The organism is Paenirhodobacter sp. (genome assembly GCF_050177655.1).
In the GTDB taxonomy this organism is placed as follows: domain Bacteria; phylum Pseudomonadota; class Alphaproteobacteria; order Rhodobacterales; family Rhodobacteraceae; genus Rhodobacter.
Genome location: NZ_JBFXGV010000003.1, coordinates 1 through 55915, shown reverse-complemented (window position 1 = coordinate 55915; position 55915 = coordinate 1). Strand labels below are relative to the sequence as shown.

Genomic DNA, 55915 nt, shown 5'->3' with positions numbered 1-55915 from the left:
GGATGATCGTGGCGGAGGCGCCGCCGCTGATGGCGCTGTCGCTGCGCTTCCTGTTTTCCGGGGTGATCGGGGTCGGCATCGCGCTGGCGCTGGGCCAGAATTTCCGGCTCAACCGCGCGCAATGGCGCGCCACGCTGATCTTCGGCCTGTGCCAGAATGCTCTCTACCTCGGGTTGAATTTCGTCGCGATGCAATGGGTGCAGGCCTCGGTCGCCTCGATCATCGCCTCGACGATGCCGCTGATGGTCGCCTTCCTCGGCTGGGCGGTGTTTCGCGACCGGGTGCGGCCGCTGGGCCTCGCCGGTCTGATCGCCGGCGTGATCGGCGTCGCGATCATCATGGGCGCGCGGCTTTCGGGCGGGGTCGATCCGGTCGGCATGGCGCTGTGCTTCGCCGGGGCGCTGGCGCTCTCGATCGCGACGCTCACCGTGCGCGGCGCCGCCTCGGGCGGCAATGTGATGATGATCGTGGGGCTGCAGATGTTTGTCGGCGCCGCGGCGCTGACCGTGGTTTCCGCCTTCACCGAGGACTGGACCGCGATCCATTTCAGCCCCCGGCTGATCGGCGCCTTCGCCTATACCGTGCTCATCCCCGGCGTGCTGGCGACCTGGATCTGGTTCAAGCTCGTCGGCCGGATCGGCGCGGTGAAGGCCGCGACCTTCCACTTCCTCAACCCGTTCTTCGGCGTGGCGATCGCGGCACTGGTGCTGGGAGAACGTCTCGGCATGCTCGATCTTGCCGGCGTCGCGGTGATCGCGGCGGGCATCCTTGCGGTGCAGCTCTCGAAACAGGCCTAGTCGCGGAAAGCCGCGGCGAAGGGCTCGGGCAGCGCGAAATCGGCAAGCGCGCGGGCCCGCCCCTCGGGCGACATCTTGCGCGCGGTCTTCTGCACGATCTTGAGCAGCGCCTCGGGCGACTGGCTCGGCGCGAAGGGCGCGAAATAGTGGCGCAGGAATGTGAAGCAGATCACATCTTCCAGCGCCTGCGTCTCGGCGTCGCGCTTGATCCCCTCCTTGCGCAGCATGGCGCCGGTATGGGCGATGGTCTCGTCATCATAACCCGCCTCCCGCATCAGCCCCATCACCCGCTCGGCATGGCGCCGCCCCTGCTCGCGGCGCCAGGTCAGATAGCCCTCGCGCCCCTCGGGGTAATCGCTGCGCGGAAGCAGCCAGCGCTCGACATGCTGGCCACGCGCGGCGATCTGCAGCGGCTCGGAGGCGTCGGGGAAGAGCCGCGCGAGTTCCGCCGACATCCGCTGGCCGTAAAGCAGCGCGGCGGGCTGGCTTTCCTCGATCGTCGGATCGGCGGCATTGGCGGCGTCGATGGCGCGCAGGACGCGGGAGAGGGGCGTGGTCATGTCGGGGCTTTCCGTGAAAGGTCAAGGCACTGTGCCATGGATCGCCGCAGGGTTCCATGGCACAAGAGCGCAACCAAGGAGGCATCATGACCGGCTGGTTCGAATTCATCCTCGCGGGGGGCGTGTTCATGGGATCGCATGCGATCCCCTCGCGGCCGCGCCTCAAGGCGGCGCTGATCGCGGCGCTTGGGCGGCGGGGCTATGGCATCGCCTTCGGCCTGCTGTCGACCGCACTGCTGTTCTGGGTGATCTTCGCCGCCGGGCGCGCGCCCTTCGTGCCGCTCTGGGATCAGGCGGGGTGGATGCGCTGGATGGTGAACCTGGTGATGCCCGTCGCGATCGCGCTGGGCACCTTCGGCATCGGCGCCCCCAATCCTTTCGCCTTCGAGGGGCGTGCCACGGGTTTCGAGCCGGCGCATCCCGGCGTCGCGGGCCTCACCCGGCAGCCGCTCCTCTGGGCGCTCGCGCTCTGGTCCGGCGCGCATCTGATCGCGAATGGCGATCTCGCCCATGCGATCCTCTTCGGCACGTTCCTCACCTTTTCCCTCGCGGGGATGCGGGCGATGGAGGCACGTCTGCGGCGCAACATCGGCGCGGCGGAATTCGACCGCCTCGCCGCCCATACCGGGCTTATCCCCTTCGCCGCGCTGCTTGCCGGGCGCTGGCGGCCACGGCGCGGCCCCTCGCTCCTGCGCCTCGGCATCGCGGTCCTCGCCTGGGCCGCGATCTGGCATCTGCATGCGCCGGTGATCGGGGTGACCCCGATCCCGTGACCGCAGGCGCGGCTTCAGCGCAGCGCGTTCAGCAGTTTCTCGGTGACATAGCCATCGGGCGCGACGCCATGGGCGCGCTGCCAGGCCATCACCGCCTCGATCGTGTTCGGGCCGATCTTGCCGTCGGCGCCCTGCGTGTCGTAGCCCGCCGCCGTCAGCCGCTTCTGCACCTCGATCCGCTCCGCCTCGGTCAGCGCGCGCCCGTCGCGCGGCCAGGGGTGGATGAAGGGCCCCTTGCCCTTGAGCCGGTCGCTCAGATGGCCGACGCCGATCACATAGCTGTCGGCGGCGTTGTAGCGCGAGATCGCGGTAAAATTGCCGAAGATCATGATCGCCGGCCCCTGCGCCCCCGCCGGCAGCAGGATCGAGGCGGCGCCATAGTTCGGCACCGTGCCACCCGTCGCCGCGCGCACGCCGAGCGCCGCCCAGTCGGAGGGCGACTTCTTCACCTTCTTGCCGGCAAGCCCGTAGTTGAAGCCCTGCGGCAGCGTGACCTCGACGCCCCAGGGCTGCCCCTTCGACCAGCCCGAGCGCGCGAGATAGGCGGCGGTCGAGGCCAGCGCATCGGCGGGGTTGTCCGACCAGATGTCGCGCTTGCCATCGCCGGTGAAATCGACGGCGTAGAGCAGGTAGGAGGTCGGGATGAACTGGGTATGCCCCATCGCCCCGGCCCATGACCCGGTCATATGCATCGAATCGGTGTCGCCCGATTGGATGATCTTCAGCGCGGCGATGAACTGGCTCGCAAAGAAGCTGCCGCGCCGCCCGTCATAGGCGAGCGTCGCCAGCGCCGGCAGGATCAGCGTGCGGCCCCGGTTGTTGCCGAAATTCGACTCCATCCCCCAGACCGCGACGACGACCTCCTTGTCGACGCCATAGCGCGCCTCGATCTCGCGCAAGAGCGCCGCATGTTCACGCAGCGCCAGCTGCCCGTTCGCAATCCGCGTGTCGGAAACGGCGCTGTCGAGGTAATCCCAGATCGTCTTCGTGAATTCCGCCTGATTGCGGTCGCGCTCGATCACCTTCGGATTGTAGCGCAGCCCGCGCGTGGCGCGATCCCAGGTCGTCTCGCTGATGCCTTCGGACATCGCGCGCGGCTTGAAGGTCGCAAGCCAGCTTTCGAACCCGGCCTGGGTCTGCGGATCCACCGGGGGAATTTCGTCGATCATCTGCGCTCCGGCAGGTTGCTGCGCGTGCCCGGCCGGCCCGCCACAGGCGGCAAGCGCGGAAAAGGCGACGAGGGAAATGACGATGGGTTTCAATGCGCGTTTCATGGACCTGCTCGACTGTTTGCCGTTTCGCAACAGTCTAGCAGGCCCGGGGCCGGGCGCAAACCGGCTTGGCGAAAGCCCGCTCAGGCTTTCTCGTCACCGTAGAAGGGCGACATCTGCGCCACGATCACCGAGTTTTCGTCAAGCGCGCGGCTCATCAGCGCGCGCTCCTCCTCGCCGATCTCGTGGCCCTGCTTCTCGCGCTCGGCGAGCGTGCCGTAGCCGGTGACGTCGAGCGGGGCGAGATCGGCCTGCTTCAGGATCGCCACCGTCTCGCGCACCGCCTCGGCCTCGTCGACGCCGCTCGCATAGCAAAGGAGCCCGGCGCCGGTCGCACCCTTCGGCAGGCCGTCATTCTCATGACGGCCAACCTCGACGAGCAGGGTGAACACCTGCTGCGGGCGCTTTTCTTTCGCGGCCTTTTCGGGCACGGGCTTTTCGGGCGTGTCGCTCATCAGTCGCGCAGCAGCTCGTTGATCGAGGTCTTCGAGCGGGTCTTTTCATCGACGCGCTTCACGATCACCGCGCAGTAGAGGTTGATCCCGTTCTTCGAGGGCATCGAGCCGGCGACCACCACCGAATAGGGCGGCACTTCGCCATACATCACTTCGCCGGTCTCGCGATCGACGATCTTCGTCGACTTGCCGATGAAGACGCCCATACCAAGCACCGAACCCTCGCGCACGATGCAACCCTCGACCACTTCCGAACGCGCACCGATGAAGCAGTTGTCCTCGATGATCGTCGGGCCGGCCTGCATCGGTTCGAGCACGCCGCCGATGCCGACGCCGCCCGAAAGGTGCACATGCTTGCCGATCTGCGCGCAGGAGCCGACCGTCGCCCAGGTGTCGACCATCGTGCCCTCGTCGACATAGGCGCCGAGGTTGACGAAGGAGGGCATCAGCACCACGCCCGGCGCGATATAGGCCGAACGCCGCACGACGCAGTTCGGCACCGCACGGAAGCCGGCATCGCGCCAGTCGTCGGTGCTCCAGCCGCGGAACTTGCTGTCGACCTTGTCCCACCAGGCCGAGCCCTGCGGCCCGCCCGACTGGATCTCCATGTCCTTCAGGCGGAAGCCGAGCAGAACGGCCTTCTTCGCCCACTGGTTCACATGCCAGCTGCCGTCGGCCTGTTTCTCGGCGACGCGGATCTTCCCCTTGTCGAGCGCATCGAGCGTTTCACGGATCGCCTCGCGGGTCGGGCCCTTGGTCTGCGGGGTGATCGTGTCGCGGGTCTCCCACGCAACTTCGATGGCGGCTTCGAGTTGGCTGTTCGGCATGACCGGCTCCTGTCTCGCGGTTTCAGGTGGCTTTTGCAGGTCCCAGCCTATAGTTGGAAGAGCAAGCCGGCGCAATGAGCAGGACCGAAATGACCCACGACCAGCGCAGCCATACTTTCCGCGATTCGATCCAGGACGCACAGGCCGCCGACCGCATCCCCGACACCCCGCAGACCCGCGCCCCCGCCTATCGCCTCGCCTTCACCGACGACGATTTCATGATGCGCTCCGAGCTGCGCCCGGTGCGGCTGCAGCTCGAACTGCTCAAGGCGCAGATGGTGCTCGACGAACGCGGGATCGAGGGCACGGTGGTGATGTTCGGCGGCGCGCGCATCCCCGCGCCGGACCGCAAGGACACGGCCAAGACTCCGGCCTTGGCCGAGCTCTCGCATTACTACGAGGAGGCGCGCCAGTTCGCCGCCGCGGTCACGGCGCGCTCGCTCGAACATTACGGGCGCGATTTCGTCGTCTGCACCGGCGGCGGCCCCGGCGTGATGGAGGCGGGCAACCGTGGCGCGCATGAGGCCGGCGGCCAGTCGATCGGCCTCAACATCCTGCTTCCGCACGAGCAGGCGCCGAACCAGTGGGTAACGCCGGACCTCAGTTTCAATTTTCACTATTTCGCGATCCGCAAGATGCACTTCCTGATGCGGGCGCGGGCGGTGACGGTGTTTCCGGGCGGCTTCGGCACGCTCGACGAGATGTTCGAGGCGCTGACCCTGATCCAGACGCGGCGGATGCGGCGGATCCCCTTCATCCTCTTCGGCGCGGAGTTCTGGAGGAAGGTCGTGAACTGGGAGATGCTGGCCGAGGCGGGAACGATCTCGCCGGCCGATCTCGAACTGATCTCCTTCGTCGAGACCTCCACCGAGGCGCTCGCGATCATCGACGCATGGGATTACGACTGTGAGTGAGACGGGGATTTCGCGCCGGCAGCTGGCGCTGACGCTGATCGCCGGTTTCGCCGCGGTGGCGGTGGCGGGGGTGCTGCTGCGCCCGCTCGTTCCGATCGACGAGACGCGCTATGTCGATGTCGCCTGGGAGATGCGGCTGCGCGGCAGCTGGTTCCTGCCGCTGAAGAATTTCGATCTTTATACCGACAAGCCGCCGCTGCTGTTCTGGCTCATCAACCTCGTCTGGACCGTGACCGGAGGGGTCACCGGTTTCGCCGCGCGCCTCGTCGCGCCGGCCTTTGCGGTGGGGGCACTGCTCGGCACCTGGGCGCTCGGCCGCCGGCTCTGGGATGACGCGACCGGCGCGCTGGCCGCCACCATTCTCGCCGGGATGTCGATCTTCGCGATCTACGGCGGGGCGACGATGTTCGACACGCTCCTCGCCTGCGCGACGCTCGGCGGGATCTGGGCGCTGCTCGACGCCTTCCGCGCGCCGCGATTCGACGCCCGCTCCTGGGCGCTCCTCGGCCTCGCGCTGGGATTCGGCGTGCTGGCGAAAGGGCCGGTGATCCTGTTCCACCTCGGCCCGGTGATCGCGGCCTTTCCGCTCTGGAGCGCGCCGAACCGCCGCCCCGCGGGGCGCGACATCGCCCGTGGCCTCGGCCTCGCGCTGATCGTAGCCCTCGCCATCGTCGCGCTCTGGGTGGTCCCCGCGGCGATCACCGGTGGCGCGGAATATCGCCACATGATCCTCTGGGAGCAGACCGCGGGCCGCACCGTGCAAAGCTTCGCCCATGCGCGGCCCTGGTTCTGGCTGATCGCGACGCTGCCGGCGGTGCTCTTCCCCTGGATCTTCGTGCCCGGGCTCTGGCGCGGCTTCGCCACGCTGCGGCGCGACGATCGCGCGCTGCGCCTCGTGCTGGTGCAGGCGCTCGCCGGGCTTGCCCTCTTCTCGCTGATCTCGGGCAAGCAGATCCATTACCTCATTCCCGAACTGCCCGCCGTGGCGCTGATCTTTGCCCGCGCGCTGATCGGGGACGCGCGCGACATGAGCCGCGACTGGCGCGGTGCCCTGCCCGTGGCGCTGATCACCGCGCTCCTCGGCATCGGCCTGCTTGGCGTTGCGCTCGGCCTCTGGGGCGATGCGAAGACCGCCGCGCTGATCGCCCCCCTGCCCCCGGTCGCGGCTTTCGCGGCGCTCTGCCTGCTGCTTGCCTTCGCCGCGCTGCGCCTGCCGCGTGCGGCGGGGATGGCGACGCTCGGCCTCGGCCTCGTGCTTGGCCTTGCCGGGCTGATCGGCACCACCGCGCTCGAGCCCGCCTATGACAGCGCGCCGATCGCGCATGAGCTCGCCGCGCATGAGGCGCAGGGCATCGCCGTGGTGACCGATCGCTACAATGCGGAATTCGGCTTCGAGGGGCGGCTGACGCAGCCCGTCGATCTGCCCGAACCGGATCAGGCCGCGGGCTGGCTTGCCGCGCATCCGGGCGGGATGCTCGCGGGCGAATGCAAGGCGGTGCCGCTCGATCCGGCGCAGGCGATCAAGGTGTTCTTCTACGGCGCCGACTGGTGCCTGTGGGAAGCCCCGACCAAAACGCCCTGAGCTTTTCCTGGCCCAAATACTCATCCCCGGCCGCCATCGGCGACCGGGCGCGGATCAGAGACCGGCTTCCGAGGCGATCTCGGCGCGCGACTTGCGCGCGCGTTCGGTCGCGGATTTCAGCTGCCCGCAGGCGGCCATGATATCCTCGCCGCGGGGCGTGCGGATCGGGCTCGCGTAGCCCGCCTTGTAGATGATATCGGCGAAGGCCTCGATCCGCTCCCAGTCCGAGCGCTGATAGGGCGCGCCGGGCCATTCGTTGAAGGGGATCAGATTGATCTTCGCCGGGATGCCCGAAATCAGCTTCACCAGCCGCCGCGCGTCCTCGTCACTGTCGTTCACGCCCTTGAGCATGACATATTCAAAGGTGATCCGCTCGCTGTTCGAGAGCCGCGGATAGTCGCGCAGCGTGTTGAGCAGCGTCTCGATGTTCCAGCGCTTGTTGATCGGCACCAGCTTGTCGCGCACCGCATCGGTGGTGGCGTGGAAGGAAATCGCGAGGAGACAGCCGATCTCCTCGGCGGTCTTCGCGATCTCGGGCACCACGCCCGAGGTCGAGAGCGTGATGCGCCGGCGGCTGAGCGAGAGCCCCTCGCCATCCATTACCACGGCCATCGCGTCGCGGACATTGTCGAAGTTATAAAGCGGCTCACCCATGCCCATCAGCACGACGTTCGAGACAAGCCGAGTCTCGTCCTTCGGCTCGCCCGGTTTGGGCCATTCGCCAAGGTCGTCGCGCGCCACCATCACCTGGCCGACGATCTCGCCCGCGGTGAGGTTGCGCACCAGCTTCTGCGTGCCGGTGTGGCAGAAGGAACAGGTCAGCGTGCAGCCGACCTGACTCGAAATGCAGAGCGTGCCGCGGTTTTCCTCGGGGATATAGACGGCCTCGACCTCATGGCCGCCGGCGATGCGCAGAAGGTATTTCCGCGTGCCGTCGAGCGAGACCTGCCGCGTCACCACCTCGGGCACGGCGATCTCGAAATTCTCGGCCAGAAGCGCGCGATAATCCTTCGCGAGGTTCGTCATCTCGGCGAAATCGCGGATCCCGAAATGGTAGATCCACTGCCAGATCTGGCCCACCCGCATCTTGGCCTGCCGCTCGGGCGTGCCCGCTTCGATCAGCGCCGCGCGCAGCTCCTCGCGGGTCAGCCCGACGAGATTGCGCTTGCCGCCCTCGGGCAGCTTGCGCGGAATGGTCAGCACGTCTTGCGTGATCGGGGCTTCGGGCTTGGTCATGGCACGGATCCGGGTTGCGAAGCGCTTCATATAGGGGATTCGCCCCCCTTCGGGTAGTGCAAATGCAAAAGCCCCGGCAGTGCCGGGGCCTGCGCGCCGTTTCAGGCGATCACTTGCAGCGTTTCGCCGCCTCGTCCATCGCCGCGGTGAAACCCATCAGCGAGAAGGTATCGGCGGTCTGCGTACCACGGCCCGAATGCGCGGTCAGCGTCACGTCGGCGCCGCCCTTCATCGCCGCGACGATCTTCGCATCGTCGTCGGCCGAGCCGGCCCAGGCACCCTCGCCATCGGTGAAGAGGGTGAATTTCTGGCCGTTGTTGACCGTGAGATCGACGGTCGAGCCCGAGGCGAAGGGATAGCCGCCCATGAAGGAGACTTCGCCGTTCTTGCCCGGACGGAAGGTCACGAAGAGCAGGATGTCGCCGCGGCGCACCTGCACCGGCTTGCCGTCCTTGGTGTTCACCGTCTTCTTGGGCGAGGAGACGCCCCAGCATTCCTTCGGGCTGTCCTCGACGAAGACGCTCCAGTCGGTCTTTGCTGCGACCCGGTTGGAGGTCTCCTGCGCGCCTGCGACGCCCGTCATCAGAAGCGAAGCGGCGACGAGAGCGGCGCTGCGCTGAACGAATTTATTCATGGTTACAGCCTCCAGCTGCCTGTGCCTCTGAACCCGCCCGGGGCCTTTGGCCCTTTTTTGCAATGGCGGACGCGATTTCAACTCGATATTCCACAGATAACGCAAAAGTGCCGGTCGGGGAAAGCCCCGACGGCGGGAATTCGCGCATGCGTGAGGAGTATACCATGACCGCAGTACCGATGATCGAACTCTGGCGCGGCGGACTGCTGGAATCGGTGCATGCCGGCCATGCGGTCGTGTTCGGTCCGGGCGGGGTGGAAATGGCCTGGGGCGACCCGGAGACGGTGATCTTCCCGCGCTCCTCGTGCAAGATGCTGCAGGCCTTGCCGCTGCTCGAAAGCGGGGCCGCCGATGCCGCGGGGCTGAGCGAGCGCCAGCTCGCGCTCGCCTGCGCGAGCCATTCGGGCGCGGCACTGCACCGCGATGCGGTGGCGAGCTGGCTCTCCGATCTCGGCATGGCGGAGGGCGATCTGCGCTGCGGCGTGCACATGCCCTGGGACAAGGCGGAGAACACCCGCCTCACCTGCAGCCATGACGCGCCTTGCCAGCTGCACAACAACTGCTCGGGCAAGCATGCGGGCTTTCTCACGCTGAACCGCCACCTGAAGGGCGGCAGCGAATATGTCGAGATCGACCATCCCGTGCAGCGCGCGGTGAAGGCGGCCTTCGAGGAGGTCACGCAGGAAACCTCGCCGGGCTACGGCATCGACGGCTGCTCGGCGCCGAATTTCGCCTGCACGGTGACGGGCCTCGCCCGCGCGATGCAGTTCTTCGCCGCGGCAAACCCCGAGGGCAACACGCGCGAGGCAGCGGCGGCGCGGCTGACCCGTGCGATGGCGGCCTTCCCCGAGATGGTGGCGGGGGAGGAGCGCGCCTGCACCCGGCTGATGCGCGCCATGGGCGGCAAGGTCGCGGTGAAAACCGGGGCCGAGGCGGTCTATGTCGCGATCCTGCCCGAGCAGAAACGCGGCATCGCGCTGAAGATCGTCGACGGCGGCACCCGCGCCTCGGAGGCAGCGATCACCGCGCTTCTGGTGCATCTCGGCGCGCTCGATCCCGCCCATCCGGTGGTCGAGGCGCTGATCCCGAGCGTGCAGAAGAACTGGCGCGGCTTCGTCACCGGCGACATGCGCCTTGCGCCGGGCTTTGCCTAAAGCATCTGCCACAGAAGCCGCAGCGCCAGCACCGTCGAGGTGGTGACCAGAAGCGGCTTCACGATCTTCGCGCCTTTGCGCATCGCGAGCTTCGAGCCAAGCCGCGCGCCCGCGATCTGCGCCGCGCCCATCGCGAGCCCCACCGCCCACCAGGGCGAACCGGTCGCGGCGAAGGCGACGAGCCCGCCGAGGTTCGAGGCGAAGTTCAGCAATTTCGTATGCGCCGTCGCGCGCAGCACGCCATAGCCCGCCAGCGTGACGAAACCGATCATGTAGAAAGCCCCCGCCCCCGGCCCGATCAGCCCGTCGTAAAAGCCCACAAGCGGCACGACGAGGGCGGTGAAGGTCGCGGCCGGGATGCGTTCGAGCCGGTCGTCGTCGTTCAGCCCCTTCTTGAAGGCGAAGAAGGCGGCGATCGCGATCAGCACCACGGGCAGCGCCGCGCGCAGGCCCGAGGTCGGGATATGGCTGACGAGCAGCGCCCCGATCAGCCCGCCGGCAAAGGCGAGGACCGCCGCGCGCAACTGCCGGCGCAGGTTCACATGGCCCGAGCTCGCATAGCTGATCGCGGCGGTGGCGGCACCGAAGACGCCCTGCACCTTGTTGGTGGAAAGCGCCTGCACCGGGCTCGCCCCCGAAAGCAGCAGCACCGGCAGGGTGATGAGCCCGCCGCCCCCGGCGATCGAATCGACGAAACCGGCGACGAAGCCCGCGCCCACCAGGGCGAAGACCGTCTCGAGGGGGACTTCGAACATGGGATCTCCTGCGAAAGCCCCCTTTCATCCGCCGCCCCCCTGGCAAAGTAAAGCCGCCTTGCGGCGCCCCCGGGCGCGCATTAGCCTGCGCCGCGTCTCGATCCGAGCCGCCTGAAACCGGGGTTCCATGTCTTTCCGTCTTCTCACGATCCGTTTCGATCCCGCGCGGCTGATCCTCGTGGTGATCCCGAAATCGGGCTCGACCACGCTGATCTCCGCCTTTCTGATCCTCGCGGGGCTGGGCGAACAGGCCGCCACGCCGCGCCAGTTCCGCCGCAGCGAGGGCAGCGCCGCGCTGATGGCCGAGCGCGGCCTCGCGATCGACGCGATCGAGCGCGAGGCGCTGGCGCAGCTGCGCAGCGATCTGCCCGATTATCGCTTCGTCACCGTGATGCGCGATCCGGCGCAGCGCTTCCTTTCCGGATATTTCAGCAAGATCAATCGCTTCTGCAAGCGCTTCGCGAAGCCGGTCTATTACTGGGGCAAGCTGTGCCAGGCTTTCGAAGGGCCGAAGGCCTGGGGCGACGTGAACCGCGGCAATGCCCATATGCTGCGCCATGTCTCCTTTGAGCGCTTCGTCGCGGGGTTCGAGGAGCACGGCACCGAATGGGACAGCCATTTCGCGCTGCAGTCGCGGATGATCGGGCTGGCCGAGATCGGCTATGACCGGGTGATCCCGCTCGAGACGCTCGACGCCGATCTGCCGCGGATCCTGGCCGAGCTTGGCGTCGCGCCCGAGGTGCTCGCGCGGCTGACCGAGATGCCGCGGATGAACCGCACCGCGAAAGATGGCGACGGGCGGCAGGCGCTGCTCACCCCCGAGATGCGCGCGCGGATCGCCGCGCTTTATCGCGAGGATTACGACAGCCTCGGGCCGCGCGCGTGAGCACCTATCCCGCCCTCGCCGTCTTTGCCGCCCCCGCCCGCAAGCGCGGCGAGCTCTGGCGCACGGTGATGGGGCTGATGCTGATCGGCGTGCTCTCCTGGGGCGCCGTCTTCGGTGTGCTTGCCCTGATCGGGCTGCGCCTCGGCGAGCTGCGTTTCGCAAGGCTGCTCACCGAGATCGCCCGCGCTGCCTCGCCCGAGGGGCTGATGATGCTGCTTGCGACCTTCGCGCCGATGGTGCTCGCCACGCTCGGCGTCACCCGCGCGCTGCACCGCCGCTCCGCCGCGACGCTCTTCGGCCCGGGCGCGCTGCGCGATTTCCTGCGCATCGTCGGGCCGCTCGTCGGGCTTGCGCTGCTGCTCGCGCCGCTCGCCGCGCTCGACGGCAATGTCGGGCGCTCGGTGCCGCCGCTGACGGTGCTGTCCTGGATGCCGCTCGCGCTGCCGCTGCTGCTCGTGCAGGTCGGGGCGGAGGAGCTGATCTTCCGCGGCTACCTGTTGCAGCAACTGGCGCAACGCTTCCGGTCGCGCTGGATCTGGATGATGATTCCCTCCGCCCTCTTCGGCGCGCTGCATTACGCGCCGGGCGACTTCGGACCGAACGCGATCTGGATGGTGCTCTGGGCCGCGGGCTTCGGCTGCCTCGCCGCCGATCTCACCGCGCGCGCCGGCAACCTCGGCCCCGCGCTCGCCTTCCATTTCGCCAACAATCTCTCGGCGATGTTCCTCGTCGGGCTTTACGGGCAACTCGACGGGCTTTCGCTTTACACCATCGTCATCAACGCCCGCGACCCCGCCGCGGTGGCGCCCTATCTCATCATCGACAGCCTCTCGATGGGGGTGAGCTGGCTTCTCGCGCGGCTGATCCTGCGCCGTTGATTGCATTTCCGCGGCGGCAGGCTTATCTGGACCGGACCGCAGCCGAAGGTGACCACACCGATGAACTGGATCTCGAACTACGTCCGCCCCAAGATCAACTCGCTCTTCTCGCGCCGCGAGATGCCCGAGAACCTTTGGACGAAATGCCCCGAATGCGGGACGATGCTGTTCCACCGTGAACTGGCCGACAATCTCAACGTCTGCACCAATTGCGACCATCACATGGCGATCACGCCGCGCGCGCGCTTCACCGCGCTCTTCGATGGCGGGGTGTTCTCCGAGGTGAAGGTGCCCGAGCCGATCGCCGATCCGCTGCAGTTCCGCGACCAGAAGAAATATCCCGAGCGGATGAAATCGGCGCAGAAATCGACCGGCGAGAAAGAGGCGATGCTTGTCGCCGAGGGCGAGATCGGGCGCACGCCGGTCGTCGCCGCGGCGCAGGATTTCGCCTTCATGGGCGGTTCGATGGGGATGTATGTCGGCAATGCGATCGTCGCGGCGGCCGAACGTGCGGTGAAGCTGAAACGCCCGCTGATCCTGTTCTCCGCCGCCGGTGGCGCGCGGATGCAGGAGGGGATCCTTTCCCTGATGCAGATGCCGCGCACCACCGTCGCGGTCGAGATGCTGAAGGAAGCGGGCCTGCCCTATATCGTGGTGCTGACCCATCCGACGACGGGCGGCGTGACCGCCTCCTATGCGATGCTGGGTGACGTGCAGATCGCCGAACCCAATGCGCTGATCTGCTTTGCCGGGCCGCGCGTGATCGAACAGACGATCCGCGAGAAACTGCCCGAGGGCTTCCAGCGCGCGGAATATCTGCTCGATCACGGCATGCTCGATCGCGTCACCCATCGCAAGAAGATGCGCGGCGAGCTGATCACCATCCTGCGCATGCTGATGGGCCTGCCGCCCGCCGTCGCCGGCGACCTGCCCGCGCCCGGCAAGATCGAAGAACCCGCGAAGGCCTGATCCCTTCATCTTGCCCAAAATACCTCGGGGGCACGGGGGCAGCGCCCCCGGCTCCGCCTGCCAGAAGCGATGCCGCCATGCCCCAGCCCTCCGACGAAATCCTCGCCCGCCTGATGGGGCTGCATCCGAAGATCATCGACCTCACGCTCGACCGGGTGCATCGGCTGCTCGCCGCGCTCGGCCACCCCGAACGCGATCTGCCGCCGGTGATCCATATCGCAGGCACCAATGGCAAGGGCTCGACCCAGGCGATGATCCGCGCCGGGCTCGAGGCCGAGGGCAAGCGCGTTCACGCCTATACCTCGCCGCATCTCGCGCGCTTTCATGAGCGCATCCGGTTGGCCGGGGAGCTGATCTCCGAACCCGCGCTTGCCGCGCTGCTCGACGAGTGCGAAGCGGCAAATGGCGGCGAGGCGATCACCTTCTTCGAGATCACCACCTGCGCGGCCTTTCTGGCCTTTGCCCGCACGCCGGCCGATTTCACCCTGCTCGAGGTCGGCCTCGGCGGGCGGCTCGACGCGACGAATGTGATCGAGCGCCCTGCACTCACCATCATCACGCCGGTCTCGATCGACCATCAGCAATATCTGGGCGAGACCCTGCCCGAGATCGCGGGCGAAAAGGCCGGGATCATCAAGCGCGGCGTGCCCTGTGTCGTCGGTCCGCAGGCGGACGACGGCCTCGCCGTGATCGAGGCGAAAGCCACCCGCCTCGGCGCGCCGCTCTTCGTGCATGGCCAGCACTGGCAGGCCTTCGAGGAACGCGGGCGGCTGATCTATCAGGACGAGAACGGGCTCCTCGATCTGCCGCTGCCCAATCTGCCCGGCCCGCACCAGATCCAGAACGCCGGTGCCGCGATTGCCGCGCTGCGCTGCCTCGGTTTCGGCGAGGCGGCCTGCGAAGCAGCGATGAGCCGCGCCGAATGGCCCGCGCGGATGCAGCGGCTGCGTCGCGGCCCACTTGCGGAAAGCGCGCCGGGGATCGAACTCTGGCTCGACGGCGGGCACAATCCGGCGGGCGGCGAGGCGGTGGCGGCGACGCTTGCGCGGATGCCTGCGCGCCCGACGCATCTGATCTGCGGCATGCTCAACACGAAGGACATCGGCGGCTATCTGCGCCCGCTCGTGGCGCAGGCGGCCAGCCTCACCGCGGTCTCGATCCCGGGCGAGCCGAACACGCTCCCCGCCGAAGCCACGGCCGAGGCGGCGCGCAAGGCGGGCTTTGCCGAAGTGGGCGAGGCCGCTTCGGTCGGCGCGGCGCTCGCGGCCATCGCTGCACGCGATGCGACGGCGCGCGTGCTGATCTGCGGCTCGCTCTACCTCGCCGGGCAGGTGCTGCGCGAGAACGGCTGAACAGCATCTGTGCATTCCTGGGGGATAGGGGCGGCGGCCGCTCTCGCCTATCTTGGCGCCAACCAGGAGACAGATGATGACCAGCCCCGACACCCTTGAATTCGGCCTCGACACATTCGGCGACATCACCCGCGACGCGAACGGCCCGCGCTCGGGCGCGCAGGTGATCCGCGACACGCTGGCGGAGGCGGAACTCGCCGATCAGACCGGCGTCGATTACTTCGGCCTCGGCGAACACCACCGCCCCGATTTCGCGATCTCGGCGACCGAACCGCTGATCGGCGCGATCCTCGCGCGTACCGCGCAGATCCGCGTCGGCACCTCGGTGACGGTGCTCTCCTCGGACGATCCGATCCGCCTTTACGAGCGTTTCGCCACGCTCGACGCGATCGCCCCGGGGCGCGCCGAGATCACCATCGGGCGCGGGTCGTTCACCGAAAGCTTTCCGCTCTTCGGTTTTGCGCTCGATGATTACGAGACGCTCTTCGAGGAGAAATCGCAGCTGCTCCACCGTCTCCTTACCGAGGAGAAGGTGAGCGCGCAGGGCCGCCACATCCCCGCGCTGAAAGGGGTCACCGTCTATCCGCGCGCCGAGACCCCCCTCAAGGTCTGGCGTGGCGTCGGTGGCTCACCGCAATCGGTGGTGGAGGCCGCCTCGATGGGCATGCCGCTGATGATGGCGATCATCGGCGGGGATGCCGCGCGTTTCGCGCCGCTTGCCGATCTCTATCGCCGCGCGCTCGAGCAGATCGGCACGCCCGGCCTGCCGCTCGGCGTGCATTCGCCCGGCCATGTCGCCGAGACCGACGAGATCGCGCGCGAGGAATATTTCCCCGCCTATGCGGAGATGCATGCGTTGATCGGGCGGTCGCGCGGCTGGCCGCGGCTGAGCAAGGACGCCTTCCTTGCCGAGGTCGTGCATGGCTCGCTTTACGTCGGCTCGCCCGAGACGGTGGCGCAGAAGATCGCGCGCGCGGTGCGGGTGCTCGGCCTCAGCCGCTTCACGCTGAAATATTCGGCCGGCCCGCAGGATCCGGCGCATCTGCGCAAGACCATCGAGCTTTTCGGCACAAAGGTCGCGCCGCGGGTGCGCGAACTGCTTGCCTGAGCGTCAGACCGCGTCGCGGTCGGCGGCCCAGTCCGCCGACTGCATCTCGCGCAGCCGGCTGGCGGTGCGTTCGAATTCGAAACTGCCCTCGCCCTCGCGGTAAAGCCGTTCCGGCTCCTCCGCGGCGGAGCAGATCAGCCGCACCTTCGCCTCGTAAAGCGTGTCGATCAGCGTCACGAAGCGCTTCGCCTCGTTGAAATTCGAGGCGGAGAGATGCGGGATGTCGTCGAGCATCAGCACGCGCACCGCATCCGCGATGGCAAGGTAATCCGCCGGGCCGAGCATCGCCGCGCAGAGATCCCAGAAGGAGGCGCGCGCGACACCCGAATGGAAATGCGGCAGCACGACCTCGCGCCCCTTCACGGTGAGTTTCAGCCCCGCGCCGGTGTCCGCGCCGCTCAGCTCATCCCAAAGCGCGTTCATCGCCTGCGTCGCGGGCGTGCCGAGCGGGGTGAAATAGACCTGCGCCCCGGTCAGGCGATGCTGGCGATAGTCGTTCTCGCTTTCGATCTCGTGCACGGTGAGCTGGTCGCGCAGGATCGCGATGAAGGGCAGGAAAAGCTGCCGGTTCAGCCCGTTCTTGTAAAGATCCTCGGGCACCCGGTTCGAGGTGGTGACGACGGTCACCCCGCGCTTGAACAGCTCCTCGAAAAGACGCCCGACGATCATCGCATCGGCGATGTCGGTGATCTGCATCTCGTCGAAGCACAAAAGCCGCACCGAGGCCGCGATCTCCACCGCGACGGGCATCAGCGCATCCTCGACCTTGGCGCGACGGGCGGCCTCGATCTTTGCCTGCACCTCCTGCATGAAGGCGTGGAAATGAACGCGGCGTTTGGGCACCTCGACCGCATCGCAGAAGAGATCCATCAGCATCGACTTGCCGCGCCCGACGCCACCCCAGAGATAAAGGCCGCGCACCGTCTCGGGCGGTTTCGCGAAAAGCCCGAAGAGGCCCGGCTTCTTCACCGGCGCCTCGAGCGCGGAGCGAATCGCCTCCATCGCCGGCAGCACGGCGCGCTGCGCGGCATCGGCATGAAGCGTGCCGGCAGCGACACGGGCGTCGTAGATCTCGATCAGCGTCTGTCTCATGCTGTCTGCCTATCCGCTCGGCACGCGAATGAAAAGCGGCGCGCGCAGGGCGCTTGAGAGCGCGCGCGGCTTGGCATAGTGTCGCCGCTGCCCCTCAACGCGACAGGAGACCCCATGTCCAAACCGACCCCGCAGCGTCTGCACCTCGTTTTCGGCGGCGAACTCACCTCCCCGTCGCGGACCGAATTCAAGGACGTGAGCAAGATCCATATCGTCGGCATCTTCCCGAATTACGCCAGCGCCTACAACGCCTGGAAGGCGGCGGCGCATCAGACCGTCGACGACGCGCATGCGCGTTATTTCATCGCCCACCTGCACCGGCTGCGCGACGAGGAAGCGCCGAACTCCTCGACCGAAGAACTCGGCGGCTGAGCGCCGGGGGCCCGCGGCCGGAATGCTTCCTGCACTTGCCCTGAGGCTGCGTCTTGCCGCGCAGGCGCTGCGACGCCCCGGGCCCGCGGCGCGGGCGGCGGTTGCGGTCGCGCGCCCCGAGGCGCTGCTGATCTGGCTGCGCATCGCGGCGGATGCGGGGGCGGATGCCGCGCCCGGGGCAGCGCTGCTGATCCGGCGGCTGGCGCGGATGCGTCCCGGAATCGCGCTGTTCGTTACCGCGCCGCCCGCGATCGCCGCGGCGCTGCCCGAAACCATCACGCGCTTCGATCCGCCGGAGGATGACCCGGCCTCGGCGCATCTGGTGCTCGCGCGCTGGCGCCCCGATCTCGTCGTGCTGCTGGGCAACGATCTGCCCGCCGGGCTGATCAGCGCCGCGGCACAGGCGCGGATCGGGGTGATGCTCGCCGATGCCCATGTCGCACAGCATGCGCCGCAGCGCGGTTTTCTCGCGCGGCAGGTGCAGCGCGCGCTGCTTGCGCGGATCGGGCGGATCTCGGTGCGCGATGCGGAAAGCAGCGCGGCGCTGGTGCGGCTCGGCGCCGATCCGATGCGGATCGAGCTTGGCGGCGTGCTGGCGGACCCGCCAGAGCCGCTGCATTGCTCGGAGGCCGAGCGCGCCTCGATCGCGGCGCTGGTGCGCACCCGGCCGGTCTGGCTTGCCGCCGCGGTGCCGGAGGCGGAGATGGCGACGGTGCTCACCGCCCATGCCCAGGCCCAGCGCCACGCCCATCGCATGCTGCTGATCCTCGCCCCCGACGCCTCGGAGAACGGGGCGGCGCTGACCGAGCGGCTCGATGCCGAGGGCTGGGTGGTGACGCGCCGCACCCTCGAGGGCGAGCCCGACGAACACACCGACATTTTCGTCGCCGACGATCCGGCGGAATACGGGCTCTGGTATCGCGTCGCCCCGGTGACCTATCTCGGCGGCACGCTGAGCGGGGCGACGGGCCATGCGCGCTCGCCGCTCGAGGCCGCCGCGCTTGGTTCGGCGGTCGTGCACGGGCATCAGACCGCCCCCTTCGCGGCGGAATTCGCCCGGCTCGACGACGCGCGCGCGACGCGCACCGTCTATGACGCGCATTCGCTGGGCGAGGCGCTTTCCGATCTGATGGCCCCCGATCGCGCCGCGATCCTCGCCCATAACGCCTGGGTCGTGACTTCGAGCGGCGCCGGCGCGGCCGAGGCGCTCGCGCGCGCGATCCTGACCGAGCTCGACGCCCAGCGCGCCGGGCAACTGGAGGCCGCGTGATGCAGGCACCGCTGTTCTGGTTCACCCCGCCCGAGAAGCCCGCGCTTGCGGCGCGGCTGCTCGCGCCGCTCGGTCACATTTACGCCGCAGCGACGGCCCGGCGCGTGGCGCAGCCCGGGGAAAAGCTGGCGATCCCGGTGATCTGCGTCGGCAATATCAACGCGGGCGGCACCGGCAAGACGCCGACGGTGATCGCCCTCGTGCAGCATCTGGCGGCGCGCGGCGTCACCGCCCATGTCGTGAGCCGCGGCCATGGCGGGCGCCTTGCCGGGCCGGTGCAGGTCGACGAGCGCCGGCATTCGGCGCAGGAGGTCGGCGATGAGCCGCTGCTGATCTCCGCCTTCGCGCCGACCTGGGTCGCGAAGGGCCGCGCGGCGGGGGCACGGGCGGCGCAGGCGGCCGGCGCGCAGGCGATCGTGCTCGACGACGGGCATCAGAACCCCGCGCTGCAAAAGGATCTCTCGATCGTCGTCGTCGATGCGGCGAAGGGCTTCGGCAATGGCCGCTGCCTGCCGGCCGGGCCGCTGCGCGAACCGGTCACGGCGGGCATGGCGCGCGCCGATCTGCTGCTGTCGATCGGTGGCGCGGCGGCGCAGGCCCGTTTCGCCGGAACCTGGGGCAAGGCGGTCACCGCGCCGCATCTGACCGGCGCGCTCGAACCGCTGCAGACCGGGATGGATTGGGAAGGGCTGCGGGTGCTGGCCTTCGCCGGCATCGGGCACCCCGAGAAATTCTTCGCCACGCTGCGCGGCCTTGGTGCCGAGGTGCTGCGTGGCGAGGCGCTGGAAGATCACCAGCCCTTCACCCCGCGGCTGCTGACCCGGCTCGAAACCGAGGCGCAGATGATCGGGGCGCAGCTGGTGACGACGGAAAAGGATGCCGCGCGGCTGCCGGCGGGTTTTCGCCCGAAGGTGCTCTCGCTGCCGGTGCGGCTGCAGATCGCCGACACCGCGCCGCTCGATGCGGCGCTCGCAAATCTGGGGCTGTGAGGGGCGCTGCCCCTCTTCGGCTGCGCCGAATTCACCCCGAGGTATTTCCGGCAAGCTGAAGCTGAAAGAGCATCGGCTTCATCTTGCCCAAAATACCTCGGGGGGGTCTCCGCAGGAGACGGGGGCAGCGCCCCCATCCCCGGTTGCCCGTCTCAGCCGCCGAGCTTCGCGTCGAGGATCTTCTTCAGATCGGCATAGGACATGTTGTCGTATTTCTCGCCATTGATGACGAGCGAGGGCGTGCCCTTGATGTCGTCGTCGGTCATGTGCTTCTGGAAGGTCAGCACCATCTTCTGCGCCCGGTCCTGATCGTTCAGGCAGGCTTCGATCTGGTCCTTCGTCAACCCGGCCTTCAGCCCGATCTTGCGCAGGTTCGCCGCGATCGTCGCCTCCTTGCCATCGCCGATCCACTCGTTCTGGGTCGCGAACAGCATGTCGACGACGCCGTAATATTTCAGATCGCCCCCGCATTGCGCGATCTGCCCCCCCCAGAGGCCGAACTTGTCGAAATAGACCTCGCGCAGGATGAAGCGCACCTTGCCGGTGTCGATGTAGTCGCGCTTGAGCGGCTCGAAGACGTCATTGTGGAAATGCGCGCAATGCGGGCAGGTATAGGAGGCGTATTCGATCAGGGTGATCGGCGCATCCGCCTTGCCGAGCGGCACGTCGGGCAGGATGTCGCCGGCGCCGGCGGCCTCGGCCGGGGTGGCGATCAGCGTCTGCGGCGCGCCCGGCCGCGAGGCAATCCAGCCCCCCGTCGCGGCGATCACGGCGGCCCCGGCCACGCCGAGGAGGAGAGAGCGTCGATTCATCATTCAGCCTTTCTTCTGGCGCCCGCATCGGCGGCGCGCGATAGCACGTTTGCGGCAAGTTCTTCGAGCGCGGCGCGCAGAGCGGCATCGGCGCAGCCCTCGGCGCTCGCGCGCGCCTGCGCGCAGGTCTCGGGCGAGGGCGGCGGCTTCGGCGCCTTCGGTGCGGGGGCAAAGACCGCCCGCCCCTCGGAAAAGCCGGTCGCGGCGGTCTGCGTCAGCGTCACGCGGGAAATCGCGTTATATCCGTAGCAGGCGTTCACCCGCGCGCGGATCTTCTCGCGGCTCATGTCGATCATCGGCGCCGAGGTCCCCTCGACGAGCAGCGTCAGCGTCGCGCCGAGGCCGTCGCGCGCATAGCCGATCTTCACCGGCCGGGCCTGCGCCGCGATCTCGGGGCCGACGACCTCGGCCCAATGGGTGAGCAGCCGCGAGACCGCGAAACCGCGCGATTCGCCCGCTGCGCGGATGCGCTCGCGCAGGAACCCGGAGACGGGTTCGAAGCCGCGCATGCGGCGGGCGGTCTTTGGTGCGGCGGGCTTTTCGGAACTCATCCCTGTCCTTCCCGGGTTACCCCGCTATTCTATGGCACCATGGCGGCTTTGCCAGAAGAATGGGCCGGGCAGGAGCATAAACATTGCGTTACGGAGAGGAGAGCGCGGCGGGGGCGGCGCTCATCGCCTGGTATGACCGCGCGGCGCGGGTGATGCCCTGGCGGGTCGGGCCTGCGGAGCGGGCAGGCACGCGCCCCGATCCCTATCACGTCTGGCTTTCCGAGGTGATGTTGCAGCAGACGACGGTCGCGGCGGTGCGCGATTATTTCCGCCGCTTCACCGCGCGCTGGCCGACGGTCGGCGATCTCGCCGCGGCGGAGGATGCGGCGGTGATGGCCGAATGGGCGGGGCTTGGTTACTACGCCCGCGCACGGAACCTGCTGAAATGCGCGCGCGTGGTGGCGCAGGATCTCGGCGGGCGGTTTCCCGGCACCGCGGCGGAACTGCGCACGCTGCCCGGTATCGGCCCCTATACCGCGGCGGCGATCGCGGCGATCGCCTTCGACGAGCCGGCGGTGGTGGTCGATGGCAATGTCGAGCGGGTCGTCGCGCGGCTTTGGGCCGTCGAGGCGCCGCTGCCCGGGGCGAAGGCGGAGCTGACCGAACTGGCCGGGCGGCTGACGCCCGCGGTGCGACCGGGCGATCATGCGCAGGCGATGATGGATCTCGGCGCGACGATCTGCACGCCGCGCGGGCCAGTCTGCGCGCTTTGCCCGGTTTCCGACTGGTGCGCCGCGCGCGCTCAGGGCATCGCGGCGGAGCTGCCGCGCAAGGCGCCGAAACCGGAAAAACCCACGCGCCTGGGCTTTGCCTATGTCGCGCTGGATGCGGCGGGGGATGTGTTGCTCGAACGGCGCCCGGAAAAGGGGCTGCTGGGCGGGATGATCGGGTTTCCGGGTTCGGAGTGGAGCGCGGAGCCCGCGCCCTGCCCGCCGCTGGCCGCGGATTGGCAGGAAGTGCATACTGTTCGCCATACCTTCACCCATTTCCATCTGACGCTGCGCGTCTTCGTCGCGCGCACCGAAGGGGAGGGTTTTACCCCGCGCGCCGCGTTTTCCCCCGCGGCCCTGCCCACGGTGATGCGCAAGGTCTGGGACGCGGCGCAGAGCGCGCTTTCGCCGCAACCCGAGTGATTGCGTCGGGAAAGCGGGTCGCTATCATGGCCGGGCGCGAGAGAGGGTAACGATGTCCAGCCGTGAAGAGATCCGCCGTCCGAGCCATGCGCTGCCCTTCTGGGTCTCGCTCGGCACGCTGCCGCTTGCCGCGATCGAGGCGCGCTTCGGCGGCTGGACGCTGATCCTGTTGCCGACCTATGCGTGGTGGTCGGTGACCCTGCTCGACCAGATCCTCGGCCGCAACGAGGACCAGCCCGATGTCGAAACCCCGGTCGAGGATCTCTTCTGGTATCGGCTCATCACGCTGATCTGGTTCCCGATCCAAGCGGTGGTGATCTACGGGCTGATCTGGTGGGTCACCCATACCGACCATCTTGCGGCGTGGGAGATTGTCGCGCTCTTCTTCGGCGTCGGCGTGATCTCGGGCACGATCGGCATCGTCTACAGCCACGAACTGATGCACCAACGCACGAAGCTCGAGCGCTGGCTGGGCGATCTTTTGCTCTCCACCGTGCTTTATACGCATTTCCGCACCGAGCATCTGCTGGTGCATCACCTCTGGGTCGGCACGCCGCGCGATGCGGTGACGGCGCGCTACAACGAGGGGTTCCATCGGTTCTTCTGGCGGGTTCTGGTCGAGTGCCCGGTGAGCGCCTGGAAGGCCGAGGCGCTGATGCAGCGGCGCGCGGGGCGGCCGGTCTGGCATCGCTCGAACCCGTTCTGGCGCTATGCGGCGCTGCAGGCGCTGGCGCTGGCGCTGGCCTTTGCCGTGGGCGGCTGGCTCGGCGTCGGGCTTTTCGCGATGCAGGCCTTCTTTGCCGTCTGGCAGCTGGAACTGACGAATTACGTCGAACACTATGGCCTCACCCGCGAATACCGCGGCGAGGGGCGCTATGAGCACGTTTTGCCGCGGCACAGCTGGAACGCGGATCAGATGGCGTCGAACTGGCTCCTGATCAATCTGCAGCGCCATTCGGATCACCATTACAAGCCCGAGCGGCGCTTTCCGCTCCTGCAGACCTATGACGCCGAGGAGGCGCCGCAGCTGCCCTTCGGCTATCCGGCGATGACGGCGCTGGCGATGGTGCCGCCGCTCTGGCGGCGCCGGATGAACCCGCGTGTTCGGGCCTGGCGGAAGAAATACTACCCCCATATCGAGGATTGGACGCCTTACAAGGAGGGCACGACGCCGATGCCGCGCGGCTCGGTCTGAGGCCGCCGGGGGCTTCGCGCCCCCGGACCCCCGCGGAGTATTTGGGCCAAGAAAAAGGAAGGCTATTCCTAGCCCAAATATGCCTCGACCTCAGGTCACCACGCGCAGCGTCAGGTTGAGGCGCCCGCCCTGCGGCAGGAGCAGCGAGGTGCCGGGCGCGATGCGGTCGATGCCATGGTGTCGCAGCCGCGCCGCACCGCCCATCACCAGCACGTCGCCCGAGTGCAGCCAGAGGCTTTGCGTCGCCCCGCCGCGGGTCTCGTTGCCGATCCGGAAGAGACCGTCGTCGCCCAGCGAGATCGAGACCACCGGCTGCGTGAAATCGGCCTCGTCGCGATCCTGATGCAGGCCCATGCGCGCGCCCTCACCGTAGAAATTGATCAGGCAGCACTCCGGATCGCGGTCGGTGCCCGACACCGCGCGCCAGATCGCGAGGATGGTCTCGGGGATCGCGGGCCAGGGCATGCCCGCCGGATGCGTCTCACTGTAGCGGTAGCCGCGCCGGTCGCTCACCCAGCCGAAACGGCCGGCGGAGGTCATCCGCACCGACATCGGCCGCCCCTGCGGCGTCATCGGCGAGAAGAGCGGCGCCTGCGCCACCACCGCGCGCAAGTCGGCGACCAGCGCCATCTGCTCGGCCCCGGAAAGCCAGCCCGGATAATGCAGGAAGTCGCGGATTTCCTGCGCTTTCGGGCGGATCGGAGGCGCTTCGGCAGAATCTGTCATTTGTTGCGATCTTCTCCGGGACGAGGTTCTTGCAGGCCCTCCGGCCCCTCCTTATATACGCCCAGAAGCCGGACCGGACCAAGCCGGACCGACAGAATTCAACCCTGGGATAGGGGCCGGGGGCCTGAGTGGACCCGACCCCGCCATATCGCCGCAAGAGAGGTAACAACATGGCCAAAGTCATCGGTATCGACCTCGGCACCACGAACAGCTGCGTCGCCATCATGGACGGGTCGCAGCCGCGTGTGATCGAGAACTCCGAAGGGGCGCGCACCACGCCCTCGATCGTCGCCTTCACCGACAGCGAACGCCTCGTCGGCCAGCCTGCGAAACGCCAGGCCGTCACCAACCCCACCAACACCGTCTTCGCCGTGAAGCGCCTGATCGGGCGCCGCGTGACCGACGCCGAAGTTCAGAAGGACAAGGGCCTCGTCCCGTTCTCGATCGTCGACGGCGGCAATGGCGACGCCTGGGTCGAGGTGAAGGGTGAGAAATATTCCCCCGCGCAGATCTCCGCCGTGATCCTGCAGAAGATGAAGGAAACCGCCGAAAGCTATCTTGGCGAATCCGTCACCCAGGCCGTGATCACCGTCCCCGCCTATTTCAACGACGCCCAGCGTCAGGCGACGAAGGACGCCGGCAAGATCGCCGGCCTCGAGGTGCTGCGCATCATCAACGAACCGACGGCCGCGGCGCTCGCCTATGGCCTCGACAAGAAGGACACCAAGACGATCGCGGTCTATGACCTCGGCGGCGGCACCTTCGACATCACCATCCTCGAGATCGACGACGGTCTCTTCGAGGTGAAATCGACCAATGGCGACACCTTCCTCGGTGGCGAAGACTTCGACATGCGGATCGTGAACTACCTCGCCGAGGAGTTCAAAAAGGAGCATGGCGTCGACCTCACCAAGGACAAGATGGCGCTGCAGCGTCTGAAGGAAGCGGCGGAAAAGGCGAAGATCGAGCTGTCGTCGAGCCAGCAGACCGAGATCAACCAGCCCTTCATCTCGATGGATGCTTCCTCGGGCACGCCGCTGCACATGGTGATGAAGCTGACCCGCGCGAAGCTGGAAAACCTCGTCGAAGACCTGATCAAGGCCTCGCTGAAGCCCTGCGCCGCGGCGCTGAAGGATGCCGGCGTCTCGAAGGACGAGATCGACGAAGTCGTGCTCGTCGGCGGCATGACCCGCATGCCGAAGGTCGTCGAGGAAGTGACCAAGTTCTTCGGCAAGGAACCGCATAAGGGCGTGAACCCGGATGAGGTCGTGGCGCTCGGCGCCGCCATTCAGGCCGGCGTGCTGCAGGGCGACGTGAAGGACGTCGTGCTGCTCGACGTGACGCCGCTGAGCCTCGGCATCGAGACGCTGGGTGGTGTGTTCACCCGCCTGATCGACCGCAACACCACGATCCCGACGAAGAAGTCGCAGATCTTCTCGACCGCCGAGGACAACCAGAACGCGGTGACGATCCGCGTGTTCCAGGGCGAGCGCGAGATGGCGGCCGACAACAAGATGCTCGGCATGTTCAACCTCGAGAACATCCCGCCGGCGCCGCGCGGCGTGCCGCAGATTGAAGTGACCTTCGACATCGACGCGAACGGTATCGTCAGCGTCTCGGCGAAGGACAAGGGCACCGGCAAGTCGCAGCAGATCACGATCCAGGCGTCGGGCGGTCTCTCTGACGACGACATCGAGAAGATGGTCAAGGACGCCGAGGCGAATGCCGAGGCCGACAAGGCCCGCAAGGATCTGGTCGAGACCAAGAACCAGGCCGAAAGCCTGCTCGACTCGACCCGCAAGTCGCTCAAGGAACATGGCGACAAGATCGACGGCTCGACCGTCGAGATGATCGAACTGGCGGCCAATGCGCTTGAGGAAACCCTCAAGAGCGACGACGCCGGCAAGATCAAGGGCGGGATCCAGAACCTGACCGATGCCGCGATGAAACTCGGCGAGGCGATCTACAAGGCGCAGGCGGCCGAAGGCGGCAATGGCGCCGAGGTCGAGGAAGACGAAGGCCCCCGTGGCGTGGACGACGATATCGTCGACGCCGATTTCGAGGACATGGGCGAAGACAAGCGCAAGTAAGCGCCGGGATGTGAGGAGCGGGCCTTTCGGGGCCCGTTCCCATCTTCCCCCAGGGGGCAGTTGTAATGGCAAAACGCGATTTCTACGAAGTGCTTGGCATCGCCAAGGGTGCTTCGGCGGAAGAAATCAAGAAGGCCTATCGCGCCAAGGCGAAGGAACTTCACCCCGACCGCGCTCAGGACAATCCCAACGCCGAGGCCCAGTTCAAGGAAGTGAACGAGGCCTATGACGTGCTGAAGGATGCCGACAAGAAGGCGGCCTATGACCGCTTCGGTCATGCGGCCTTCGAGGGCGGCATGGGCGGCGGCCCGCGCGGCGGCGGCTATGGTCAGGGCGATTTCGCCTCGGCCTTCTCGGATGTGTTCGAGGATCTCTTCGGCGATTTCATGGGCGGGCGCGGCGGCGGCCCGGGCGGGCGCACGCGCGCCACGCGCGGCTCCGACCTGCGCTACAACATGCGGGTGACGCTGGAAGAGGCGTTCAAGGGCGCGCAGAAGACGATCAACGTGCCGGGCTCGAGCGCCTGCACCGCCTGCAACGGCACCGGGGCCGAGGGCGGCGCCGAGCCGCAGACCTGCCCGACCTGTTCGGGGCTGGGCAAGGTGCGCGCGCAGAACGGCTTCTTCACGGTCGAGCGCACCTGCCCGACCTGCGGCGGCGCCGGCCAGGTGGTGAAGAACCCCTGCCACGTCTGCCATGGCGCCGGGCGCGTCGAAAAGGAGCGCACGCTTTCCGTCAACATCCCGGCCGGGGTGGAGACGGGCACGCGGATCCGCCTTGCCGGCGAGGGCGAGGCCGGGATGCGCGGCGGTCCTGCGGGCGATCTTTACATCTTCATCGAGGTGCGCGAGCACGCGATCTTCCAGCGCGACGGGGTGAACCTCTATTGCCGTGTGCCGGTGAGCCTGATCTCCGCCGCGCTTGGCGGCGAGGTCGAGGTGCCGACGATCGACGGCGGGCGGAGCCGCGTCAAGGTGCCGGCCGGCAGCCAGTCGGGGCGGCAGATGCGGCTGCGTGGCAAGGGAATGCCCGCGCTGCGCGGCGGCGGCACCGGCGACATGGTGATCGAGATGGCGGTGGAAACCCCGGTCAACCTCACCTCGCGGCAGAAGGAACTGCTGCGCGAATTCGAGAAGATCGAGGCGGAGAACAACCCCGAGGGCGCGAGCTTCTTCAAGAAGGTCAAGCACTTCTGGGACACGATGAAAGGCTGAGAAGCCAAGTGACGGGGCGCCTGCGGGCGCCCTTTTCATTTTAACGTCTCATTTACCAAGAACGCGCAGACTGGCGGCATGAAACCCCGTGCGCCCGCCTTCGAGGAAATGCCACTGCCGCTTTTCGGTGATGCCGACGAGGCGCGGCCTGTCGCGCTGCCGCCCGATCGGCTGCCCTCCTATATCGCCGATCACCGCGCGCGGCTGCGGGCGCGCTTCACCGAGGGTGGAGCGGCGGCTATGCCCGATTACGAGTTGCTCGAACTCCTGCTTTTCCGCGCCCTGCCCCGGCAGGACGTCAAACCCCTCGCGCATCGGCTGATGGAGGCTTTCGGCGATTTCGGCCATGTGCTGGCCGCGCCCCCCGCACGGCTGCTGCAGGTCACCGGTGTCGGCGAGGCGGTGGTGCAGGAGCTGAAGATCGTCGAGGCGGCGGCGCAGCGGCTCGCACGGGCGCGGGTGCTCGGCCGGCCGGTGCTTTCCTCCTGGGACGCGCTGCTCGACTATTGCCACACCGCGCTCGCCCATCGCGAGACGGAGGCGTTTCGCGTGCTTTTCCTCGACCGCAAGAACATGCTGATCGCCGATGAGGAACAGGCGCGTGGCACCGTCGACCATGTGCCGGTCTATCCGCGCGAAGTGGTGAAACGTGCGCTCGAACTCAACGCTTCGGCGCTGATCCTCGTGCACAACCACCCTTCGGGCGATCCGACGCCCTCGCAGGGCGATATCGCGATGACGGAGAAGATCGCGCAGGCGGCCGAGGTGCTCGGCCTCGTGCTGCACGACCATCTGGTGATCGGCAAGAGCCGCGAGATCAGCTTTCGCGCCGAGGGGCTGCTTTAATTCGCGGCGACCGAAACGGGCAGATCGGGCAGCGGCATCATCACCGCGCCCTCGGCGTCGTCGCAGTCGGGCATCGCGATGCTGAGCGCCATCGGCGCCTCCGCCTTGCCGCCGATCAGGCGGCGCAGATCGGCCTGCAGATCCTGCCCGCAGCTTTGCGCATCGACCGCGGCCTCGAGATCGAAATGCACGTCGGTGAGACTTGCCGGGGCGGTGTAGACCTGCACATGCGCCTGCTCCGACCCGCCGGAAAAGCCTGTCATCCAGCCGCCGAGCGGCGTATCGGCATTGCGCGGCGTGGTCGGGGCGACATGGCCGGCCCCACCATAGCCGGAACCATATTCGAAAGCATTGAGCGCGAGCTGCGCCGGGCCCGTCCAGCTCAGCACGACGCGGTTGAGCGTGCCGAGATCGTTGACCTCTTCGATGGCCGCGAGCGTCTTGCCGCCGGGCAGATCGGCCTCGAAACGTGCCTCCTGCGCGAGCGCGGGAACCAGCCCGTGCCAGCCGCCGGTCGCATCGAGCGTCACCGGCAGCGCAAGCCCCTCGTGACGGATCGTCACCGTGGCGCCAGCCGCGCAGGGCGCGTCGAGATCGAGCCGCACGGCCCCCTGCGTAGCGGCGCCGAGCGAAAGCACCGGCGCGGCGCAATCGGATGCAAAGCCCGGGGTCTCGGGGTCGGTGTCGGCCGGCAGCGCGGCGATGGCCGGATCGGCCTGCGGCGCGCGCATCGCAGGCAGCTGCGGCAGCTGCGCCTCGCCCTCGATCGAAAGGCCGCTGACCAGAACCGCCTTGCCCGGCTGCTCGACATTGGCGACGGGGGTGATGTTCTCCAGCCCGAGATCGCCGCCCACGACCGCCCCCGGCTGCCCGTTCCCGCGCGCGGCGATGCCGAAGGCTTCGGGGTTCTGCATGACATGGCCGGTCGCGGCCGCCAGCATGAAGGTGGTGCTCACCATGAGGATCTTGTGAAGGGGCTTCATTCTCGCCTCCGGACCTGTCGTTGAGCGCAGGTTAGGCGAGGATCCGGGCAAAGCTTCGACGAGATCGGGGCAATGTTTCCGGATCGGGAACGGGCGAAACGCCCAAGATATGGTTAAAAATCCGTGAATTCCGCCCAGATATGCGAAGGGCGGCGCGGGGACTGCCCGTGCCGCCCGATTGCCGCCGCAATTTCGTCAGACGAGGCGGCCGTGGCAGTGCTTGAACTTCTCGCCCGAACCGCAGGGGCAGGGATCGTTGCGGCCCGGATCGCCCCAGGTCGTCGGATCCGATTCGACGAAGCCCGGGCGCGGCGTGCCCACCGGCGCGGCGGCTTCGGGCGCGGGGGCCGCGGGCTCGTCCTCGGCGGCGGGCGGCGCGAATTGCGCCATCTGCTGGGCGAGGATCGCGGCGCGCTCCTCCTCCGTCAGCGGACGGATCTGCGCGAGCCGCTTCGTCACATCGAACCGCAGGCTGTCGAGCATCGTCTCGAAGAGCTGGAACGCCTCGGTCTTGTATTCGGAAAGCGGATCGCGCTGCGCATAGCCGCGGAAGCCGATGACCGAGCGCAGATGCTCGAGCGTGACGAGATGCTCGCGCCATTTCGCGTCGATCGTCTGCAGCAGCACCTGCTTCTCGATCAGGCGCATCGTCTCGGAACCGAAGGCCTCGGCCTTCTCCTCCATGTAGCGATCCGAGGCCTGCTCGATCCGCTCGCGCATCGCCTCCTGATCGACGCCTTCCTCGGCGGCCCATTGCGCGATCGGCAGATCGAGGTTGATCTGCTCGATCAGCGCCATGCGCATCGCCTCGGTGTTCCACTGGTCGGCGTAGGTCTTCGGCGGCATATGCTCGTCGACGAGATCCTCGATCACCTGCAGGCGCATGTCGCGCGCGATCTCGGCGATGTCGTCGGTTTCCATGATCTCCCGGCGCTGGCTGAAGATCGCCTTGCGCTGGTCGTTCATCACGTCGTCGAATTTCAGGAGCTGCTTGCGGATGTCGAAGTTGCGGCCCTCGACCTTCGCCTGCGCGCGTTCGAGCGACTTGTTCACCCAGGGGTGGATGATCGCCTCGCCTTCCTTCATGCCGAGCTTCGAGAGCACCGCGTCGAGCTTGTCGGAGCCGAAGATCCGCATCAGGTCGTCTTCGAGCGAGAGGAAGAAGAGCGAACGGCCCGGGTCGCCCTGACGGCCCGAACGGCCGCGGAGCTGGTTGTCGATGCGGCGGCTCTCGTGCCGCTCGGTGCCCAGAACGAAGAGGCCGCCGGCGTCGAGCACCTGCTGCTTCTCGGTCGCATGCTCGGCCTCGATCCGGGCGCGGACCTCGTCGGGGTTGGCGTCGGGATGGGCGGCGAGCTCGTCGAGCACCTTCATCTCGACATTGCCGCCAAGCTGGATGTCGGTGCCGCGGCCGGCCATGTTGGTGGCGATCGTCACCGCGCCGAAACGACCGGCATCGGCGACGATATGCGCCTCCTGCTCGTGCTGGCGGGCGTTGAGCACGTTGTGCGGGATGCCGTCGGCCTTGAGCATCTCGGAGAGCATCTCCGATTTCTCGATCGAGGTTGTGCCAACGAGGGTCGGCTGCCCCTTCTCATGCGATTTCTTGATCGCCTCGATCACCGCGGCGTATTTTTCGGCCGCGGTGCGATAGACGCGGTCGTGTTCGTCCTTGCGCTGGATCGGGCGGTTGGTCGGCACCTCGACGACGCCGAGCTTGTAGATCTCCATGAACTCCTCGGCCTCGGTCGCGGCCGTGCCGGTCATGCCGCCGAGCTTGTCGTAGAGGCGGAAGTAGTTCTGGAAGGTCACCGAGGCGAGGGTGACGTTCTCGGGCTGGATCGTCACGCGCTCCTTCGCCTCGATCGCCTGATGCAGCCCGTCGGAGAGGCGGCGCCCCTTCATCATGCGGCCAGTGAATTCGTCGATCAGCACGATCTCGTCGCCGGCGACGACATAGTTCTGATCCTTGTGGAACAGCTTGTGCGCGCGCAGGGCCTGGGTGACGTGGTGCACGATCGTCGTGCTTTCCGGGTCATAGAGCGACTGCCCCTCGGGCAGGACGCCATCCTCGTGCAGGCGGCGTTCGAGGAATTCGTTGCCTTCCTCGGTATAGGTCGCGTTCCGCGTCTTCTCGTCGATCGTGTAATGTTCCTCGACGAGTTCGGGGATGTATTTGTCGAGCGTGATGTAAAGCTCGGACCGGTCATCCGAGGGACCGGAGATGATGAGCGGCGTGCGCGCCTCGTCGATCAGGATGCTGTCCACCTCGTCGACGATCGCGAAGAAATGGCCGCGCTGCATCATCTCGGCGACGGAGCCCTTCATGTTGTCGCGCAGATAGTCGAAGCCGAGCTCGTTGTTCGTCGCATAGGTGACGTCGGCGGCATAGGCTTCGCGCTTCGCGTCATCGGGCTGGAACGGCACCACGACGCCGGTGGTCAGGCCGAGCTGGGCGTAAACCTTGCCCATCCATTCGGAGTCGCGCTTGGCGAGGTAGTCGTTCACGGTGACGACATGCACGCCCTTGCCGGCGAGCGCGTTCAGATAGACCGGGAAGGTCGCGACGAGGGTCTTGCCCTCGCCCGTCTTCATCTCGGCGATGTTGCCCTGATGCAGGAAGATGCCGCCCATCAGCTGGGTGTCGAAGGCGCGCAGGCCAAGCGCGCGGCGCGCCGCCTCGCGGCAGTTGGCGAAGGCCTCGGGCAGGAGCGCGTCGAGCCCCTCGCCCTCCTGCGCGCGCTTCTGCAGCTCGCGGGTCTTCTCGACGATCCCCTCGTCGGAGAGCTTTTCGAATTCCGGTTCGAGCGCGTTGATCTTCGCCACCAGCGGGCGCACCGATTTCACCTTGCGGTCGTTCGGCGTGCCGAAAACCTTCTTCGCAACAGTTCCGAGGCCCAGCATGTTGTCTCCGCGGGTTCGTCTGACCAAATCGTGTGAATTGCCACCTTGCCGCACCCGGGGCGCTTGCCTAGAACGGCAAGCGGATAAGGACGGATGGGCCTTCACAAGCCTGTTGGCGATGTAAGGGGCAGCCGTCTGAGTGTCAACGCCGCGGGCCGCCGCGGCCCTTGCAGGAGTGGCTTTGATGCCGAATTTCACGAAACTGTTTGGGACCGTGGCCGTGATCGGCTGCCTCGGCACCGCCGTCCTCGCCGAAGATGCGAAGCCTGCGGTGCGCACCGATCTGAGCCCCGACACGGTGGTGGCGAAGGTCAATGACCAGGAAATCACGCTCGGCATGATGCAGACGGTGCGCGACGGGCTGCCGGCGCAGTATCAGTCGCTGCCCGATCAGACGCTGTTCGACGGCATCCTCGATCAGCTGATCCAGCAGACCGCGCTTTCGGAGATCGGCGAGGGGATGAAGACCCATCGCGACGAGATCGCTCTCGAGGTCGACAAGCGCGCCTATTATGCCGGGCAGCTCCTGAACTACACCGCCGAGCGCGCGGTGAGCGACGAGGCGCTGAAGAAGGCTTATGACGACAAATACGCCAAGGCCGAGCCCTCGAAGGAATATCACGCCGCCCATATCCTCGTGCCGACCGAGGACGAGGCGAAGGCGATCAAGGCCGAGATCGACGGCGGCAAGGATTTCGCCGAAGAGGCGAAGGCGAAGTCGCAGGATGGTGCGGCGGCCAATGGCGGCGATCTTGGCTGGTTCGCGCTCGACCAGATGGTGAAGCCCTTCGCCGATGCGGTCGCGGGGATGAAGGACGGCGAAGTCGCCGGCCCGATCCAGACCGAATACGGCTGGCACATCATCAAGCTCGAGGGCACGCGGCTGGCGAAGGCGCCGACGCTCGACGAGGCGCGCGAGGAACTTTCCGGCGATCTGCGCCAGAAGGCCGTCGAGGACCGCGTGACGGAGACCGTCGCCAAGGCCAAGGTCGAAAAGATGACCGATGGCATCGATCCGACGATCCTCAAGGATGACAAGGTCTTCGGGGCCAAGTAAGCCTGAGGCAAGTCACGGAACGGCGGAGCGGAAGATGGGCAAGTCGAAGGAACTCGAAGGCAAGGTCGCCAAGCTGAAGGCGAAGGTGAAGAAGCTGAAGGCGCGTCTGGAGACGGCCGCCGAGGGCGTCGCAGGCGAGATCCGCGCGGAGATCGCCGAGGTGAAGGCGAAGGTGAAATCCCCCGTCTCGCCGCTTGCGCCCGCCGCTTTCCCGGCGCTTCCGGTGATCGAGGGCGTCGAATTCGCCGCCGCTCCGGCCGGGGTCCGCTATGCGGGCCGCACCGATGTGATGCTGGCGAAGATCGCGCCGGGCGCCGCGATCGCGGGGGTGTTCACCACCTCCTCGACGCGCGCGGCCTGCGTGCTCGACTGCCAGGCGAAGCTGAAGGGCAAGGTCGACGAAACCGCCGGCGCCGCGATCGTGGTGAACTCGGGCAATGCCAACGCCTTCACCGGGGCGCTCGGGCAGGAGGCGGTCGATGCCGTCACCGGCGCGGTCGCCGCGGCGCTCGGCATGCCGGCTGCGCGCGTGTTCTCCTCCTCGACCGGGGTGATCGGCGAGCCGCTGCCCTATGACCGCATCGTCGAGGCCGTCCCCGGCCTCGTCGGCGCGCTCGACGCCGGCGGCATGGAGGCCGCGGCGCGCGCGATCATGACCACCGACACCTTCCCGAAAGGGGCGATGGCGGAGGTTCAGGGCGAGGGCGGCGTGATCAAGATCGCCGGCATCGCCAAGGGCTCGGGGATGATCGCGCCGAACATGGCGACGATGCTCGTCTATATCTTCACCGATGCCGCGATCGAGGCGAAGGCGCTGCAAAAGATGCTCTCGCGCAACGTCGATGACACGTTCAATGCGATCACGGTGGACAGCGACACTTCGACCTCCGACGCGCTGATCCTGGCCGCGACGGGCAAATCCGCCGCCGCGCCGATCGGCGACATGCGCTCGAAGGTGGCGCGCGATTTCGAGGCGGCGCTGCGCGGCGTGATGCTCGATCTCGCGCAGCAGGTGGTGAAGGACGGTGAGGGCGCGACGAAATTCGTCGAGATCCGCGTCACCGGCGCCGAGACACCCGAGGATGCGCATCGCGTCGCGATGGCGGTGGCGAACTCGCCGCTGGTGAAGACGGCGATCGCCGGCGAGGACGCGAACTGGGGCCGCGTCGTGGCCGCGGTGGGCAAGTCGGGCGCGAAGGCCGATCGCGACAGGCTCAGGATCAGCTTCGGCGACATGGTGCTGGCCGAGAAGGGCTGGCGCGCGCCGGAGTATTCGGAAGAGGCCGCGAGCGCCTATATGAAGAACCAGGAGCTGGTGCTCGGCGTCGATCTTGGCCTCGGCGCCGCGGCGAAGACGGTCTGGACCTGCGATCTGACCCATCGCTACATCGACATCAACGCGGATTACCGCTCGTGAGTGGTGGCTGCGGCGCGCATCTTCCCGCCCCGGTCACCTCGGGGCGGATCGTGCTCGTCTCCGCCGTGGCGCTGATCGACGTCGACGGCCGCGTGCTGCTTGCGCAGCGGCCGGCGGGCAAGTCGCTTGCCGGGCTCTGGGAATTCCCGGGCGGCAAGGTCGAACCCGGCGAGACGCCCGAGGCCGCGTTGATCCGCGAGCTGCAGGAAGAGATCGGCATCGAGACCTGGCACAGCTGCCTTGCGCCGCTCGCCTTCGCCTCGCACAGCTACCCCGATTTCCACCTGCTGATGCCGCTTTTCGCCTGCCGCAAATGGGGGGGCATCGTCACCCCGCGCGAGGGGCAGGAGCTCGCCTGGGTGCGCCCCGAACGGCTGCGCGACTACCCGATGCCGCCCGCCGACGAGCCGCTGATCCCGATCCTGCGCGACTGGCTCTGAATGCCGCGCCGCAGCACTGCATCTGCAGAAAATCCCTGAAAAAACAAAGGTTAACGCATTGCATTGATGCGTTTTCGTTTACAATCTGTTAGGACTTGGCCACTAACCTCGTCCGCATCAGAGATTTGGGAGGATGTCTATGCTTCGGACCATCGTCGTGGGGAGCTGCGTCTCGGTTCAGGGGACGTTCGAGCATCAGCTCGACAACGGAAAGATCGTCGTTCGCGTCGGTGACCGCCTCTATGCGGGCCGTCCGGTGACGAAGAAGGCCGCCTGAGGCCCGACTGCCAGCTGCCGAAAACAAAAAGGGGGGCTCATGCCCCCCTTTGACTTTTCTGTTCGCCGCCTGCGCGGGATGCGAGCGCGCCCTTACAGGCTGCGCTCGACCTCCTCGCGCTCGAAGATTTCGATGACATCGCCATTGCGGATATCGTCGTAATTCTCGAAAGCCATGCCGCATTCCTGGCCGGAGATGACCTCCTTCACCTCGTCCTTGAAGCGCTTGAGCGTCTTCAGCGTGCCCTCGTGGACGACGACGTTGTCGCGCAGCAGGCGCACGCCCGCCGAACGCCGCGCCACGCCCTCGGTGACGAGGCAGCCCGCGACTTTGCCGACGCCGGAGACCTTGAAGACCTCCTTGATCTCGGCATAGCCGATGAAATGCTCGCGCACCTCGTTCTTGAGCAGGCCGGAGGCCGCCGCCTTGATGTCGTCGACCAGGTCATAGATGATCGAGTAGTAGCGGATCTCGACGCCCTTCTGGTTCGCCGCGGCACGGGCCGGGGCGTTCGCACGGACGTTGAAGCCGATCACCGGCGCCCCAGACGCCTCGGCGAGGCCCACGTCGCTTTCGGTGATCGCGCCGACGCCGGAGTGGATAACGCGCACCCGCACCTCGTCGTTGCCGATCTTCTCGAGCGCCTGGACGATCGCCTCGGCGGAGCCCTGCACGTCGGCCTTCACCACCACCTGAAGCTCGGCCACGTTCTCGTCGGCCTTGGCCTTCGCCATCAGCTGTTCGAGCGTGGTCGCGGCACCGGCGGCGGCGCGCTTGTCCTTCGCGGCCGAGATCCGGTAATCGGCGATCTCGCGGGCCTGCGCCTCGGTCTCGACGACGTTCAGCACGTCGCCCGCCTCGGGCGTGCCGTTGAGGCCGAGCACCTCGACCGGAACCGACGGCCCGGCGGTGTCGACGCGGTCGCCCTTGTCGTTGATCAGCGCGCGGACCTTGCCCCACTGCTCGCCGACGACGAAGATGTCGCCCTTGTTCAGCGTGCCGTTCTGCACCAGCACCGTCGCGACCGGGCCACGACCGATGTCGAGCTTGGCCTCGATCACCGCGCCCTGCGCCGCACGATGCGGGTTGGCGCGGAGTTCAAGGATCTCGGCCTGAAGCGCGATCGCCTCGAGCAGAGTGTCGAGCCCCTTGCCGGTCTTCGCCGAAACTTCGACGGCCTGGGTTTCGCCGCCCATCTCTTCGACGACGACTTCGTGCTGCAGCAGATCGGTGCGGACCTTCTGCGCATTGGCAGCGGGCTTGTCGATCTTGTTGATCGCGACGATCATCGGCACCTTCGCCGCCTTGGCGTGGTTGATCGCCTCGATCGTCTGCGGCATCACGGCGTCATCGGCCGCCACCACCAGCACGACGATGTCGGTGACCTGGGCACCGCGCGCGCGCATCGAGGTGAAGGCCGCGTGGCCGGGGGTGTCGAGGAAGGTCAGCGTCGCACCCGATTCGGTTTTCACCTGATAGGCGCCGATATGCTGGGTGATGCCGCCGGCCTCGCCCGAGACGACGTTGGCGTGACGGATCGCATCGAGCAGCGAGGTCTTGCCGTGGTCGACGTGGCCCATGATGGTGACGATCGGCGGACGCGGCTCGAGATCCTCGGCCTTGTCCTCGACGGTGTCGATCACCTGCTCGACGTCCGCGTCGGAAACGCGCACGGCGTGGTGGCCGAATTCCTCGATCACGAGTTCCGCGGTGTCGGCGTCGATGGTCTGGTTCGAGGTGACCATCATGCCCATCTTCATCAGCGCCTTCACGACATCGGCGGCGCGTTCGGCCATCCGGTTCGCGAGTTCGGAGACGACGATGGTTTCCGGCAGCTGCACGTCACGCGCCTGCTTCTCGGCCTTCTGGCCGAAGCCCATCGCCTTCTGCCGCGCCTTTTCCTGCTTGCGCTTCATCGCGGCGAGCGAGCGCTGACGCCCGCCTTCGCCCTCGATGTCGCTCAGGCTGAGCTTGCCGGCACGACGGCCCTCGTCGCCCTTGCCCTTGCCGCGGCTGTCGCGATCGGCCGCACCGCCGCTGCGATCGTCGCGATCGCGGTCGGTCTTGCGCGGGCCGGTGGCGGAAACGCCCTTCGTCGCCGCGCGCGCCGCAGCCGCCTCGGCCGCCGCCGGATCGGCGGGGGTGGCGGGCTTCGCCGCGGGCTTCGCCCGGACCTCTTCCTTCTTCTTCTCGCGCAGCTCCGCCTCGCGGGCCTTGCGCTCGTCTTCCTCGGCCTTCAGCCGCAGCGCTTCCTCGCGCTCGCGCTCTTCGCGCTCCTTGGCCTCGATCTCGGCACGGCGGCGCTCACGCTCTTCCTCGCGGGCCTTTTCCTCGGCCACACGCTGCGCAGCCTCCTCGACCTCGCGGGCCTTGGCGGCCTGAAGCGCGCGCAGGCGGCGTTCCATCTCCGCATCGGAGATCCCGGCAGGACGACGCGACGGATCGCCGAGGTTGGGCGAACCGGCGGCCTTGGCCGAGGCGCCACCGGGTTTCGGCACCACAACCTTCTTGCGCTTGGTCTCGACCACCACGTTCTTGGTGCGCCCGTGGCTGAAGCTCTGCTTCACCGAACCGGGACGATTGCCGCCAAGGCCGAGAGGTTTCTTGCCATCCGTATCGTTCATGCCGTCTTACTATCCTTCATGGCGGGCTTGCCGCCGTCCTGCTTGCGCATCCCCGCAAGCCTTGCCGCTTCTCTAATCACACGCGGGGTGAGTCCGCCAGCCGCAAGCGCGCCGTGTATCGCACGGTCGCGGCCAAAAGCCAAACCCAATTCCGACGAGGTGAGACAGCCGAACCAGCGGCCACCCTCCGGGGTCCAGAGCTTGCCCTTGCCACGGTCGGAGCCATCGGAGGCCTGGAACAGAACCCGGGCCCTGCCTTCGGCAAGCCAGCCCTTCACCTTCTCGAAGCCGACGACAGCGCCGCCGGTCTTGCGCGAGAGAGAGATAAGCTCGACCACGCGATGGGCAAGCCCCTCCTCGACCAGATCGGCAAGATTTTCGGGCAGTTTCACCGGTGCCCTGGCCGCGCGCGCGAAAAGCCCTTTCGCCGCGGCCTTGTCGATCACCGCGCGTTCCGCGGTGACCCAGATCCCGCGACCCGGCAGCTTTTCCGCCAGGTCGGGGAAGATCGTGCCATCGGGGCCGAGCACGAAACGCACGAGCCCGGCCTTGGGCTGCACGTCACCCGTGACGATGCAGCGCCGTTCCGGCTCCTCGTTCAGTTTTTCCCGGCCCCCGCGGCTCATTCTTCGGTCGCCTCTTCCTCGGTTTCCTCGGCCTCTTCCGCGGCCTCGAGTTCCGACGGATCGACCCAGCCAAGCTGGATGCGCGCCGTCATGATGAGGGTCTGCGCGTCTTCGAGGCTCAGATCGAACTTCTCGAGAATGCCCTCGTCCTTGACGCGGGCGCCGTCGACCGTGGTCCAGCCGCCGGCCAGTTCCCAGTCGGCGCAGGTCGCGAAATCTTCGAGCGTCTTGATGCCGTCCTTGGCGAGCGCCTCGATCATCTGCGGGGTCAGCCCCTCGAAATCGAAGAGCGACTGCTCGACGCCCATTTCCTTCGCGGCCTCGAGCGCCTTGCGGTTCTGCTCCTCGATGAAGTCGCGGGCACGTGCCTGCAGTTCCGACGCGGTGCCCTCGTCCACGCCCTCGATCGCAAGCAGCTCGTCGATATCGACGTAAGCCACTTCCTCGAGGTTGGTGAAGCCCTCGGCCACGAGGAGCTGCGCGAAGAATTCGTCGAGATCGAGCGCATCGACGAAGAGCTTGGTGCGCTCGGCAAATTCCGCCTGACGACGCTGCGATTCCTCGGCCTCGGTCAGGATGTCGATGTCGAGACCGGTCAGCTGCGAGGCGAGGCGCACGTTCTGGCCACGGCGGCCGATCGCGAGCGAGAGCTGCTCGTCGGGCACCACGACCTCGATCTTGCCGGCGTCCTCGTCGACCACGACCTTCGACACTTCGGCCGGTTGCAGCGCGTTCACGAGGAAGGTCGCCTGATCCTCGTTCCACGGGATGATGTCGATCTTCTCGCCCTGCAGCTCGCCGACCACGGCCTGCACGCGCGAGCCGCGCATGCCGACGCAGGCGCCGACCGGGTCGATCGAGTTGTCATAGGAGATCACCGCGATCTTCGCGCGCGAGCCCGGGTCACGGGCCACGGCCTTGATCTCGATGATGCCGTCGTAGATCTCCGGCACTTCCATCTTGAAGAGCTCGGCCATGAACTGCGGATCGGTGCGGCTGAGGAAGATCTGCGGGCCACGGGTCTCGCGGCGGACGTCCTTGACATAGGCGCGGATGCGGTCGTTCGGGCGATAGCTTTCGCGGCCGATCTTTTCGTTGCGGCGCAGGATCGCCTCGCCACGGCCGATATCGACGATGATATTGCCGTATTCCTCGCGCTTGACGACGCCGTTGATGATCGTGCCCTTGCGATCCTTGAACTCGTCATACTGACGGTCACGTTCGGCTTCGCGCACCTTCTGCAGGATCACCTGCTTGGCCGATTGCGCCGCGATGCGGCCAAGATCGACCGGCGGAACCTCGTCGATGATCTCATCGCCGATCTCGGGGTTCGGCTTGTATTGCTTCGCCTGCGCGACGGTCAGCTGAGCCTGATAGTTCTCGACCTCCTCATCGGCCACGACCGTGCGCACGCGGGTGAAGGCGGCGCGCCCCGTCTTGCGGTCGATATGGACGCGGATGTCCATCTCGGAGCCGTAGCGCGACTTCGCCGCCCGCGCGAGGCTGTCCTCCATCGCCTGGATCACCAGATCCGGGTCGATCATCTTCTCGCGCGCGACGGCCTCGGCCGTTTGCAGCAGTTCGAGCTGGTTGGCAGAGGTGATTGCCATCTCTCAGGTCTCCTCGTCGGGGGAATTCTGGTCGTCTTCTTCGGTTTCGATCTCGTCGAACTTCTCTTCGTCGATCACGCCGGCGGCCTTGCGCTGGCGCAGCATCTCTTCGATCAGCTCGTCGGTCAGGATCAGTTTCGCATCGGCGAGCCAGTCGAACTGCAGGCCGATCACGACCTCCTCGCCCTGCTCCTCGATCTCGATCAGCACCTCGTCGCCCTCGGTGCCGCGCAGCATGCCCTTGAAGCGCTTGCGCCCGTCGATCTGTTCGGTGGTCTCGATCCGGGCCTCGTAGCCTTCCCAGATGTCGAAATCCTTGAGCCGGGTCAGCGGCCGGTCGATGCCCGGGCTCGAGATCTCGAGCGTGTAGCGCTCCTCGATCGGGTCGTCGACGTCGAGCGTCGCGGAAACCGCGGTCGAGATCGCGGCGCAGTCGTCGACGTCGATGCCGCCCTCGGGCCGGTCGGCCATGATCTGCAGCAGCGGATGGCGACCGCCCTGCATGCGCAGGCGGATCAGCTCGAAGCCGAGCCCCTCGATCACGGGCGAGACGATTTCCGCCAGACGCCGGTCGATCGCGGTCTTGGCGATCAGGTCGCTCATGGTTCCGATCCCTCAAAACAAAAAACGGGCCGTAGCGGCCCGCAAAACTTATCGGTGGGCGTCAGGTTTGGACCCCGGCGCGCCGCTGTTGAGGGGCATATAGGCGAAACGCCCCGAGTCTGCAAGTTTTCTTTGCAGGCAGGCTCAGCCGCGCATCCGGTCCATCGTGGCGACGAGGGCGGCGGTGATGCCCGGCTCGCTCAGCGCATGGCCCGCGGCGGGGATCATCCGCAGCTCGGCACGGTCCCAGCCCTGCGCCAGACGCCAGGCCGAGACCGGCGGGCAGATCATGTCCATCCGCCCCTGCACGATCGTGGCGGGGATATGCTCGATCCGCGCGCGATCGCGCAGGATCTGGCCGTCCTCCTCGAGGAAGGCGGCATTGCTGAAATAGTGGTTCTCGAGCCGGGCGAAGGCGCGCGCGTAATCGGGCGGCGCCTCGCCGGGGAAGCCGTCGAAATCGACGGAAGCCAGCGCGTTTTCCCACATCGCCCAGATCCGGGCAAAGCGCGCCTCCTGCGCGTAATCGCCTGAAAACAGCCGCTTGTGATAGGCGGCGATCAGATCGCCCTGTTCACTTTCCGGGATCGCGCCGGTGAACTGCGCCCAGAGATCGGGGAAGAACTGCCCCGCACCGCCGGCATAGAACCAGTCGAGCTCGGAGCGCGTGGCCAGAAAGACGCCGCGCAGCACCAGCGCCTCGACCCGCTCGGGATGGGTTTCGGCGTAAAGCAGCGAGAGCGTCGCGCCCCAGCTGCCGCCGAAGACGATCCAGCTCTCGATGCCGAGGGCGGTGCGGATCTTCTCCATGTCGGAGACGAGATCCCAGCTGGTATTGCCGGTGACCGAGGCATGCGGCTTCGACAATCCGCAGCCGCGCTGGTCGAACAGGATGATCCGGTAATGCGCCGGATCGAAATAGCGCCGCATCGCCGGGCTCGAGCCGCCGCCCGGCCCGCCGTGGCAGACGATGACCGGGCGCCCGTTCGGATGGCCCGATTGCTCGACATAGATGCGATGGCCGCCGCCCACCTCCATCAGACGCTGATCGAAGGCCTCGATCGGCGGGTAGAGAAAGGTCGCGGCTGTGCGTTTTTGCCCTGCGGTTCTGTCCATGAGGGGACTATATAGTGCCCTGACGCCGCCCGCCACGGGGGCGATGGAACTTGGCCCGGAGGAGTGCATGGAAGCCGCGACGAAGACGATCGACCCCGCTGAGGTGGCGAAATTCGAGGCAATGGCCGCCGAATGGTGGGATCCGAACGGCAAGTTCAAGCCGCTGCACATGCTCAACCCCTGCCGACTCGATTACATCGTGACGCAGATCGCCGCACAGTTCGGCCGCGATCCGAAGGCGCCGCGCCCGTTCGAGGGGCTGCGGCTGCTCGACATCGGCTGCGGCGGCGGGCTGCTGAGCGAGCCGATGGCGCGGCTTGGCGCGACGGTGGTGGGCGCGGATGCCGCGGGCGGCAATATCCCGGTCGCGCGGCTGCATGCCGAGCAATCCGGCCTCGAGATCGACTATCGCCACTGTGCGGCCGAGGATCTCGCCGCCGCGGGCGAGCGGTTCGACGTGGTGCTGGCGATGGAGATCATCGAGCATGTCGCCGATCCGCAGGGTTTCGTGAACACCTGCGCGGAGCTGCTCGCCCCCGGCGGGCTGATGTTCTGCTCGACGATGAACCGCAATCCGAAGAGCTACATGATGGCGATCATCGGCGCCGAGCGGGTGATGCGCTGGCTGCCGGTCGGCACCCATGACTGGTCGAAATTCGTCACGCCGGACGAGCTTTACGCGCTGATCCGCACCGCCGCGCTCGACCCGGTCGACCGCAAGGGCATGGTTTTCAACCCGATCGCCTGGCGCTGGTCGCTGTCGGATCGCGATCTGAGCGTGAATTACGTCACCGCAAGCGTGAAACGCTGAACCGGGGCTCTGCCCCGGACCCCGGGATATTTCGACACTTTGGAAGAGCGTTTCCAAAGTGACCAAATATCCCGGGGGAGCTGCGCAAGCAGCGGGGGCAGCGCCCCCCTCTTACTTCGCCTTCGGACGAAACGCGGCGATCTTCGCGGTGTCGGTCTCGATGAACCCCGCCCCGATCAGGTCGAGGCAATAGGGCACGGCGGCGAAGACCGCGTTCAGGCAGGTGGCGATTGCCGAGGGCTTGCCCGGCAGCGTGATGATCAGCGACTTGCCGGCGATGCCCGCCGACTGGCGCGACAGGATCGCGGTGGGCACTTCGCGCAGCGAGGCGCGGCGCATCTCCTCGCCGAAACCGGCGAGTTCCTTTTCGATCACTTCGGAGACGCCTTCTGGCGTTTCGTCGCGCGGCGCGGGGCCGGTGCCGCCGGTGACGAGGATCAGATCCGCCTCTTCGGCCACGAGGGCGCGCAGCGTGTCGGCCACGCTTTCGCGCCCGTCGGGGATGATGTGGCGGGTGATGGCGAGCGGCGTGGTGACCACGCCGCGCAGCCAGTCCTCGCAGCCCGGGCCGCCCTTGTCCTCGTACTCCCCGCGCGAGGCGCGGTCGGAGACGGTGACGATGGCGGCGCGGGGCTGCGAGAGGCTCATTTCTTCGCCACGCGCGCGTTGCGAGTCGCGATCAGCTTGAGGCGCAGGGCGTTCAGGTGGATGAAGCCCGCCGCGTCGCGCTGATCGTAGGCGCCCGCGTCTTCCTCGAAGGTCACGTGCTTTTCGGAATAGAGCGAGTAGTCCGACCAGCGCGCCACGGTCCGCGCCGAGCCCTTGTAAAGCTTCAGCTTCACGGTGCCGGTGACATATTCCTGCGTCTTGTCGATCAGCGCCTGCAGAGCCTCGCGCTCGGGCGAGAACCAGAAGCCGTTGTAGATCAGCTCGGCATAGCGCGGCATGATCGAGTCCTTGAGGTGGCCCGCGCCGCTGTCCAGCGTGATCTGCTCGATGCCGCGGTGGGCTTCCAACAGGATGGTGCCGCCGGGGGTTTCGTAGACGCCGCGCGACTTCATCCCGACGAAGCGGTTTTCCACGAAATCGAGCAGCCCGATGCCATGCTTGCCGCCCAGCTCGTTGAGCTTGGTCAGGATCGTCGCGGGCGACATCTTCTCGCCGTTGATCGCGACGGCGTCGCCCTTTTCGAAGGTGACTTCGATGAATTCGGGCTCGTTCGGGGCCTGTTCGACCGGCACGATGCGCTGCGCGACGTAATCGGGCGCCTCTTCGGCCGGGTTCTCGAGCACGGTGCCCTCGGAGGAGGTATGCAGCAGGTTCGCGTCGACGGAGAAGGGCGCCTCGCCGCGCTTGTTCTTCGCGATCGGGATCTGGTTCTGTTCGGCGAATTCGAGCAGCTTCGTGCGCGAGGTCAGATCCCAGAGCCGCCAGGGCGCGATCGTCTTGATCGAGGGATCAAGCGCGGCGACGCCGAGTTCAAAGCGGACCTGGTCATTGCCCTTGCCGGTCGCGCCATGCGCCACCGCATCGGCGCCGGTGCGCTGCGCGATCTCGACCAGATGCTTCGAGATCAGCGGCCGCGCGATCGAGGTGCCGAGCAGGTAAAGCCCTTCGTATTGCGCATTCGCCCGGAACATCGGGAAGACGAAGTCGCGCACGAATTCCTCGCGCAGGTCGAGGATGTTGATGTTCTCTTCCTTGATGCCGAGCATCAGCGCCTTTTGCCGCGCCGGCTCCAGCTCCTCGCCCTGACCGAGATCGGCGGTGAAAGTCACCACCTCGCAGCCGTATTCGGTCTGCAGCCATTTCAGGATGATCGAGGTGTCGAGACCGCCCGAATAGGCCAGCACGACTTTCTTGGGAGCGGACATGGATGCCTCCGAGTTTGAACTTTCGCGCGGGTCTAGTGCGTTTTCCCCTGTATCTCAAGGGCTGCGGTGCGCGGGGCAGCGCCGGAATTGTGCCCCATACAAAGGCCGCAAGCCGCGAAATCTCCTTGCGCGGCGGCGCGCGGCGCGCGACATCTGCGCCATGACCCAGTTCGCCCTTTCCGCCCTCGCCGCCACCCGCGCCCTGCGCGCGCTCTTCGAGCCGACGCCGCTGCAGCGCAACGCGCTCCTCTCGAAACGCTATGGCGCGGAGATCTGGCTCAAGCGCGAGGATCTGACGCCGGTGCGCAGCTACAAGCTGCGCGGCGCCTTCACCGCGATGCGCAAGCTGCGCGCGCAGGATCCCGAGGCAAGGCATTTCGTCTGCGCCTCGGCGGGCAATCACGCGCAGGGCATGGCCTTCGCCTGCCGGCATTTCGGGGTGAAGGGGACGATCTTCATGCCGGTGACGACGCCGCAGCAAAAGATCGACAAGACCCGCGTCTTCGGCGGCGATGCGGTCGAGATCGTGCTGACGGGGGATTATTTCGACCAGACGCTGGCGGCATCGCAGGCCTATTGCGCCGAGGTGGGGGCGCATTTTCTGGCCCCCTTCGACGATGCCGACGTGATCGAGGGGCAGGCCTCGGTGGGTGTCGAGATCCTCGATCAGCTGGGCTCCGCGCCCGATCTGGTGATTCTGCCGGTGGGCGGTGGCGGCCTTGCCGCCGGGGTGACCGGCTATCTGCGCGCGACGGCGCCGGCCACCGATTTCCGCTTCGTCGAGCCGCTCGGCGGGGCGAGCCTGACCGCGGCGATCGAGGCCGGTGCGCCAGTGACGCTGAAACAGGTCAACAGTTTCGTCGATGGCGCCGCGGTGGCGCGGATCGGGGCGCTGCCCTTTGCCGCGCTCGACTGGGTGCGCCCGGATCAGATCCTGCGCGCGCCCGAGGACCGGATCTGCGTGACCATGCTCGAGATGCTGAACCACGAGGGGATCGTGCTCGAACCGGCCGGGGCGCTGGCGCTCGACGTGCTGCCCGAGCTGGCCGATCAGATCCGCGGCAAGACCGTGGTCTGCGTCACCTCCGGCGGCAATTTCGACTTCGAGCGTCTGCCCGAGGTCAAGGAACGGGCGCAGCGCTATTCCGGTCTGAAGAAATATTTCATCCTGCGCATGCCGCAGCGCCCCGGGGCGCTGCGCGAATTCCTGCAAATGCTCGGCCCCGACGACGATATCGCGCGATTCGAATATCTGAAGAAATCCGCGCGCAATTTCGGTTCGGTGCTGATCGGGATCGAGACGAAACAGGCCGCAGCCTTTGATGCGCTGATGGAAAAGCTGGACGCAGCCGGCTTTTCCTATCGCGACATTACCGAAGATGCGGCCCTCGCCGAGTTCCTGATCTGACGGCGCGGGGCCGCTCCGCCGCGGTCAGGCCGCAGCCAGAAATTCGTCGACGCGCCCCATGAAGACCGCTTTCGAATCGCTGTAGCAGGCGAGGATCGCGGAAATGTCGACGCTGGCCGCGCCGCCCGCATTGCAGCGGCGCTCCCCATCCTGACACATCGCACCGAAATCCCGGAACCCGAGGTTGAGCGCCGATCCCTTCAGGAAATGCAGCTCGTCACCGAGTTTCTCGGGGCGCTGCCCGAGCGTCATCACCACGCCCTCGACCTCGTCGAGGAACAGTTCGAGCACCTCGGCAAAGCCTTCGGCGCCAATTTCGGATCGCAGCTCGGCAACCCGGGTCCAATCAATCATCTCACCCTCCACGGGATAGTGGCACTCCTTCACCAGCCCCGAGCCTAGCGTGCAATGCTTGCCGAAGGCTTAATCGCGAAAGGTTGAAATGCTTCACCGGATGTTAAGCCTGGGCGGTCATGCTGCTGCGAAACTTCATGATCGACGAGTGCATTTTGTCCCAGACCAGGCCAGACCAGCGGAATGCGGGAGCTCCCCCGGCACGCAGCGCCTCGCGCCGGGTGCTTGTCGTCGACGACAGCCGCATGCAGCGTCGCATCCTCTCCGCGCAGCTCTCGCGCTCGGGCTATGAGGTGATCGAAGCGGGCAGTGCGGATGAGGCGCTGGAGCTCTGCCGCAAGATCGAACCGGACATCGTGCTGTCCGACTGGGTGATGCCGGGCATGTCCGGGATCGAATTCTGCCGTGAATTCAGGCGGATGGATCGTTCCGGCTATGGCTATTTCGTGCTGCTGACCTCGAAGACGGAAAAGAACGAGGTGGCGGAGGGGCTGGAAAGCGGCGCCGACGATTTCCTCGGCAAGCCGGTCAATGGCGATGAGCTGCGCGCGCGGCTCTCCGCGGGGGAGCGCATCCTGCGCATGGAGCGCGAGCTGAAGGAGAAGAATCGCCTGCTCTCCTCGACGCTGCGCGAATTGCAGGGGCTTTACGACTCGATCGACCGCGATCTGACCGAAGCCTGCAAGCTGCAGCAGAGCCTGGTGAAGGAGCGCTTCCGCTCCTTCGGCAATGCCCAGGTCTCATTGATGCTGCGACCCTCGGGCCATGTCGGGGGCGATCTCGTCGGGTTCTTTCCGATCAATGCGCGGCGCGTCGGCCTCTATGGCATCGACGTCTCCGGCCACGGCATCACCTCGGCGCTGATGACGGCACGGCTCGCGGGCTATCTCTCCGGGTCGTCGCCCGACCAGAACATCGCGCTGATCCAGACGGAATACGGCTTTTACGACGCGCGCGAACCGGCCGATCTCGCCGCCTATCTCAATACGCTCGTGCTCGAGGAGATGGCGACGGAAAGCTATTTCACCCTGATCTATGCCGATGTCGACCTGATCTCGGGCGAGGTTGCGCTGGTGCAGGCGGGGCACCCCTATCCGGCGGTCCTGCGTGCGAATGGCAGCGTCGAATTCCTCGGCACCGGCGGCATGCCCGTCGGCCTGCTGCCGGAGGCGGAATACGAGACGGTGCGCACGCGGCTGACCCCCGGGGATCGGCTTTTCCTCGGTTCCGACGGCATCACCGAGGCAAGCGCCCCCGACGGCCGGCTTTGCGCCGAGGAGGGGCTGGCGCGCCTGCTTGCCGACAATGCCGGGCTGCGCGCCGGGGCCTTTCTCGACGCGCTTTACTGGCGTTTGCAGAAATTCACCGATGACGAGTTGAACGACGACATCTCCGCCGTTCTCTTCGAATTCGACGGCGCGAAGGAGAATGTCGGCTGAGACTCAGGGCTCGTGCAGCGCCTCGCGCGACTTGTAGAGCGGCTTGAGCAGATATTGCAGGATCGTCTTTTCGCCGGTGTGCAACTCGACCGTCGCCTGCATGCCCGGGCGGATCTCCAGGCTGCGCTGGCGCTCGGTCAGATGGGTTAGATCGACGCGCAGCGTGACCTTGTAATAGGGCTGCGCCTGCGGGTCGCGCTCATCCTTGAACGTATCGGCGGAGACGAAATGCACGGCCCCCTGCAGGCTGCCATAGATCGTGTAGTCATAGGCCGAGAGCTTGATCGTCGCATCCTGCCCGAGCTTCACATTGGCGATGTCCTTCGGCGCGATCCGCGCCTCGATGAACATCTCCTCGTCGAGCGGGATGATCTGCAGGATCTCCTCACCCGGGCGCACGACGCCCCCTATCGTGGTGACGGAAAGCTTGTTCACCACGCCGCGCATCGGCGCGGTCAATGTGGTGCGCGCGAGCTGATCCTGCGAGAGCTTCAGCTGTTGCCGCAGCGAGCCGAGCTTTTCCAGCGTCTCGGAATAATCCGCGGCGCGCTCCAGCTCGGTCTTCGTCGAGATCTCGTTGAACTGCGCCTCCGCGTCGGAATAGCCCTTGCGCGCCTTGGTCACGTCGATCAGCGGCGCGATCTCCTTCTTGAACATGTTCTCCATCAGGTCGCGCTCGACCTTGGCCTGTTTCAGCACCGCCGCAGCCCCGTCCCGGCGCGAGCGGAAATCCGACATCCGCGCCTTCAGGAGCTCGCTTTCCGACTGCACGATGTCGGGCACGAGCTGCGCCTGTTCGTCCGTCACCTCGAAAGCGTCGAGCCCGTTCATCTCCGCTTCGAGTCGCAGCTGCCGAATCTCGAGCGAGGCGATCTGCGCGCGCAGGTCGTCGACCTGCGCCTTGTAGCTGGTGCCGTAGAGCCGGCCGAGCACCTGCCCCGGCGCGACCTCGTCGCCCTCGCTCACGTTGAGTTCGGCAAGGATCCCGCCCTCGAGGTTCTGGATGATCTGCGGCTTCGAGGAGGAGACGATCTCGCCGGGGCCGCGCACGATCTGGTCGACCGAGGCAAAGCCCGCCCAGACCAGAAAGATCGCCACCGTCACCGCGACGAGCCAGACGGTGACGCTGAGCCGTTTCGTCGCGCTGTGCACCGCGGAGGGGTCGACCGTCGTCATTTGCCCGCCCCCGCCGCCTTGGCCTTGGTCAGATGCGCGAGCACCGCGTCGCGCGGCCCGTCGACCGCCATCTTGCCGTTTTGCAGGATCAGCGTGCGCGCGGTGAGCGCGAGGATCGGCACGCGATGCGTCGCCACGATCGCGGTGCGCCCGGCAAGCCAGCCGTCGAGCCGGCTGACGAGGGTGGTCTCCAGCGTGGTGTCGAGCGCGGCGGTCGGCTCGTCGAGGATCACGACGGAGGGATCCTGCAGCCAGAGCCGCGCCCAGCCGATCGACTGGCGCTGCCCGACGGAAAGCCCCTCGCCGCCGTCGCGGATCTCGAGGTCGAGCCCGCGGGGATGGGCGCGCAGGAAGGGGCCGAGCCCGGCGAAGTCGAGCGCCTGGTAAAGCCGCTCCTCGTCGCGTTCGAGCTGGGTGAGGTTGAGGTTGTCGCGCAGCGTGCCGGAGAAGAGCCGCACATCCTGGCTCAGGTAGCCCACGGCGCGGCGCAGGTCGCGCGGATGCAGCTGACCGATGTCGACGCCGTCGAGCAGGATGCGCCCGCCCGAGGGTTCGTAGATGCCGGCAAGCAGCTTGAGCAGGGTCGATTTGCCCGAGCCGTTCGCACCGAGCACGGCGACGCGCTGCCCCGCGGGGATGCGCAGCGCCGGGATGTCGACGGTGGTCGCCCCCTCGGCATCGTATTTGAATTCGAGCTGGCGCAGCTCGAATTCGCCCGCGATCGCCTCGGCGCGCAGATAGGCGCGGCTCTCGGCCTGCACCTGATCGGCCTCGACGATCGCATCGAGCCCCTCGAGCGCGGCCTTGACGTTGGCCCAGCGCGCGAGCGTGCCGGCAAGCTGCGTCAGCGGGGCCAGCGTGCGCGAGGTCAGGATGCCGATCGCGATGATCGAGCCCACGGTGAACTCGCCGTCGAAGACCTTGTAGGCGCCGATCACCACGGCGCTGACATAGGTCGCCTGCTGGATCATCTGCGCCCAATAGGTCAGCATCGAGGAGAGCTTGCGTGAGCGGCTCGACTGCACCGCGGAAAGCGTGGTGAGCTCTTCCCAGATCCGCTTGAACCGGTCGGCGCCGCGCTGGGTGGCGACCGTCTCGTGTTCGTAGATCGCCTCGTGCAGGAGTTTCGCGGCCCGCGCGGATGCGCCCTGCGTCGAATGCGTCAGCGCGACCATCTTCTTCTGAAAGAGAAAGCCGGGCAGCACCATCAGCAGCGCCCCGACCAGCAGCACCCAGACCAGCGCGCCGCCGATCGAACCGACGAGCAGCAGGAAGACGAAGATGAAGGGGATGTCAGCAAGCGTACCGATCGTCGAGGCGGTGAAGAATTCGCGCACCGAGGAAAACTCGCGCATCGCCGAGAAGAGCTGCGAGGGGGAGCGCTTGCCGGGCGCGGCCTTCATGCCGAGCAACCGGTCCATCAGCAGTTTCTGCACGGTAAGCTCGATCTTGCGCCCGGCCATGTCCATCAGGCCCGAACGCGCGAGCTTCAGCGCCATCTCGAGGCAAAGCGCGAGCAGCGCGCCCAGCGCCAGAACCCAGAGCGTCGCCTCCGACTTGTGCGGGATGACGCGGTCATAGACCTGCATCGAGAACATCGCGACCGAGACGGCAAGCACATTGGCGAAAAGCGAGCCGACCGCGACCTCGACGAAGGCGCGGCGCTGGGCGCGGAAGGCGCCCCAGAACCAGTGCTCGCGCGCCTGCGCCGGGGCGTGGCGTTCCTCGAGCTGCTTGAGCGTGGTGCGGGCGCGGATGATGCGGCCCGAGAAATAGGGCGCGAAATCGGCGAGCGGCACTTCGGCGCGCTGATCGGCGCAGGTCTTGTCATAGACGAAGAGCGTCTCGCGCTCCTGCGCGATCACCAGCACCATCTGCCCGGAGGTCATCTGCGCGAGCGCGGGCCATTGCCCGGGGCTGAGCCGGTCGATCTCCTCGACGCTCGCCGTCATGCCGGCGACGCGCAACACCGCGGCGATATGTTCGGGCTGCACCTCGCCGCTGGCACCGCCGGTGACGGCCGCGGTCGCCTCGCCCACGGCGAGCAGCATCTGTTCGAGGATATCGGCGGCAGGCACCTGCGCGCCAAGCAGCCCGGCATAGGCGGCGGCCAATTCGGCGCGGGCCTTCGCGCGGGCGGGGGCGCGGGGGTTGGGCGTCTGCGGTGTCGGGGAGTGTTTCGGCAAAGCGCCCTCGGCGGCGCCGCTGACACGGGCCGCGTTGATATCGAACGCTATGATCCGCTCAGCCAAAAACCCCTACACCTTGTCAGATACTCGCCCCGCTCACCAATATCCCGTGTTGCCGCGCGATTTCCAGCTTTATCAGCGCGATGTCGTATTTGAGCCCGGCCTGCGCATGCGCCATGTCGGCATAGCTCTCGTACATGTTCACGAGCTCCATCAGCGTGCGCCGGCCCATGCGGTATTGCTCGGTAAACATGTCGAGCCCGGCCCCCGTTTCGGCCACGACCTGGGCATCGCGCACCTCCTTCGCCTCGAGCGCGGCAAGCTTCGCCTGCAGCGCGGCGAGGGTGAGTGCGTCATCCTGCCGCGCCTTCTCGACCCGCGCACCGGCGGCCTCCTCCGTCGCGTCGAGCGCGGCCAGCGTGTCCTTCGTGCCGAAGCCGAGCAGCTCGTCGACGCCGACGACGAGCCCGGTGCTCGGGCCGCCAGTGCCGGTCGCCGCCTGGGCCGAAAGCGTCGGCAGATGGCCGGCACGTTCGATCTTCGCCTGCGCCACGGTGCGGCCTTGCTCGGCCTTCGCCTCGGTGATCGAAAGCGCATCGGGCAACGCCGCGGGCAGCGGGAATTCCCCCAGCCCCGAGAGCCCGGCGACCGGGCGCGCCGTCATCGCCTGCAACTGCGCAAGCGCCGTCGCCGCACTGTCGCGGTCGGATTGCGCCGTCGCCCTGATCTCGTCGAGCTTCTGCGCCAGCACCCGCGCTTCGGACTTGTCCGAGAGCCCGCCTTCGACGCGCTGCTCCATGATGTGGTTGAATTCGCCGATCTTCGCCGCCGAGCGTTCCGCCACCGCCGCCTGCGCCTGCGCCTTCTGCGCGGTGATATAGGCCTTGAGCCCCTCGGCCACGGTGTCGTTCATCTCGCTCGAAAGCGAGACCGCCGCCACCTCGACATCCGCCGCGGCATAATCGCGTTCGGCCCGTTTCGCGCCATTGTCCCAAAGTACCTGCTCGAGCACGAGCTGGGTGACGAGATCGCCGAGCGAGCTGAGCGTCACGGTCGGACCGATCTGCGGCAGCCAGTTCTTCGACTTCGCCTTGGCGGTGAGCCGCGCGACGCGCAGCTCCGCCTTGGCCGAGCCCTTGGCATCGTCGAGCACCGCCTGCGCCACCTGCCCATAGGCATCGGAGCCGCGCAGGATCGAGCTGCGCGCGCCGAGATCGGCGATGATCGCCGAGCTTTCCTGCGTGGTGCCGGGCTTGCCGGGCGCCGGCATGCCGCTGGTCGAGGGGGAGAAGGCCGAGCGGCTGGTCGGGAACGGGGTTCCCTCCATGCAACCGCTCAGACCTGCCGCGATCAGTCCCGCGGCCGTGATCCGGGCCACCGCAGAGGCCCGGATCAGCGGCTTTTGGCTGCTTCTCCGGGTCATCACCGCCCCCGATCAGATCGTCAGGTTGGTAATGTTGTCGTCGATGATCAGGCTCGCCCCGTCATCCCCCAGCGTGTAGATGCTGTAGGTATGGCCGCCGATCACCGTGTCGCCGCCGGTGTCCTCGGCGCCGATCGCGGTGACGTGGTCGGCGGAGTCGCCCTGGATGATCAGCGTGTTTTCCGGCCCGGTGATCGCCTCGAGCTGGCTTTCGGTGATCGTGAGCTGCGCCTCGGGGGCGAAGGTCAGGTCGATCGTGCCGAAGTCGAACTCGCTCAGACCCGAACGATCGAGATCGACCGTCACCGCCGAGGTGTTGTCGACGACGAGCAGGGTCGAGGTCTCGTTGCCGGCGGTATCGCTGTCCGTGACCACGAGATAGGAGCCGTTCGGCACCGTCTCGTAGAAGTCGTAGGAGCCATAGCCCGCGCGGCTGTTGACCGCTGCGTCGTTCTCGATGTCGGTGACATGGCCCGAGCCGTCGATCGCCGAGATGTCATAGGTCGCCTCGCCGACATCGGTGCGGATCCCGAGCAGCGAACCGGCATCGCGGGTGAAGGCGATGATGTCCGGGCTTTCGGGCGCAACGAGATCATAGTCGAAGCTGCCGGTGGCCGAGGCGGTGTTGCCCGCGGTATCGGTCGCCGCGATCTCGTAGCTCATCGAGCCGGAACCCTCGGGCAGATCGGCATCGGTGAAGCTCACCGCCCATTGCCCGTTCGCCCCCGCGGTGACGGTTTCCGTCGCGCCATTGGCGAGGGTGACGACCACGGTCGACCCCGCCTCCACCGTACCGGTGATGGCAAAGCCGTCGGCCGCCTCCTGCGCGTTGACGATGTCGTCGCCCGAGACCGTCGCGCTCGGCACGAAGTTCGTCACCACCGGGTCGAAGTCGATGGTGCTCGTCTGCGAGGCGGTGTTGCCATAGGCATCCGTCGCCGTGACGGTGAGCGCGACATCGTCGGTCTCGACCGTGGGCAGCTGCGAGGCCGGGATCGTCGCGCTCCAGGTGCCGTCCTCGGCCACCGTCGCGGCGACGACCGCGCCCGAGGCGAGCTGCACCGTGACGGTGGAGCCGATCTCGACCGTGCCGGTGACGACGAGCCCGCCCGCCGCCTCCGCCGCGTTGACGATACCGTCGGCGAGGATCGCGTTCGGGGTCTCGGTGCCGTGGGTGAGGTTCTGCACCTCGGTGTCGACGGTGATCTCGTGGCTCGCGCTCGCGGTATTGCCGGCGAGGTCGGTCGCGGTGATCGTGGCCGTGGTGATATAGCTGCCCGCCGGGATCTCATCCGTCGCGAAGCTTGCCTGCCAGCTGCCGTCGGCCGCCGCGGTCACCGTATGCGTCACGCCCTCGAGCGTCACCGCCACGGTGGCGCCCGCCTCGGCGGTGCCGGTGAGCACCACACCCGCGCCGCGCTCGGCACCGCTGATCACGTCGTCGCCACCGGTCTGGCCGGCGTCGAAGGCCGCCGTGGTCTCGGTGTCGAAGGTCACCGTCATCGTGTCGGTCGCGGTATTGCCATAGGCATCCGTCGCCGTGACCGTGGCATCATAGGAGCCGGTCGTCAGCCCGGTGCCGGAGAAATCCGCGCTCCAGCTGCCATCCGCCGCAACCGTAGCCGCAACCGTCACCCCGCCCAGCGTCACAAGCACGCTCGAGCCCGGTTCGGAGGTGCCGGTGAGGGTGAAGCCCGCGGCATCCTCGGCTGCGTTCACCACGCCATCGGTCGTCACCAGACCGGTGGTGAAGGCCACCGAGGTCTCGGTGTCGACATGCACCGTCCAGCTCGCGCTCGAGGCGTTCTCGGCGGGATCGACGGTCGTCGCGGTGATCGTGGTGTCATAGGTGCCCTCGGGCAGCTCGCCCGCGGAATAGACCACCGACCAGGTGCCATCGGCGGCGACGGTGACCTCATGCGTCACCCCCTCCATCGTGACGGCCAGCACCGCCCCGGCCACCGAAGTGCCCGAAACCGTGACATCGCCGGCGATCTCGATGCTGTTCACCACGTTATCGGGCGTGACAGAGTCGAATTCGATCGCGTTCGGAACGGTGTCGACGACCAGCGTGTCGGTGATCGTGGTCACGTTGCCATTGATGTCGGTGGCGGTGATCGTCATCGCCTCCTGATATTCGCCTTCGGGAAGCTGATCGGTGCCGAAGGTGACCGACCAGGTGCCGTCCGCAGCGACCGTGGTCGCCTGCGTCACGCCCGCCACGGTGACGGTGATCGCCGCGCCGACCTCGCCCGAACCGGTGACGGTGATGCCGTCCTGGTATTCGGCGAGGTTCTCGACGTCGCCGGTCGACATCGCGCCGGAGGTGACATCGACCTCGGGCGGCGTCATGTCGATCAGGAAGTCGGGGCCGTCGAGTTCGTAAAGCGTGCCGTCGGGCGCCGTGACGAAGACGGTCGAGGTGAGATCGCCGTCCGAGGGGAAGGTGCCGTCCTCGAAGGTGACGCCCCAGGTGCCGTCGCTGCCGACCGTGGTTTCGATCGTCTGGTCGCCGAGGATGACGACGACGGTCGAGCCCGCCTCGCCGGTGCCGGTGACCACGGCGGCCGGATCGGTCGTGTTGGTCGTCAGCGTGGAATGCGCGTCGGGGTCGTCCACCGTCGGCACGATCGGGTCGCCGCCCCCGCCCGTGGTCGTATCGTCACCGCCACCGCCAGGGGTCGTGTCGTCACCATCGCCTCCGGTCACGGTGTCGTCACCGCCACCGCCCGTGGTCGTGTCGTCGCCATCGCCACCGGTCACGGTGTCGTCGCCGCCACCGCCCGTGGTCGTATCGTCGCCATCGCCACCGGTCACGGTGTCGTCGCCGCCACCGCCTGTGGTCGTGTCGTCGCCATCGCCACCGGTCACGGTGTCGTCACCGCCACCACCCGTGGTCGTGTCGTCGCCATCGCCACCGGTCACGGTGTCGTCGCCGCCACCGCCCGTGGTCGTGTCGTCGCCATCGCCACCGGTCACGGTATCGTCGCCGCCACCGCCCGTGGTCGTGTCGTCGCCGTCGCCACCGGTCACGGTATCGTCGCCATCGCCGCCCGTGGTCGTGTCGTCGCCATCGCCACCGGGCACGGTAGCGTCGCCAGCGCCGCCCGTGGTCGTATCATTGCCGTCGCCCGAGCCGCTGC

The 55915-nt window shown here is 67.3% G+C and carries 50 protein-coding genes (1 of these 50 cut by a window edge); 25 read left to right on the top strand and 25 right to left on the bottom strand.

Annotated elements, in window-relative coordinates; translation table 11 throughout:
- On the top strand, positions 1 to 797 hold the 3' portion of the coding sequence (locus AB7U46_RS02315; protein WP_428335314.1) for a DMT family transporter. The gene continues 70 nt to the left of window position 1, outside the view; 797 of the gene's 867 nt are visible here — the last part of the coding sequence; the start codon falls outside the window, past its left edge; the stop codon is at positions 795 to 797.
- Here AB7U46_RS02315 and AB7U46_RS02310 read toward each other — a convergent pair.
- On the bottom strand, positions 794 to 1357 hold the full coding sequence (locus AB7U46_RS02310; RefSeq protein WP_428335313.1) for a DUF4202 domain-containing protein: 564 nt from the start codon (positions 1355 to 1357) through the stop codon (positions 794 to 796). The two genes, AB7U46_RS02315 and AB7U46_RS02310, sit on opposite strands and share 4 nt — an antisense overlap.
- Before the next feature lie 86 nt (positions 1358 to 1443).
- On the opposite strand from AB7U46_RS02310, the gene AB7U46_RS02305 reads away from it, so the two are divergent.
- Positions 1444 to 2130 carry an NnrU family protein gene (locus tag AB7U46_RS02305; protein WP_428335312.1) on the top strand — a complete coding sequence of 229 codons (687 nt, stop codon included), beginning with the start codon at positions 1444 to 1446 and terminating at the stop codon, positions 2128 to 2130.
- A gap of 14 nt (positions 2131 to 2144) precedes the next feature.
- On the opposite strand, the gene AB7U46_RS02300 is transcribed toward AB7U46_RS02305, so the two are convergent.
- The 3 genes from AB7U46_RS02300 to dapD form a co-directional block, all read right to left on the bottom strand.
- Complete coding sequence (locus tag AB7U46_RS02300) at positions 2145 to 3404, bottom strand: lytic murein transglycosylase (protein WP_428335311.1); 1260 nt, start codon at positions 3402 to 3404, stop codon at positions 2145 to 2147.
- Between the two features lie 80 nt (positions 3405 to 3484).
- Positions 3485 to 3856, bottom strand: a complete 372-nt coding sequence (locus AB7U46_RS02295; protein ID WP_428335310.1) for a hypothetical protein — start codon at positions 3854 to 3856, stop codon at positions 3485 to 3487.
- Positions 3856 to 4683, bottom strand: a complete 828-nt coding sequence (gene dapD, locus AB7U46_RS02290) for a 2,3,4,5-tetrahydropyridine-2,6-dicarboxylate N-succinyltransferase (protein WP_428335309.1) — start codon at positions 4681 to 4683, stop codon at positions 3856 to 3858. The genes AB7U46_RS02295 and dapD overlap by 1 nt, the downstream gene beginning before the upstream one ends.
- 74 nt (positions 4684 to 4757) lie before the next feature.
- On the opposite strand from dapD, the gene AB7U46_RS02285 reads away from it, so the two are divergent.
- Both AB7U46_RS02285 and AB7U46_RS02280 read left to right on the top strand, forming a co-directional pair.
- On the top strand, positions 4758 to 5597 hold the full coding sequence (locus tag AB7U46_RS02285) for an LOG family protein (RefSeq protein ID WP_428335308.1): 840 nt from the start codon (positions 4758 to 4760) through the stop codon (positions 5595 to 5597).
- The gene (locus tag AB7U46_RS02280) at positions 5590 to 7179 is read left to right on the top strand and encodes an ArnT family glycosyltransferase (protein ID WP_428335307.1); all 1590 of its coding nucleotides are present in this window, start codon (positions 5590 to 5592) and stop codon (positions 7177 to 7179) included. The genes AB7U46_RS02285 and AB7U46_RS02280 overlap by 8 nt, the downstream gene beginning before the upstream one ends.
- A 54-nt stretch (positions 7180 to 7233) precedes the next feature.
- On the opposite strand, the gene rlmN is transcribed toward AB7U46_RS02280, so the two are convergent.
- Both rlmN and AB7U46_RS02270 read right to left on the bottom strand, forming a co-directional pair.
- On the bottom strand, positions 7234 to 8415 hold the full coding sequence (gene rlmN / locus AB7U46_RS02275; protein WP_428335306.1) for a 23S rRNA (adenine(2503)-C(2))-methyltransferase RlmN: 1182 nt from the start codon (positions 8413 to 8415) through the stop codon (positions 7234 to 7236).
- 109 nt (positions 8416 to 8524) lie between these two features.
- Entirely contained in the window at positions 8525 to 9049 is a 525-nt protein-coding gene (locus AB7U46_RS02270; protein ID WP_428335305.1) for an invasion associated locus B family protein, read from the bottom strand.
- A 164-nt stretch (positions 9050 to 9213) separates the two neighbouring features.
- Between AB7U46_RS02270 and AB7U46_RS02265 the strand changes: the two genes are divergently transcribed.
- On the top strand, positions 9214 to 10203 hold the full coding sequence (locus tag AB7U46_RS02265) for an asparaginase (protein WP_428335304.1): 990 nt from the start codon (positions 9214 to 9216) through the stop codon (positions 10201 to 10203).
- Here AB7U46_RS02265 and AB7U46_RS02260 read toward each other — a convergent pair.
- Entirely contained in the window at positions 10200 to 10958 is a 759-nt protein-coding gene (locus tag AB7U46_RS02260; RefSeq protein ID WP_428335303.1) for a TSUP family transporter, read from the bottom strand. The two genes, AB7U46_RS02265 and AB7U46_RS02260, sit on opposite strands and share 4 nt — an antisense overlap.
- A 127-nt stretch (positions 10959 to 11085) precedes the next feature.
- On the opposite strand from AB7U46_RS02260, the gene AB7U46_RS02255 reads away from it, so the two are divergent.
- The 5 genes from AB7U46_RS02255 to AB7U46_RS02235 all read left to right on the top strand — a co-directional run bounded on the left by AB7U46_RS02255 (position 11086) and on the right by AB7U46_RS02235 (position 16151).
- A complete protein-coding gene (locus AB7U46_RS02255; RefSeq protein ID WP_428335302.1) occupies positions 11086 to 11844 on the top strand; it encodes a sulfotransferase family 2 domain-containing protein in 759 nt (252 codons plus the stop codon).
- Complete coding sequence (locus AB7U46_RS02250) at positions 11841 to 12722, top strand: lysostaphin resistance A-like protein (protein ID WP_428335301.1); 882 nt, start codon at positions 11841 to 11843, stop codon at positions 12720 to 12722. Before AB7U46_RS02255 ends, AB7U46_RS02250 begins: the two co-directional genes overlap by 4 nt.
- Positions 12723 to 12782: 60 nt before the next feature.
- Positions 12783 to 13691 (top strand): acetyl-CoA carboxylase, carboxyltransferase subunit beta, encoded by a 909-nt coding sequence (gene accD / locus AB7U46_RS02245; RefSeq protein ID WP_428335402.1) that lies wholly within the window; start codon positions 12783 to 12785, stop codon positions 13689 to 13691.
- Positions 13692 to 13768: 77 nt separating this feature from the next.
- Positions 13769 to 15043 (top strand): bifunctional folylpolyglutamate synthase/dihydrofolate synthase, encoded by a 1275-nt coding sequence (locus AB7U46_RS02240; RefSeq protein WP_428335300.1) that lies wholly within the window; start codon positions 13769 to 13771, stop codon positions 15041 to 15043.
- A gap of 76 nt (positions 15044 to 15119) precedes the next feature.
- On the top strand, positions 15120 to 16151 hold the full coding sequence (locus AB7U46_RS02235; RefSeq protein WP_428335299.1) for an LLM class flavin-dependent oxidoreductase: 1032 nt from the start codon (positions 15120 to 15122) through the stop codon (positions 16149 to 16151).
- A 3-nt stretch (positions 16152 to 16154) separates the two neighbouring features.
- Here AB7U46_RS02235 and zapE read toward each other — a convergent pair whose 3' ends face one another.
- A complete protein-coding gene (gene zapE, locus AB7U46_RS02230; protein ID WP_428335298.1) occupies positions 16155 to 17243 on the bottom strand; it encodes a cell division protein ZapE in 1089 nt (362 codons plus the stop codon).
- 114 nt (positions 17244 to 17357) lie between these two features.
- On the opposite strand from zapE, the gene AB7U46_RS02225 reads away from it, so the two are divergent.
- The 3 genes from AB7U46_RS02225 to lpxK are packed head-to-tail and all read left to right on the top strand — an operon-like array spanning position 17358 to position 19874.
- Positions 17358 to 17615, top strand: a complete 258-nt coding sequence (locus AB7U46_RS02225) for a DUF4170 domain-containing protein (RefSeq protein ID WP_428335297.1) — start codon at positions 17358 to 17360, stop codon at positions 17613 to 17615.
- 22 nt (positions 17616 to 17637) lie between these two features.
- Positions 17638 to 18885 carry a 3-deoxy-D-manno-octulosonic acid transferase gene (locus tag AB7U46_RS02220; RefSeq protein ID WP_428335296.1) on the top strand — a complete coding sequence of 416 codons (1248 nt, stop codon included), beginning with the start codon at positions 17638 to 17640 and terminating at the stop codon, positions 18883 to 18885.
- A complete protein-coding gene (lpxK, locus tag AB7U46_RS02215; protein WP_428335295.1) occupies positions 18885 to 19874 on the top strand; it encodes a tetraacyldisaccharide 4'-kinase in 990 nt (329 codons plus the stop codon). Before AB7U46_RS02220 ends, lpxK begins: the two co-directional genes overlap by 1 nt.
- A gap of 152 nt (positions 19875 to 20026) precedes the next feature.
- Here lpxK and AB7U46_RS02210 read toward each other — a convergent pair whose 3' ends face one another.
- Entirely contained in the window at positions 20027 to 20686 is a 660-nt protein-coding gene (locus AB7U46_RS02210) for a DsbA family protein (protein WP_428335401.1), read from the bottom strand.
- Complete coding sequence (locus tag AB7U46_RS02205; RefSeq protein WP_428335294.1) at positions 20686 to 21237, bottom strand: DUF721 domain-containing protein; 552 nt, start codon at positions 21235 to 21237, stop codon at positions 20686 to 20688. The genes AB7U46_RS02210 and AB7U46_RS02205 overlap by 1 nt, the downstream gene beginning before the upstream one ends.
- Positions 21238 to 21320: 83 nt before the next feature.
- Here AB7U46_RS02205 and mutY point away from each other — a divergent pair, with 83 nt between their 5' ends.
- Positions 21321 to 22370: an A/G-specific adenine glycosylase gene (gene mutY / locus AB7U46_RS02200; RefSeq protein WP_428335293.1), complete on the top strand. Its 1050-nt coding sequence runs from the start codon at positions 21321 to 21323 to the stop codon at positions 22368 to 22370.
- Between the two features lie 52 nt (positions 22371 to 22422).
- The gene (locus AB7U46_RS02195; protein WP_428335292.1) at positions 22423 to 23565 is read left to right on the top strand and encodes an alkane 1-monooxygenase; all 1143 of its coding nucleotides are present in this window, start codon (positions 22423 to 22425) and stop codon (positions 23563 to 23565) included.
- 90 nt (positions 23566 to 23655) lie between these two features.
- On the opposite strand, the gene AB7U46_RS02190 is transcribed toward AB7U46_RS02195, so the two are convergent.
- A complete protein-coding gene (locus tag AB7U46_RS02190; protein ID WP_428335291.1) occupies positions 23656 to 24291 on the bottom strand; it encodes an alpha-ketoglutarate-dependent dioxygenase AlkB family protein in 636 nt (211 codons plus the stop codon).
- 170 nt (positions 24292 to 24461) lie between these two features.
- On the opposite strand from AB7U46_RS02190, the gene dnaK reads away from it, so the two are divergent.
- From dnaK to radC, 3 genes are all read left to right on the top strand, one after another.
- Positions 24462 to 26381 carry a molecular chaperone DnaK gene (gene dnaK, locus AB7U46_RS02185; protein ID WP_428335290.1) on the top strand — a complete coding sequence of 640 codons (1920 nt, stop codon included), beginning with the start codon at positions 24462 to 24464 and terminating at the stop codon, positions 26379 to 26381.
- Between the two features lie 65 nt (positions 26382 to 26446).
- On the top strand, positions 26447 to 27595 hold the full coding sequence (gene dnaJ / locus AB7U46_RS02180; protein ID WP_428335289.1) for a molecular chaperone DnaJ: 1149 nt from the start codon (positions 26447 to 26449) through the stop codon (positions 27593 to 27595).
- A 78-nt stretch (positions 27596 to 27673) separates the two neighbouring features.
- Entirely contained in the window at positions 27674 to 28441 is a 768-nt protein-coding gene (gene radC / locus AB7U46_RS02175) for a RadC family protein (protein WP_428335288.1), read from the top strand.
- On the opposite strand, the gene AB7U46_RS02170 is transcribed toward radC, so the two are convergent.
- Both AB7U46_RS02170 and secA read right to left on the bottom strand, forming a co-directional pair.
- Positions 28438 to 29424: a hypothetical protein gene (locus tag AB7U46_RS02170; protein WP_428335287.1), complete on the bottom strand. Its 987-nt coding sequence runs from the start codon at positions 29422 to 29424 to the stop codon at positions 28438 to 28440. The two genes, radC and AB7U46_RS02170, sit on opposite strands and share 4 nt — an antisense overlap.
- Before the next feature lie 195 nt (positions 29425 to 29619).
- Entirely contained in the window at positions 29620 to 32328 is a 2709-nt protein-coding gene (gene secA / locus AB7U46_RS02165; protein WP_428335286.1) for a preprotein translocase subunit SecA, read from the bottom strand.
- 184 nt (positions 32329 to 32512) lie between these two features.
- On the opposite strand from secA, the gene AB7U46_RS02160 reads away from it, so the two are divergent.
- From AB7U46_RS02160 to AB7U46_RS02145, 4 genes are all read left to right on the top strand, one after another.
- Positions 32513 to 33385 carry a peptidylprolyl isomerase gene (locus AB7U46_RS02160; protein WP_428335285.1) on the top strand — a complete coding sequence of 291 codons (873 nt, stop codon included), beginning with the start codon at positions 32513 to 32515 and terminating at the stop codon, positions 33383 to 33385.
- 34 nt (positions 33386 to 33419) lie between these two features.
- A complete protein-coding gene (argJ, locus tag AB7U46_RS02155) occupies positions 33420 to 34802 on the top strand; it encodes a bifunctional glutamate N-acetyltransferase/amino-acid acetyltransferase ArgJ (RefSeq protein ID WP_428335284.1) in 1383 nt (460 codons plus the stop codon).
- On the top strand, positions 34799 to 35242 hold the full coding sequence (gene mutT / locus AB7U46_RS02150) for an 8-oxo-dGTP diphosphatase MutT (RefSeq protein ID WP_428335283.1): 444 nt from the start codon (positions 34799 to 34801) through the stop codon (positions 35240 to 35242). Before argJ ends, mutT begins: the two co-directional genes overlap by 4 nt.
- 139 nt (positions 35243 to 35381) lie before the next feature.
- On the top strand, positions 35382 to 35519 hold the full coding sequence (locus tag AB7U46_RS02145; protein WP_428335282.1) for a hypothetical protein: 138 nt from the start codon (positions 35382 to 35384) through the stop codon (positions 35517 to 35519).
- A 92-nt stretch (positions 35520 to 35611) separates the two neighbouring features.
- Here the strand turns inward: AB7U46_RS02145 and infB are convergent, their stop codons facing one another.
- From infB to pip, 5 genes are all read right to left on the bottom strand, one after another.
- Positions 35612 to 38143, bottom strand: a complete 2532-nt coding sequence (gene infB / locus AB7U46_RS02140) for a translation initiation factor IF-2 (RefSeq protein ID WP_428335281.1) — start codon at positions 38141 to 38143, stop codon at positions 35612 to 35614.
- Complete coding sequence (locus tag AB7U46_RS02135) at positions 38140 to 38769, bottom strand: RNA-binding protein (RefSeq protein ID WP_428335280.1); 630 nt, start codon at positions 38767 to 38769, stop codon at positions 38140 to 38142. The genes infB and AB7U46_RS02135 overlap by 4 nt, the downstream gene beginning before the upstream one ends.
- Positions 38766 to 40379 (bottom strand): transcription termination factor NusA, encoded by a 1614-nt coding sequence (gene nusA, locus AB7U46_RS02130; RefSeq protein WP_428335279.1) that lies wholly within the window; start codon positions 40377 to 40379, stop codon positions 38766 to 38768. The genes AB7U46_RS02135 and nusA overlap by 4 nt, the downstream gene beginning before the upstream one ends.
- Positions 40380 to 40382: 3 nt before the next feature.
- Positions 40383 to 40982 (bottom strand): ribosome maturation factor RimP, encoded by a 600-nt coding sequence (gene rimP, locus AB7U46_RS02125; protein ID WP_428335278.1) that lies wholly within the window; start codon positions 40980 to 40982, stop codon positions 40383 to 40385.
- 144 nt (positions 40983 to 41126) lie between these two features.
- Positions 41127 to 42098: a prolyl aminopeptidase gene (gene pip, locus AB7U46_RS02120; RefSeq protein WP_428335277.1), complete on the bottom strand. Its 972-nt coding sequence runs from the start codon at positions 42096 to 42098 to the stop codon at positions 41127 to 41129.
- A 67-nt stretch (positions 42099 to 42165) separates the two neighbouring features.
- On the opposite strand from pip, the gene ubiG reads away from it, so the two are divergent.
- Positions 42166 to 42909 carry a bifunctional 2-polyprenyl-6-hydroxyphenol methylase/3-demethylubiquinol 3-O-methyltransferase UbiG gene (gene ubiG / locus AB7U46_RS02115; protein ID WP_428335276.1) on the top strand — a complete coding sequence of 248 codons (744 nt, stop codon included), beginning with the start codon at positions 42166 to 42168 and terminating at the stop codon, positions 42907 to 42909.
- 111 nt (positions 42910 to 43020) lie between these two features.
- Here the strand turns inward: ubiG and mog are convergent, their stop codons facing one another.
- Complete coding sequence (mog, locus tag AB7U46_RS02110) at positions 43021 to 43557, bottom strand: molybdopterin adenylyltransferase (protein ID WP_428335275.1); 537 nt, start codon at positions 43555 to 43557, stop codon at positions 43021 to 43023.
- Entirely contained in the window at positions 43554 to 44783 is a 1230-nt protein-coding gene (locus tag AB7U46_RS02105; protein ID WP_121530656.1) for an argininosuccinate synthase, read from the bottom strand. The genes mog and AB7U46_RS02105 overlap by 4 nt, the downstream gene beginning before the upstream one ends.
- Positions 44784 to 44943: 160 nt before the next feature.
- On the opposite strand from AB7U46_RS02105, the gene ilvA reads away from it, so the two are divergent.
- On the top strand, positions 44944 to 46191 hold the full coding sequence (gene ilvA / locus AB7U46_RS02100; RefSeq protein ID WP_428335274.1) for a threonine ammonia-lyase IlvA: 1248 nt from the start codon (positions 44944 to 44946) through the stop codon (positions 46189 to 46191).
- A 24-nt stretch (positions 46192 to 46215) separates the two neighbouring features.
- Here ilvA and AB7U46_RS02095 read toward each other — a convergent pair whose 3' ends face one another.
- Complete coding sequence (locus tag AB7U46_RS02095; protein WP_428335273.1) at positions 46216 to 46545, bottom strand: Hpt domain-containing protein; 330 nt, start codon at positions 46543 to 46545, stop codon at positions 46216 to 46218.
- Positions 46546 to 46682: 137 nt separating this feature from the next.
- On the opposite strand from AB7U46_RS02095, the gene AB7U46_RS02090 reads away from it, so the two are divergent.
- On the top strand, positions 46683 to 47984 hold the full coding sequence (locus tag AB7U46_RS02090) for a PP2C family protein-serine/threonine phosphatase (protein WP_428335272.1): 1302 nt from the start codon (positions 46683 to 46685) through the stop codon (positions 47982 to 47984).
- A gap of 3 nt (positions 47985 to 47987) precedes the next feature.
- Here AB7U46_RS02090 and AB7U46_RS02085 read toward each other — a convergent pair whose 3' ends face one another.
- The 4 genes from AB7U46_RS02085 to AB7U46_RS02070 all read right to left on the bottom strand — a co-directional run.
- On the bottom strand, positions 47988 to 49160 hold the full coding sequence (locus tag AB7U46_RS02085; RefSeq protein ID WP_428335271.1) for an HlyD family type I secretion periplasmic adaptor subunit: 1173 nt from the start codon (positions 49158 to 49160) through the stop codon (positions 47988 to 47990).
- Positions 49157 to 51346 carry an ATP-binding cassette domain-containing protein gene (locus tag AB7U46_RS02080; protein WP_428335270.1) on the bottom strand — a complete coding sequence of 730 codons (2190 nt, stop codon included), beginning with the start codon at positions 51344 to 51346 and terminating at the stop codon, positions 49157 to 49159. The genes AB7U46_RS02085 and AB7U46_RS02080 overlap by 4 nt, the downstream gene beginning before the upstream one ends.
- Positions 51347 to 51428: 82 nt before the next feature.
- Positions 51429 to 52772 carry a TolC family protein gene (locus AB7U46_RS02075; protein WP_428335269.1) on the bottom strand — a complete coding sequence of 448 codons (1344 nt, stop codon included), beginning with the start codon at positions 52770 to 52772 and terminating at the stop codon, positions 51429 to 51431.
- Positions 52773 to 52784: 12 nt separating this feature from the next.
- The coding region (locus tag AB7U46_RS02070) for a beta strand repeat-containing protein (protein WP_428335268.1) at positions 52785 to 55915 on the bottom strand (3131 nt) is incomplete at its 5' end.

Bases quoted from the DNA above. Each gene is read 5' to 3' on its own strand.
- AB7U46_RS02310 (WP_428335313.1), bottom strand. From the start codon at position 1,357: ATGACCACGCCCCTCTCCCGCGTCCTGCGCGCCATCGACGCCGCCAAT.
- AB7U46_RS02305 (WP_428335312.1), top strand. From the start codon at position 1,444: ATGACCGGCTGGTTCGAATTCATCCTCGCGGGGGGCGTGTTCATGGGA.
- AB7U46_RS02300 (WP_428335311.1), bottom strand. From the start codon at position 3,404: ATGAAACGCGCATTGAAACCCATCGTCATTTCCCTCGTCGCCTTTTCC.
- AB7U46_RS02295 (WP_428335310.1), bottom strand. From the start codon at position 3,856: ATGAGCGACACGCCCGAAAAGCCCGTGCCCGAAAAGGCCGCGAAAGAA.
- dapD (WP_428335309.1), bottom strand. From the start codon at position 4,683: ATGCCGAACAGCCAACTCGAAGCCGCCATCGAAGTTGCGTGGGAGACC.
- AB7U46_RS02285 (WP_428335308.1), top strand. From the start codon at position 4,758: ATGAGCAGGACCGAAATGACCCACGACCAGCGCAGCCATACTTTCCGC.
- rlmN (WP_428335306.1), bottom strand. From the start codon at position 8,415: ATGACCAAGCCCGAAGCCCCGATCACGCAAGACGTGCTGACCATTCCG.
- AB7U46_RS02270 (WP_428335305.1), bottom strand. From the start codon at position 9,049: ATGAATAAATTCGTTCAGCGCAGCGCCGCTCTCGTCGCCGCTTCGCTT.
- AB7U46_RS02265 (WP_428335304.1), top strand. From the start codon at position 9,214: ATGACCGCAGTACCGATGATCGAACTCTGGCGCGGCGGACTGCTGGAA.
- AB7U46_RS02260 (WP_428335303.1), bottom strand. From the start codon at position 10,958: ATGTTCGAAGTCCCCCTCGAGACGGTCTTCGCCCTGGTGGGCGCGGGC.
- AB7U46_RS02255 (WP_428335302.1), top strand. From the start codon at position 11,086: ATGTCTTTCCGTCTTCTCACGATCCGTTTCGATCCCGCGCGGCTGATC.
- accD (WP_428335402.1), top strand. From the start codon at position 12,783: ATGAACTGGATCTCGAACTACGTCCGCCCCAAGATCAACTCGCTCTTC.
- AB7U46_RS02240 (WP_428335300.1), top strand. From the start codon at position 13,769: ATGCCCCAGCCCTCCGACGAAATCCTCGCCCGCCTGATGGGGCTGCAT.
- AB7U46_RS02235 (WP_428335299.1), top strand. From the start codon at position 15,120: ATGACCAGCCCCGACACCCTTGAATTCGGCCTCGACACATTCGGCGAC.
- zapE (WP_428335298.1), bottom strand. From the start codon at position 17,243: ATGAGACAGACGCTGATCGAGATCTACGACGCCCGTGTCGCTGCCGGC.
- AB7U46_RS02225 (WP_428335297.1), top strand. From the start codon at position 17,358: ATGTCCAAACCGACCCCGCAGCGTCTGCACCTCGTTTTCGGCGGCGAA.
- AB7U46_RS02220 (WP_428335296.1), top strand. From the start codon at position 17,638: ATGCTTCCTGCACTTGCCCTGAGGCTGCGTCTTGCCGCGCAGGCGCTG.
- lpxK (WP_428335295.1), top strand. From the start codon at position 18,885: ATGCAGGCACCGCTGTTCTGGTTCACCCCGCCCGAGAAGCCCGCGCTT.
- AB7U46_RS02210 (WP_428335401.1), bottom strand. From the start codon at position 20,686: ATGAATCGACGCTCTCTCCTCCTCGGCGTGGCCGGGGCCGCCGTGATC.
- AB7U46_RS02205 (WP_428335294.1), bottom strand. From the start codon at position 21,237: ATGAGTTCCGAAAAGCCCGCCGCACCAAAGACCGCCCGCCGCATGCGC.
- AB7U46_RS02195 (WP_428335292.1), top strand. From the start codon at position 22,423: ATGTCCAGCCGTGAAGAGATCCGCCGTCCGAGCCATGCGCTGCCCTTC.
- AB7U46_RS02190 (WP_428335291.1), bottom strand. From the start codon at position 24,291: ATGACAGATTCTGCCGAAGCGCCTCCGATCCGCCCGAAAGCGCAGGAA.
- dnaK (WP_428335290.1), top strand. From the start codon at position 24,462: ATGGCCAAAGTCATCGGTATCGACCTCGGCACCACGAACAGCTGCGTC.
- dnaJ (WP_428335289.1), top strand. From the start codon at position 26,447: ATGGCAAAACGCGATTTCTACGAAGTGCTTGGCATCGCCAAGGGTGCT.
- radC (WP_428335288.1), top strand. From the start codon at position 27,674: ATGAAACCCCGTGCGCCCGCCTTCGAGGAAATGCCACTGCCGCTTTTC.
- AB7U46_RS02170 (WP_428335287.1), bottom strand. From the start codon at position 29,424: ATGAAGCCCCTTCACAAGATCCTCATGGTGAGCACCACCTTCATGCTG.
- secA (WP_428335286.1), bottom strand. From the start codon at position 32,328: ATGCTGGGCCTCGGAACTGTTGCGAAGAAGGTTTTCGGCACGCCGAAC.
- AB7U46_RS02160 (WP_428335285.1), top strand. From the start codon at position 32,513: ATGCCGAATTTCACGAAACTGTTTGGGACCGTGGCCGTGATCGGCTGC.
- argJ (WP_428335284.1), top strand. From the start codon at position 33,420: ATGGGCAAGTCGAAGGAACTCGAAGGCAAGGTCGCCAAGCTGAAGGCG.
- AB7U46_RS02145 (WP_428335282.1), top strand. From the start codon at position 35,382: ATGCTTCGGACCATCGTCGTGGGGAGCTGCGTCTCGGTTCAGGGGACG.
- infB (WP_428335281.1), bottom strand. From the start codon at position 38,143: ATGAACGATACGGATGGCAAGAAACCTCTCGGCCTTGGCGGCAATCGT.
- AB7U46_RS02135 (WP_428335280.1), bottom strand. From the start codon at position 38,769: ATGAGCCGCGGGGGCCGGGAAAAACTGAACGAGGAGCCGGAACGGCGC.
- nusA (WP_428335279.1), bottom strand. From the start codon at position 40,379: ATGGCAATCACCTCTGCCAACCAGCTCGAACTGCTGCAAACGGCCGAG.
- rimP (WP_428335278.1), bottom strand. From the start codon at position 40,982: ATGAGCGACCTGATCGCCAAGACCGCGATCGACCGGCGTCTGGCGGAA.
- pip (WP_428335277.1), bottom strand. From the start codon at position 42,098: ATGGACAGAACCGCAGGGCAAAAACGCACAGCCGCGACCTTTCTCTAC.
- ubiG (WP_428335276.1), top strand. From the start codon at position 42,166: ATGGAAGCCGCGACGAAGACGATCGACCCCGCTGAGGTGGCGAAATTC.
- mog (WP_428335275.1), bottom strand. From the start codon at position 43,557: ATGAGCCTCTCGCAGCCCCGCGCCGCCATCGTCACCGTCTCCGACCGC.
- AB7U46_RS02105 (WP_121530656.1), bottom strand. From the start codon at position 44,783: ATGTCCGCTCCCAAGAAAGTCGTGCTGGCCTATTCGGGCGGTCTCGAC.
- ilvA (WP_428335274.1), top strand. From the start codon at position 44,944: ATGACCCAGTTCGCCCTTTCCGCCCTCGCCGCCACCCGCGCCCTGCGC.
- AB7U46_RS02095 (WP_428335273.1), bottom strand. From the start codon at position 46,545: ATGATTGATTGGACCCGGGTTGCCGAGCTGCGATCCGAAATTGGCGCC.
- AB7U46_RS02090 (WP_428335272.1), top strand. From the start codon at position 46,683: ATGATCGACGAGTGCATTTTGTCCCAGACCAGGCCAGACCAGCGGAAT.
- AB7U46_RS02085 (WP_428335271.1), bottom strand. From the start codon at position 49,160: ATGACGACGGTCGACCCCTCCGCGGTGCACAGCGCGACGAAACGGCTC.
- AB7U46_RS02075 (WP_428335269.1), bottom strand. From the start codon at position 52,772: ATGACCCGGAGAAGCAGCCAAAAGCCGCTGATCCGGGCCTCTGCGGTG.